At 31.9% G+C, this 57,671-nt stretch carries 50 protein-coding genes and 1 pseudogene (1 of these 51 running past the window's edge); 30 read left to right on the plus strand and 21 right to left on the minus strand.

Going from position 1 to position 57,671, the window contains the following annotated elements:
- Nucleotides 1-44: 44 nt before the first annotated feature.
- The 3 genes and pseudogenes from Q0409_RS09240 to Q0409_RS09250 form a co-directional block, all read left to right on the plus strand.
- Nucleotides 45-203 (plus strand): annotated as a pseudogene (locus Q0409_RS09240) (hypothetical protein); the annotation flags it as partial.
- 63 nt (nucleotides 204-266) lie between these two features.
- A complete protein-coding gene (locus Q0409_RS09245; protein ID WP_298537592.1) occupies nucleotides 267-1,400 on the plus strand; it encodes a nucleotidyltransferase family protein in 1,134 nt (377 codons plus the stop codon).
- 328 nt (nucleotides 1,401-1,728) lie between these two features.
- Nucleotides 1,729-2,463 (plus strand): peptidylprolyl isomerase, encoded by a 735-nt coding sequence (locus Q0409_RS09250; protein ID WP_298537396.1) that lies wholly within the window; start codon nucleotides 1,729-1,731, stop codon nucleotides 2,461-2,463.
- Between the two features lie 358 nt (nucleotides 2,464-2,821).
- On the opposite strand, the gene Q0409_RS09255 is transcribed toward Q0409_RS09250, so the two are convergent.
- The gene (locus Q0409_RS09255; protein ID WP_298537398.1) at nucleotides 2,822-4,012 is read right to left on the minus strand and encodes a B-box zinc finger protein; all 1,191 of its coding nucleotides are present in this window, start codon (nucleotides 4,010-4,012) and stop codon (nucleotides 2,822-2,824) included.
- A gap of 163 nt (nucleotides 4,013-4,175) precedes the next feature.
- Nucleotides 4,176-4,421: a KEOPS complex subunit Pcc1 gene (locus Q0409_RS09260; protein ID WP_298537401.1), complete on the minus strand. Its 246-nt coding sequence runs from the start codon at nucleotides 4,419-4,421 to the stop codon at nucleotides 4,176-4,178.
- 584 nt (nucleotides 4,422-5,005) lie between these two features.
- Between Q0409_RS09260 and rplJ the strand changes: the two genes are divergently transcribed.
- The 5 genes from rplJ to Q0409_RS09285 all read left to right on the plus strand — a co-directional run bounded on the left by rplJ (nucleotide 5,006) and on the right by Q0409_RS09285 (nucleotide 11,334).
- Nucleotides 5,006-5,488: a 50S ribosomal protein L16 gene (gene rplJ, locus Q0409_RS09265; RefSeq protein WP_298537404.1), complete on the plus strand. Its 483-nt coding sequence runs from the start codon at nucleotides 5,006-5,008 to the stop codon at nucleotides 5,486-5,488.
- A gap of 175 nt (nucleotides 5,489-5,663) precedes the next feature.
- Nucleotides 5,664-7,946, plus strand: coding sequence for a phosphoenolpyruvate synthase (gene ppsA, locus Q0409_RS09270; protein ID WP_298537406.1), 2,283 nt, complete (start codon nucleotides 5,664-5,666; stop codon nucleotides 7,944-7,946).
- 163 nt (nucleotides 7,947-8,109) lie between these two features.
- Nucleotides 8,110-9,276 carry a tyrosine decarboxylase MfnA gene (mfnA, locus tag Q0409_RS09275; protein WP_298537409.1) on the plus strand — a complete coding sequence of 389 codons (1,167 nt, stop codon included), beginning with the start codon at nucleotides 8,110-8,112 and terminating at the stop codon, nucleotides 9,274-9,276.
- A gap of 301 nt (nucleotides 9,277-9,577) precedes the next feature.
- A complete protein-coding gene (locus Q0409_RS09280) occupies nucleotides 9,578-10,078 on the plus strand; it encodes a fumarate hydratase C-terminal domain-containing protein (protein WP_298537412.1) in 501 nt (166 codons plus the stop codon).
- Between the two features lie 134 nt (nucleotides 10,079-10,212).
- On the plus strand, nucleotides 10,213-11,334 hold the full coding sequence (locus Q0409_RS09285; protein ID WP_298537415.1) for a DUF763 domain-containing protein: 1,122 nt from the start codon (nucleotides 10,213-10,215) through the stop codon (nucleotides 11,332-11,334).
- Between the two features lie 74 nt (nucleotides 11,335-11,408).
- Here the strand turns inward: Q0409_RS09285 and Q0409_RS09290 are convergent, their stop codons facing one another.
- The 3 genes from Q0409_RS09290 to Q0409_RS09300 form a co-directional block, all read right to left on the minus strand.
- Nucleotides 11,409-11,966: a tRNA (cytidine(56)-2'-O)-methyltransferase gene (locus Q0409_RS09290; RefSeq protein WP_292788791.1), complete on the minus strand. Its 558-nt coding sequence runs from the start codon at nucleotides 11,964-11,966 to the stop codon at nucleotides 11,409-11,411.
- A gap of 112 nt (nucleotides 11,967-12,078) precedes the next feature.
- Nucleotides 12,079-12,915, minus strand: coding sequence for an adenosylcobinamide-GDP ribazoletransferase (gene cobS, locus Q0409_RS09295; RefSeq protein ID WP_298537418.1), 837 nt, complete (start codon nucleotides 12,913-12,915; stop codon nucleotides 12,079-12,081).
- A gap of 79 nt (nucleotides 12,916-12,994) precedes the next feature.
- A complete protein-coding gene (locus Q0409_RS09300) occupies nucleotides 12,995-14,206 on the minus strand; it encodes a phosphatidylglycerophosphatase (RefSeq protein WP_298537421.1) in 1,212 nt (403 codons plus the stop codon).
- Nucleotides 14,207-14,497: 291 nt separating this feature from the next.
- Between Q0409_RS09300 and larC the strand changes: the two genes are divergently transcribed.
- Nucleotides 14,498-15,772, plus strand: coding sequence for a nickel pincer cofactor biosynthesis protein LarC (gene larC, locus Q0409_RS09305; protein ID WP_298537424.1), 1,275 nt, complete (start codon nucleotides 14,498-14,500; stop codon nucleotides 15,770-15,772).
- A gap of 65 nt (nucleotides 15,773-15,837) precedes the next feature.
- A complete protein-coding gene (locus Q0409_RS09310; protein ID WP_298537427.1) occupies nucleotides 15,838-16,446 on the plus strand; it encodes a hypothetical protein in 609 nt (202 codons plus the stop codon).
- Between the two features lie 272 nt (nucleotides 16,447-16,718).
- On the opposite strand, the gene oadA is transcribed toward Q0409_RS09310, so the two are convergent.
- Together oadA and Q0409_RS09320 are read right to left on the minus strand one after the other, a co-directional pair.
- Entirely contained in the window at nucleotides 16,719-18,449 is a 1,731-nt protein-coding gene (gene oadA, locus Q0409_RS09315; protein ID WP_298537430.1) for a sodium-extruding oxaloacetate decarboxylase subunit alpha, read from the minus strand.
- Nucleotides 18,450-18,777: 328 nt separating this feature from the next.
- Nucleotides 18,778-19,872, minus strand: a complete 1,095-nt coding sequence (locus tag Q0409_RS09320; RefSeq protein WP_292787353.1) for an inositol-3-phosphate synthase — start codon at nucleotides 19,870-19,872, stop codon at nucleotides 18,778-18,780.
- A 250-nt stretch (nucleotides 19,873-20,122) separates the two neighbouring features.
- Here Q0409_RS09320 and Q0409_RS09325 point away from each other — a divergent pair, with 250 nt between their 5' ends.
- The 6 genes from Q0409_RS09325 (at nucleotide 20,123) to Q0409_RS09350 (ending at nucleotide 28,218) form a co-directional block, all read left to right on the plus strand.
- A complete protein-coding gene (locus Q0409_RS09325) occupies nucleotides 20,123-21,496 on the plus strand; it encodes a glycosyltransferase (protein WP_298537433.1) in 1,374 nt (457 codons plus the stop codon).
- Between the two features lie 111 nt (nucleotides 21,497-21,607).
- Nucleotides 21,608-22,480, plus strand: coding sequence for a UbiA family prenyltransferase (locus tag Q0409_RS09330; protein WP_298537436.1), 873 nt, complete (start codon nucleotides 21,608-21,610; stop codon nucleotides 22,478-22,480).
- A 97-nt stretch (nucleotides 22,481-22,577) separates the two neighbouring features.
- Nucleotides 22,578-24,293 carry a glycosyltransferase family 39 protein gene (locus Q0409_RS09335; protein WP_298537439.1) on the plus strand — a complete coding sequence of 572 codons (1,716 nt, stop codon included), beginning with the start codon at nucleotides 22,578-22,580 and terminating at the stop codon, nucleotides 24,291-24,293.
- A 45-nt stretch (nucleotides 24,294-24,338) separates the two neighbouring features.
- Entirely contained in the window at nucleotides 24,339-25,553 is a 1,215-nt protein-coding gene (locus tag Q0409_RS09340; protein WP_298537442.1) for a glycosyltransferase, read from the plus strand.
- A gap of 191 nt (nucleotides 25,554-25,744) precedes the next feature.
- Nucleotides 25,745-27,616 (plus strand): hypothetical protein, encoded by a 1,872-nt coding sequence (locus tag Q0409_RS09345; RefSeq protein WP_298537444.1) that lies wholly within the window; start codon nucleotides 25,745-25,747, stop codon nucleotides 27,614-27,616.
- Nucleotides 27,617-27,711: 95 nt separating this feature from the next.
- A complete protein-coding gene (locus Q0409_RS09350) occupies nucleotides 27,712-28,218 on the plus strand; it encodes a DapH/DapD/GlmU-related protein (protein WP_298537447.1) in 507 nt (168 codons plus the stop codon).
- Between the two features lie 93 nt (nucleotides 28,219-28,311).
- On the opposite strand, the gene Q0409_RS09355 is transcribed toward Q0409_RS09350, so the two are convergent.
- Genes Q0409_RS09355 through pseG form a run of 4 tightly spaced genes read right to left on the minus strand, consistent with a single transcriptional unit; the run spans nucleotide 28,312 to nucleotide 34,131 of the window.
- Nucleotides 28,312-29,754 (minus strand): polysaccharide biosynthesis C-terminal domain-containing protein, encoded by a 1,443-nt coding sequence (locus Q0409_RS09355; protein ID WP_298537450.1) that lies wholly within the window; start codon nucleotides 29,752-29,754, stop codon nucleotides 28,312-28,314.
- On the minus strand, nucleotides 29,755-31,269 hold the full coding sequence (locus tag Q0409_RS09360; RefSeq protein ID WP_298537453.1) for a sialyltransferase: 1,515 nt from the start codon (nucleotides 31,267-31,269) through the stop codon (nucleotides 29,755-29,757).
- 39 nt (nucleotides 31,270-31,308) lie between these two features.
- Complete coding sequence (locus Q0409_RS09365) at nucleotides 31,309-32,379, minus strand: N-acetylneuraminate synthase family protein (RefSeq protein WP_298537456.1); 1,071 nt, start codon at nucleotides 32,377-32,379, stop codon at nucleotides 31,309-31,311.
- A 27-nt stretch (nucleotides 32,380-32,406) separates the two neighbouring features.
- On the minus strand, nucleotides 32,407-34,131 hold the full coding sequence (gene pseG / locus Q0409_RS09370; RefSeq protein ID WP_298537459.1) for a UDP-2,4-diacetamido-2,4,6-trideoxy-beta-L-altropyranose hydrolase: 1,725 nt from the start codon (nucleotides 34,129-34,131) through the stop codon (nucleotides 32,407-32,409).
- Between the two features lie 296 nt (nucleotides 34,132-34,427).
- Here pseG and hypD point away from each other — a divergent pair, with 296 nt between their 5' ends.
- The 3 genes from hypD (at nucleotide 34,428) to Q0409_RS09385 (ending at nucleotide 37,607) form a co-directional block, all read left to right on the plus strand.
- On the plus strand, nucleotides 34,428-35,471 hold the full coding sequence (gene hypD, locus Q0409_RS09375; protein WP_298537594.1) for a hydrogenase formation protein HypD: 1,044 nt from the start codon (nucleotides 34,428-34,430) through the stop codon (nucleotides 35,469-35,471).
- A 56-nt stretch (nucleotides 35,472-35,527) separates the two neighbouring features.
- Nucleotides 35,528-36,232, plus strand: coding sequence for a phosphoglycolate phosphatase (locus tag Q0409_RS09380; protein ID WP_298537462.1), 705 nt, complete (start codon nucleotides 35,528-35,530; stop codon nucleotides 36,230-36,232).
- A gap of 70 nt (nucleotides 36,233-36,302) precedes the next feature.
- Nucleotides 36,303-37,607, plus strand: coding sequence for a TldD/PmbA family protein (locus Q0409_RS09385; RefSeq protein ID WP_298537465.1), 1,305 nt, complete (start codon nucleotides 36,303-36,305; stop codon nucleotides 37,605-37,607).
- Between the two features lie 28 nt (nucleotides 37,608-37,635).
- Here Q0409_RS09385 and Q0409_RS09390 read toward each other — a convergent pair whose 3' ends face one another.
- From Q0409_RS09390 to glp, 3 genes are all read right to left on the minus strand, one after another.
- Entirely contained in the window at nucleotides 37,636-37,929 is a 294-nt protein-coding gene (locus Q0409_RS09390) for a hypothetical protein (RefSeq protein WP_298537468.1), read from the minus strand.
- A 56-nt stretch (nucleotides 37,930-37,985) separates the two neighbouring features.
- Nucleotides 37,986-38,456: a GyrI-like domain-containing protein gene (locus Q0409_RS09395; RefSeq protein ID WP_298537471.1), complete on the minus strand. Its 471-nt coding sequence runs from the start codon at nucleotides 38,454-38,456 to the stop codon at nucleotides 37,986-37,988.
- A 140-nt stretch (nucleotides 38,457-38,596) separates the two neighbouring features.
- Nucleotides 38,597-39,841 carry a gephyrin-like molybdotransferase Glp gene (glp, locus tag Q0409_RS09400; RefSeq protein ID WP_298537474.1) on the minus strand — a complete coding sequence of 415 codons (1,245 nt, stop codon included), beginning with the start codon at nucleotides 39,839-39,841 and terminating at the stop codon, nucleotides 38,597-38,599.
- 385 nt (nucleotides 39,842-40,226) lie between these two features.
- Here glp and eif1A point away from each other — a divergent pair, with 385 nt between their 5' ends.
- The 11 genes from eif1A (at nucleotide 40,227) to Q0409_RS09455 (ending at nucleotide 51,198) form a co-directional block, all read left to right on the plus strand.
- Nucleotides 40,227-40,532 (plus strand): translation initiation factor eIF-1A, encoded by a 306-nt coding sequence (eif1A, locus tag Q0409_RS09405; protein ID WP_292776837.1) that lies wholly within the window; start codon nucleotides 40,227-40,229, stop codon nucleotides 40,530-40,532.
- Between the two features lie 209 nt (nucleotides 40,533-40,741).
- Nucleotides 40,742-41,518 (plus strand): serine protein kinase RIO, encoded by a 777-nt coding sequence (locus Q0409_RS09410; RefSeq protein WP_298537597.1) that lies wholly within the window; start codon nucleotides 40,742-40,744, stop codon nucleotides 41,516-41,518.
- Between the two features lie 361 nt (nucleotides 41,519-41,879).
- Nucleotides 41,880-42,479 carry a KH domain-containing protein gene (locus Q0409_RS09415; protein WP_295605401.1) on the plus strand — a complete coding sequence of 200 codons (600 nt, stop codon included), beginning with the start codon at nucleotides 41,880-41,882 and terminating at the stop codon, nucleotides 42,477-42,479.
- A 737-nt stretch (nucleotides 42,480-43,216) separates the two neighbouring features.
- Nucleotides 43,217-44,995, plus strand: a complete 1,779-nt coding sequence (top6B, locus tag Q0409_RS09420; RefSeq protein WP_298537478.1) for a DNA topoisomerase VI subunit B — start codon at nucleotides 43,217-43,219, stop codon at nucleotides 44,993-44,995.
- Nucleotides 44,996-44,999: 4 nt separating this feature from the next.
- Nucleotides 45,000-46,100, plus strand: a complete 1,101-nt coding sequence (locus tag Q0409_RS09425) for a DNA topoisomerase IV subunit A (protein WP_292787303.1) — start codon at nucleotides 45,000-45,002, stop codon at nucleotides 46,098-46,100.
- A 173-nt stretch (nucleotides 46,101-46,273) separates the two neighbouring features.
- Nucleotides 46,274-46,546 carry a metal-sensing transcriptional repressor gene (locus Q0409_RS09430; RefSeq protein WP_298537481.1) on the plus strand — a complete coding sequence of 91 codons (273 nt, stop codon included), beginning with the start codon at nucleotides 46,274-46,276 and terminating at the stop codon, nucleotides 46,544-46,546.
- A 155-nt stretch (nucleotides 46,547-46,701) separates the two neighbouring features.
- Nucleotides 46,702-46,926 (plus strand): hypothetical protein, encoded by a 225-nt coding sequence (locus Q0409_RS09435; protein ID WP_298537483.1) that lies wholly within the window; start codon nucleotides 46,702-46,704, stop codon nucleotides 46,924-46,926.
- Nucleotides 46,927-47,185: 259 nt separating this feature from the next.
- On the plus strand, nucleotides 47,186-47,728 hold the full coding sequence (locus tag Q0409_RS09440; RefSeq protein ID WP_298537486.1) for a DUF2284 domain-containing protein: 543 nt from the start codon (nucleotides 47,186-47,188) through the stop codon (nucleotides 47,726-47,728).
- Nucleotides 47,729-47,889: 161 nt separating this feature from the next.
- A complete protein-coding gene (locus tag Q0409_RS09445; RefSeq protein ID WP_298537490.1) occupies nucleotides 47,890-48,906 on the plus strand; it encodes a phosphorylating glyceraldehyde-3-phosphate dehydrogenase in 1,017 nt (338 codons plus the stop codon).
- 173 nt (nucleotides 48,907-49,079) lie between these two features.
- A complete protein-coding gene (locus Q0409_RS09450; protein ID WP_298537493.1) occupies nucleotides 49,080-49,916 on the plus strand; it encodes a TIM barrel protein in 837 nt (278 codons plus the stop codon).
- Nucleotides 49,917-50,118: 202 nt separating this feature from the next.
- Nucleotides 50,119-51,198 carry an AAA family ATPase gene (locus Q0409_RS09455; protein WP_298537599.1) on the plus strand — a complete coding sequence of 360 codons (1,080 nt, stop codon included), beginning with the start codon at nucleotides 50,119-50,121 and terminating at the stop codon, nucleotides 51,196-51,198.
- Nucleotides 51,199-51,301: 103 nt separating this feature from the next.
- Here Q0409_RS09455 and hemA read toward each other — a convergent pair whose 3' ends face one another.
- The 7 genes from hemA to Q0409_RS09490 form a co-directional block, all read right to left on the minus strand.
- Nucleotides 51,302-52,510: a glutamyl-tRNA reductase gene (hemA, locus tag Q0409_RS09460; RefSeq protein ID WP_298537496.1), complete on the minus strand. Its 1,209-nt coding sequence runs from the start codon at nucleotides 52,508-52,510 to the stop codon at nucleotides 51,302-51,304.
- Nucleotides 52,511-52,546: 36 nt separating this feature from the next.
- Nucleotides 52,547-53,176 carry a bifunctional precorrin-2 dehydrogenase/sirohydrochlorin ferrochelatase gene (locus Q0409_RS09465; protein WP_298537499.1) on the minus strand — a complete coding sequence of 210 codons (630 nt, stop codon included), beginning with the start codon at nucleotides 53,174-53,176 and terminating at the stop codon, nucleotides 52,547-52,549.
- 63 nt (nucleotides 53,177-53,239) lie between these two features.
- Complete coding sequence (locus Q0409_RS09470) at nucleotides 53,240-53,722, minus strand: methanogenesis marker 9 domain-containing protein (RefSeq protein ID WP_298537502.1); 483 nt, start codon at nucleotides 53,720-53,722, stop codon at nucleotides 53,240-53,242.
- Nucleotides 53,723-54,003: 281 nt separating this feature from the next.
- Entirely contained in the window at nucleotides 54,004-55,614 is a 1,611-nt protein-coding gene (atwA, locus tag Q0409_RS09475) for a methyl coenzyme M reductase system, component A2 (RefSeq protein ID WP_298537505.1), read from the minus strand.
- Between the two features lie 187 nt (nucleotides 55,615-55,801).
- Nucleotides 55,802-56,437 carry a DUF134 domain-containing protein gene (locus Q0409_RS09480; protein ID WP_298537506.1) on the minus strand — a complete coding sequence of 212 codons (636 nt, stop codon included), beginning with the start codon at nucleotides 56,435-56,437 and terminating at the stop codon, nucleotides 55,802-55,804.
- 227 nt (nucleotides 56,438-56,664) lie between these two features.
- Complete coding sequence (locus tag Q0409_RS09485) at nucleotides 56,665-57,378, minus strand: MJ0144 family RNA dihydrouridine synthase-like protein (RefSeq protein ID WP_298537509.1); 714 nt, start codon at nucleotides 57,376-57,378, stop codon at nucleotides 56,665-56,667.
- Between the two features lie 190 nt (nucleotides 57,379-57,568).
- Nucleotides 57,569-57,671: the final stretch of a GTP cyclohydrolase III gene (locus Q0409_RS09490; protein WP_298537511.1), read on the minus strand. The gene runs 659 nt beyond the window's last position; 103 of the gene's 762 nt are visible here — the last part of the coding sequence; its start codon lies beyond the right edge, outside the window; the stop codon is at nucleotides 57,569-57,571.

Here is a 57,671-nt window from a genome sequence, read left to right on the forward strand (position 1 = left end):
AAATGAGTAAGTCTGCTCCAAAAGATGATAAAGGAACTATCTTTATGTTAGATGACATTGAAATAACTAGAAAAAAAATAATGTCTGCATGTACAGATAGCGAAGGTAAAGTTTATTATGATGAAGAAAATAAACCTGGAATATCAAATTTAATGTCTTTAATATGTGTAGTTAATAATATGACTATAGAAGAAGCAAATGAAAAATATAAAGATTATAATTATAAAGATTTTAAAATTGAAGTTGCTGACAGTGTTTGTAATTTTATAAAAGAGATTCAAGAGAATGATAGAAAAACATTCTTCAAGGATTTTGAAAATTCAAAAAAATATTCCCAATTAGATTCTGATGAGGAAACTTCAAATAAATCCTCTAATTCAAGACCACTAATTGCGGATTTCACTGAGTATTCTCCCCTTCACAATGGTCATTTTCACTGCATGAAAACTGCAAAGGAAAAAATTCCTGACGGATTGTTTGTAGCTGTCGTTCCAGGATTGTTTGAAAGAAGCGGTAGAGGATTGCCTTACATTTTACATAGAAGAACAAGGGCTGAAATAGCTATTGCTGTAGGTGCAGATATTGTTGTTGAAGGACCACCTATGGGAATTATGGGATCTGGCCAATACTCTTTATGTTTAACAAAAATGTTCCAGGCATTGAATACTGATTTTATACCTAGAGGCTACAGGCCTTTTGATGGTTATGAAAAGATATTGGAAAGAATTTCTTTAGGTCATGGTGTAGCTCCAAAACCTTATAGAATCGTTGATATGGATACAAAAGAAGTGGTCTATAATGGAAAGTTGGAAGAGGACAATTATGTTATAGTTTCATTTTCCAAATCATTGAAAAAGATAGGATTTGATTTTAAGGACAAATTCATTTTTGTTCCACGTATTGAAGGTGTAAGTGGAACCTTGATTCGTAAGGCTTGTTCAGAGAATAATTTAGACTCAGTCAAATCAATGTTGCCAAGTGAAACACTTAGGATTTTAGAAAGAGAAATCAATGAGGATAGGGCTCCATTGCATGATTTAAGAGTTGAAGAGTACATCATTGATTCTGCAAACAATTTACCTTATGATGATTTGATTAAATTAAATTTCTTCAATGAAAAGTTGGCTAATGAATTAGTTGATAGGCGTGAGGAAAAACCATTTGAATCAGTCTCTGAAATTGAAGATTCCATTTTCTATGGTTTCAGCAGCCATTTTAAAAATAGGGTTTTAAGCATTTTAGAGACAAGGATCAATGCAGATATGATTTCTGAATATATCAATAATTACCCTAGCACTGTACGTGTATTGAATTATAAAAATGAGGCAGTTTTAGAGGAATTTAAAGAAAAGGTATTTGAAAAAGGAAACAGGTTTGTAAAGAATATAGTCACTGATTAATACCTCTAATTTTTTAAATTTTTTCAATACTTTTTTCTAATTTTTTATCTATTTTTTTCACGACTATTTTTCTATTTTTTTATTAAATTAGTAAACATTATATAATATCACTTAATAAAAATATATAATGAATATTTGATTAATTAAAAAATTTATTTTAATTAGCTAGATATTTTATATTGATATTAAATTATTAAATTTACTATTCAATTTTATTATTAATTACATTTGACTATTTTGAACTTGAGTAAACTGTGAAAGTAAAGACATATTCTTAATATTTAAAAATGTAATTGTTTTCATAATAAAGATTATAGGAGAATTATTTATGGCAATTAAAGAAGGAGATTTTGTAAGATTAAATTTCACTGGAAAAATTAAAGAAACTGATGAAGTATTCGATACTACTTCCGAAGATATCGCAGAAGAAGCAGGTATATTAGTAGAAAATAAAGTTTACGGTCCAATTCCAATTATTGTTGGAGGAAATCATTTATTAAAAGCTATTGATGATGCTATTATTGGAACTGAAGCTGGAGAGGCTGTTCACGTATCTGTAACTCCTGAAAATGGTTTTGGTCAAAGAAACCCTAATTTCATTCAATTAATTCCAATGAAAGAATTCAAAAAACAAGGTATGACTCCTGTTAGAGGTATGAAAATTACTGCAGATGCGGGTACTGGTAAAATCATCTCTGTAAACGGTGGAAGAGTTAAAGTGGACTTCAACCATGAATTAGCTGGTAAAAACTTAGAATATGATGTTTCTGTAGTTGAAGTTATTGAAGATGATGAAGAAAAAATCAAAAGTATGATTGAGTTACACTACTCCTACCCTAACATGGACTTAGACAAAACCGAAATCAAAATCGATGGTGACAAAGTAAGTATCAAATTAGATGAAATCACCAGATTCGATCAAAAATCATACATGGATGTAACTTTTGCTAGATTCAGAATTTCCAAAGACATTTGGGACAATATGGATTACGAAAAAGTTGAATTCGTAGATGAATTCGAGAAAAAAGTAGAAGAACCTGCTGAAGAAGAAGCAGAAGAATAATTATTTTAATTATTTCTTTTTACTTTTCACTTTTTTTACTTTCTTTTTTTATTATTTTTTTCAATTTTTTATCAATTTTTAATTAATTTTCATAGCTTTTTTATCAATCTTATCTTTTTTTAATTTAGATCATTCACTTCTTATTATTTTTTAGCTTTTATAAAAATAGCATATTATTTTTCATTTTTAATAAAACTTTTAAAAAAAATAGTATTCAAAAACTTTATGTAAAAAATAAGTTTATTTTATTAGTTAAATAATAAAAATAATAAAAATAAGAAAAATAAGAAAAATTAATAAAGATAATAGAAGTGTTAAAAAAAGAAAGGATAGAGAAATAAATTCTCTATTAGTTTAATTAATTCAATACGTTAGTAATGAATTCTCCAGGATTTTGGATTAATCCACTAAGAGCTTCTATGAAACCAGCGTAATCTCCACTTAATCTGAATAAGTAAATTACATATAAGACAAGTAATATTATTAAAATGATTAAGATGATTGCAAGAAGTATCTCGGTGAATGAAAGCTTTTCGCTTTCTTCTTCTACAGGATATCTGTGCATCTCTTGGATATTTTCTAGTTCATCATAGTCATCATAATCGTATTTTGACTTTTTAGATCTTCTGAAGCGACCTCTTTTTTTGCTGTGCTGTTCTAGTTCGTAGTTTCTTTCAATTCTTCTTTTAAGCTCTTCGTAACTTTCAGCATCTCTTTGAGGAGCTCTTCTTCTGTTATGGGATGGAACTATAAAGTCTTCTTCGTATTCATCTCTAGGGTTAATGTAATATTCCCCATCATCTCTTGGATAATTTCTAGGTCTTTGTCTTCTAGGTGCTTCCTCATATGCTGCACGTTCTTTTTTAGCTTGTTTCTTCCTTCTCCTTTTTCCTTTAGGAGCTCTAGACCTAGGAGGTTCTTCAACAACCTCTTCAAGAAGTTCTGGAGGAACTACATCCTCTTCTTCATCATAATATAAATCTTCTAAATATCTTTCATATTTTGCTTCAAGTTCATTGCTTGGAGTTTCACTAGGAACTGGTTCATAATAGTAATCCTCATCTATATCCCCAGTATGGATAGGTTCAATAGGAGGTCTGGTTGGTTGAGGTTTTGCTTTAAGTTTTCTTTCCTGTTCTCTGTATTCTGGTACAGGTTCAGGAATAGGTTCAGGATTTTCGTAATAGCTGTCCTCATCTCCATCTTCTTCGTAAGTTTCAACATATGCAGTTTCATATTCATAATCAGTTTCAAAGTTTTCAGGAGCTTTGTCAACTGGTTTTGCAATTTCTTCTGCAACTTGACGTTCTTCTGCTTGAATTGGAGTAATTGGTTCAAATGCATCTGCAGGTTCTTCAACTACTTCTGCAGCTTTTGGAGAATCTGCTACAGCTTCCTCTTCTACCATAGTTTTTGCAATGATGTCATTTAAGCAATCTTTACAATAAATATTTCCACCAATTTCCACACTACACTCTGGACAAACTGCTTTTCCACAAAATGAACAATTTGCCACAGCCTCTCTATCTGGGTGATTATGACATTCCATATTAACACTTCATCTTTGTCCTTGTTTATTATATTATGAGAAAAAAAATGTAACTTATTGTTATATCAATATATTGTAATATATTTATGATTTTAATTATTATTAAATTTATCTTTTAATAGAAATTTTTTTAATTTTTGGATGAATTTTCATTTTGGCATTTTTATTTCAAAGTATCTTTTTGTTTTGTTTTTTTTATTATCTCTTCAGCCAATATTTCAGAAGATATAAGATCATCTGCTGTAGCTAAAAAACTGCCTAACTTATCACTTTCAATTTTAAAATTTATTGTATCTTTCTCCAAGACGCTTCGAACGAAACCTTCATTATCCACTTCAAGGGATTTATAGACAATTTCAGCATATTGGGGATCTTTATATTCCATTTTGATATTTGATTTTATGTTCATCCTTTTGCCCTATTAAATTTTTTAAGTAATTTTAAAAATGAATTTTAAAAATTGTAATTCAATTAATTATTTGTAATTTCAATTATAAATTTTTTAATCTATGATTTTCATTTTATAGTTTTTCATTTTATCTATTTTCATATTATATAAATCTTAAATTATATATAATATAGGGTAACATTTATTAATGTTTAAAAAAATATATAGTAATATTCTATCTAACTTTATAAATTAATAATATATAATATTCGTTTATTAAATCAAATTATTAATTTTCTCAATTTTATATGGCTAAGATAGGAAAGTATGATAATAAGAATATAATTATAGCTTATATTTTCTTAATATGGGATTATACTTTACAGAATAGCTATTATTTCTTTGTTCTGATAGAACAATCACATTTCGGCTTTTTAGTCGATAAAAATTTAAAGAATTTTTGTGTTATTTTAGATTAGAATTAAATAAAGCATTCAAAATGTGCAATCTTTAGAAATGGCTTTGTACAATAGCTTTGTACAATAGTTTTGTACAGTGGCTTTGCACACATAAATTCTTAATTATGATTATATGGAGGACTAGTAATGGTTCGTGCTTATTCAAGAAGAGAATATATTAGAAAAATACCAAACAACAGAATTGTTCAATATGATATGGGTAACTTATCAGAAGATTTCCCAGTAAGAGTATCCTTAGCAGTTAAAAAACCAGCTCAAATTAGACACAATGCTTTAGAAGCAGCTCGTATTGCTTCTAACAGATACATGCAAAGATCTGCTGGTAGATTAGGATACCACTTAAAATTAAGAGTATACCCTCACAACATCGTAAGAGAAAACCCTATGGCAACCGGAGCAGGTGCGGACAGGGTACAAAGCGGTATGAGAAATGCTTTCGGTAAAGCAATCAGTGTAGAAGCTTTAGTAAAAACCAATCAAAAGATCATGTCTATTGATGTAAACCCTAAAAACTTCCAAGACGCTAAAACCGCTTTAAAAAGAGCAGGTATGAAAATGCCTGTATCTTGCAGAATTGTTGTTGAAAAAGGTGCAGAATTAGTCAAATAAGTCTTGGCTTTTTTGATTAATCTCAAATTTTTCATTTTATTTTTAATTTTAATTTCATTCAAAATTAAACAATCTAAAAAATATTTATTTGGACTTTAATTTAATATCCAAAACGTCATTATCATTCAATTATTGAAAATTGATTAAGGACTATTGTTTAAAAAGGAGCAGAACAATGTACGTTAAAAAATTTGAAGATTTAAGTAAAGATGATTTAGGTATTGCTGGTGGTAAAGGTGCTAATTTAGGTGAATTAACCCAAGCAGGTATTCCAGTCCCTCCAGGATTTGTTGTAACCTCTAAAACTTATGATAAGTTTATGAGAGACACTGGAATTTTTAGCAAGGTTATGGATATTTTAGACCAAGTAGATATTAATAACACTAAAGAACTTCAAGAAGCTGCAGAAAAAATCAAAGCAATTATCATTGAAACTCCTATACCTGACGGAATTTCTACTTACATTACTGAAGCTTACAACCAATTATCCGAAAGAGTTGGAGAAGAAGATGGCGCTGATGTAGCTATTCGTTCTTCCGCAACTGCAGAAGACTTGCCTGAAGCTTCATTTGCAGGTCAACAAGACACTTTCTTGCACGTTCAAGGATTGGATAATGTTATTGAATATGTAAGAAAATGTTGGGCTTCCTTATTTGAAGCAAGAGCTATTTTCTACAGAGAAGAAAACAACTTCGAACACTCTCAAGTTTACATTGCAGTAGTTGTTCAACAAATGGTTGATTCCGATAAGGCAGGTGTAATGTTCACTGTAAACCCATCCACTGGTGAAAACATTGCTTTAATCGAAGGTTCTTGGGGACTTGGTGAATCTGTAGTTAGTGGATCTGTAACTCCTGATAACTACGCTGTAGATAAAGAAACTAATGAAGTATTAAACGTTACCATTAGTGACAAGAAAACTATGTTCACTAATGAAGAAGGCGGAACCTCCATTCAAGTTGACGTTCCTGAAGATTTAAGAAAAGAAAGAGTTTTATCTGATGAGGAATTATTAGAGCTTGTTGCAATGGCTAAAAGAGTAGAAGGTCATTACGGCAAACCTCAAGATACTGAATGGGCATTCCATGATGGAAACTTATTCTTATTACAATCCAGACCAATCACTACCTTAGGCGATTCTAAGAAAGAGGAAGCTGAAGAGGAAGAAGTGGATTTAGAAGTTTTAATCAGAGGTCTTGGTGCAAGTCCTGGTTTAGCATCAGGTACTGTTAAAGTCATTTTAAGTCTTGATGAACTTGATAAAGTTCAAGAAGGAGACGTAATGGTAACCACTATGACCACTCCTGATATGGTGCCAGCTATGAAAAGAGCTACCGGTATCGTAACTGATGAAGGTGGAGTAACCTGTCACGCAGCTATTATCTCAAGAGAATTAGGAATTCCTTGTGTAGTAGGTACTGGAGACGCAACAACTACCTTAAAAGAAAATGATGAAGTTACTGCTGACGGTAAAAAAGGTTTAGTATACAAAGGTATCATTAAAGGTGCTGAAAGTGAAGAAGCAAGTGCTGGTGCAATTCAAGTGTCTGCAACTCCTTTAATCACTGTAACTGAAGTTAAAGCTAATGTAAGTATGGCTGAAGCAGCTCCAAAAGCAGCAGCAACCGGTGCAGATGGTGTAGGTTTACTCAGAACTGAACACATGATGTTATCCACTGGTGTTCACCCAAGAAAATTCATCCTTGATGGTGAAGAAGACAAATTGGTTGATACAATTGCTGAAGGTGTTTTAAAAGTAGCAGATGAATTCTATCCAAAACCTGTATGGTACAGAACCCTTGATGCTCCTACCGATGAGTTCATTACCCTTGAAGGTGGGGAAAATGAACCTAGAGAACACAACCCAATGTTAGGTTGGAGAGGTATCAGAAGAGAATTGGATGAACCTGAAATCTTAAAAGCAGAATTCAAAGCAATTAAAAAGCTTCACGATAAAGGTTATACAAACATTGGAATCATGATCCCATTATCACAACATCCTTCCGAGCTTAGAAGAGCTAAGGAATTATGTAGAGAAGTAGGTATGGAACCTCAAGTGGATGTTGAATTTGGTATGATGGTTGAAATTCCTGCAGCAGCTATCTTGATTGACGAATACATTGCAGAAGGAATTGACTTTGTAAGTCTCGGTACCAATGACTTGACCCAATACACTCTTGCAGTAGACAGAAACAATGAGTTCGTTGCAAAACACTACAGAGAAGAACACCCTGCAGTAATGGCTTTAATTGAAAGAACCATTAAGCATTGTGCAGCAGCAGGTGTAACTTGCAGTATCTGTGGTCAAGCAGGTAGTGTACCTCATATTGTTGAAAAACTTGTTAAATTTGGAATTACCAGTGTATCTTCCAATACTGATGCAGTAGAGGAAGTAAGAAAGACTGTTGCAAGAGCTGAAAAGAAAATCATGCTTGATGCAGCAAGAAAACAATTATAATTCTGAATTTACTTTGATTTAAAAGTTTAATCTTTTAAATCTTTATTTTTTTATTTATTTTAAGAAGTTTAATTTATTTTTAATTTTTTTTATTTTCAAACATTATAGAAATATGATTTTATTTTTATCCATTTCATTTTATTTTTAAGTTCAGGTAATTTTTATGAATGAAAAACCAATATCTCATGATGAAATTTTCAATCAATTAGATGAATTTCAGGCAATGGATTGCAAATATTCTGATGGAAGAATTTTAGGTTCCATGTGTACAGAAGCGCACCCTATTGCAAAAGAAGCTTTTTTTAAATTCATTGATTCCAATTTAGGGGATCCTGGTCTATTCAAGGGAACCAAATTATTGGAAGATAAGGTTTTGAAGATGATTGGTTCCTTTTTATCTATTGAAGGCCCTGTTGGTCATATGGTAACTGGTGGTACTGAAGCTAATATCATGGCTATCAGAGCTGCAAGAAATCTTGCAAGAGATAATAAGGGAATTAAAAAAGGAGAGTTAATAGTTCCTAAATCCGCTCATTTTTCATTTAAGAAAGCGGCTGATATGCTTGATTTGAAATTGATTCGTGTAGACTTGGATGAGAATTACCGTATCGATCCTAAATGCGTTGATGATAACATCACTGAAAATACTGTAGCTATTGTTGGTATTGCAGGCACTACAGAGCTTGGAATGATTGACCCTATAGAAGATCTGTCCAAAATAGCTATTCAAAATGATATTCATCTACATGTAGATGCCGCATTCGGTGGTTTCTCAATTCCTTTCCTAAAAGCTAAAGGATATGATTTACCAAACTTTGACTTTTCAATTGAAGGTGTCAAATCCATTACCGTAGATCCGCATAAAATGGGGCTTTCACCAATTCCTTCTGGAGGAATTTTGTTCAGAGACCAATCCTATTTGGATGCAATGTCTGTAGATTCCCCATACTTGACAATCAAAAATCAGTCTACCATTGTAGGCACCCGTTTAGGAGCTTCTGCAGCTGCAACATATGCTGTAATGAGCTATTTGGGAAAAGAGGGTTATGCAAGCAATGCTATTGAAGCATTGGAAAAGACTCACTTTTTAGCAGAAAACCTTAAAAACTTAGGATATGAATTGGTTGTCGAGCCTAAATTGAATATTGTTGCTTTCAATCATCCATATTTAGAGACTTTTGAATTGGCTCAATTGCTTGAGGAAAGAAATTGGAAAATATCATGCTCTTCCTATCCTAAAGCCATTAGGGTTATCTTAATGAATCATATTAAAAAGGAACATTTGATTGAACTTTTAAATGATTTGGATGAGATCAACAAATCTCTTTAATTTTTTTACTTTTTTACTTATTTATTCTAATTTTTTAATTTTTTATCAGATTTATATGCTTTGATGTATATAATTAATATTTTTATATTATTTCATTTGATGTGATTTCATTATATTGAAGATATCTTAAATTATTTTGTATTTTTTTAACAGTACATATGATTTAATCGCTCATTATTTTAATTAAAACATATTAAATTTTTTAGCAGATTTTCACTTTTACACAATTACTATTTTACACACTTTGAAATAATTTTTTACATTGGAAAATTTTATAAATTTTAAAAAAATATCTAATTATATGAAAAAAATACAAACTCCAATCAGTGATGATGTTGTAAATGATTTGAAAGTCGGGGATAAGATATCATTATCTGGCTTAATGTATTGCGGTAGAGATGCAGTTTTACCAAAATTGGCCAAATCTATTGAAAACGATGATACAGACAAATATCCTTTTGACTTTAAGGGCATGGCTATTATGCATACTGCATTTAGCGTTGCAGGAGTTGCTCCAACTACAAGCAATAAAACTGAAATAGAATCATCAATTCCAACATTATCTAAAGCGGGGGTGAAGTTTCATATAGGAAAGGGGTCTTTATCTGATGAGACAAAGGAAAGCTTAAATAAGTATAATTCCGTTTTCATTGTCACTCCTCCAGTGGCTGCACTACTCACAAATAATGTCCTATCAAAGAAATGTGTGGCTTATGAAGAGGAAGGCATGGAAGCTTTCTTCGAATTGGAAGTTAAGGACATTCCAGGAATTGTGGCCATTGCACACGGTGAGTCTTTATAGTTTATTTTTTTTTTTAGACTGGATTAGATTTTTCATTTCCTATTTTTTATGCATATTATTTTTCAAATGCTCTTTTTAATTTTATATACTATTTTTTAGAAAATATTAATTATAACTTTTTTAGGGGTATTTTAATGCAAAGGAGGGGAACAACTAATCTGCCACTGCATGGAGGACATACGCCAAGATGGTTATTTGATAGAATGACTAAATTGTCTGGTGCAATCTCTGAAGTGGTAATCGAGGAATATGGAACTAATGAATTCTTAAACCGTATATCTGACCCTTATTGGTTCCAAGCATTCTCATGCGTCATAGGCTTTGATTGGCATTCCTCGGGAACAACTACAACCACACTTGGAGCATTGAAATCCTCAATTGATCCAGAAAAACATGGAATCTATATCTCTGGAGGCAAAGGAACCGCATCCCGAAAAACTCCACAAGGAATTGAAAGGGCAGGAGAAATATTCAATCTTAAAAGCTCAAATATTGAAGACATGATTCATTCAAGCAAATTATCCGCAAAGGTGGACAACTCATGCTTGCAGGATGGATATAATTTATATGTCCATAACTTCTTCATCACTGAAAAAGGGGATTGGGCAGTAGTGCAACAAGGAATGAACACTGCAACAAAATACGCAAGGCGTTATCATTGGATGGGTGAAAATGTTACAAGTTTTCTAGAGGATCCCCATAATGGAATATCCTGTGATAAAAAGGAAAATGAGGCATTGAACATGGCTTCAAAGGATAGTGTTGAAGCACAAAAAATCAGTGTTGATTTGATTAATGACAATCCTGATCACTTAAGGAGTTATTTCAAAAGAAAAGATTCCAATCAACTTCTTTTAACTGATTTTAGCATAGATGAGACAAATTCCCTTACTTTGCCTGAGCATCATCAAGTCTTGGATATGGATTTGTCTGATAAGGAATTTGAAGTTTTAAAGAATGCTTGGGAAATTCAGCCGGAAAAGTACGAGGACTTGATTTTGCTTCAGGGAATCGGTCCTAAAAAAATCAGGGCTCTTGCTTTAATCTCTGATTTGGTCTTTGGTGAGCCTGCAAGTTGGAAAGACCCTGTAAAATATTCTTTTAGTCATGGTGGAAAGGATGGTTTTCCTTATCCTGTTGATAGAGATGTTTATGATCATTCCATAGCCACTGTAAAGGATGCACTTCATCAGGCAAAATTAGATAAATATGATAAAATGAAAGCTTTAAAACGTTTGGATGATTTTATTTCTTAGGTGTTATGGTGAAAAGATAAATAAATTATTGTAAAATAATTTATTCTTCTTTTATGGTGAATGATTTTATTTTTTTATTCTTCTTTGTTGATTTTTCTATTTTCATCATGGATATTTACAGTTTTTCCATGAGCTGTTGGAATAACTTCAAATACAGGATTTTCAAATTCCAAATCAAATTCCTTTCCTTCCATCAAAAGATGTTGGAAAATTGCAAGTGCTGCAACTTCAGAATGAGGTTGTGTTGTTACGGAAACATTCCAATCAGCATTCTTATAGACTTTTGTAGGTACTTTTGCTCCACCAACGATGATTAGGATATCATCACCGGTTTCACGCACTTCATCTACAATTTCATGAGCTTGTGAACCATACATTGTCAAATGAACTATTTTTCCTCCATTTTCTCTCCAGTTCATTATAACTTCCATATATGAATTGTTATATTCGATTTCAAAGTCTCCTCCCCATCTGTCTGCAATATCTCTTACGCTTTTCATCATGCTGTGGTCTTCTTCTCCTGCCAACCAGACTTTACTTGCACCAAAAGCTCTTGCAGTTAAGCATACATGGGTTGTTATACGTGTGTCTCTTCCTATTCTGTGGTCTAATCTTAAAACGTTTATATTCATTGTTTCACTCTTTTACAATAAGATAATTTGATAATTTTAATTATTATTTTTTTTTAGTTTTTATTTTTTAATTATTTATAATTCTTAAGTTTTTTTTATTTAATTTAATATTTTAAATTAAAGAACTGAAATTCATTGAAATCAATATTAACATAGCGAGTAATGAGAAAAGTCTTCCTAATTCGTTAGAGGTTCCGAGAACATCCCCATTTGCAATTTTAAGATGTTTTTTAGCAAGTAATGCTGTCAATGCTCCGCCGAATGCTCCTCCAATAATACCTAAAAGTCCTATGTGGATTCCAGGACCTAAACTTAATGCTACAGCAATTATGAAGCAAATGATTAATCCAACAACATAATTTTTCAAGTTCATGTACTTGATGAAATATTTACCGATTCCTTCTTCAGATGCTTGAGAGCTTATGCAACAGGTTGTTAAGCCTATTTTTGCAGCAATTTCTGCTACAATAATCAATAAAAGTAAATTAAAGCTAACTGCATATGCATAATTGATTAAAGAGGTGAATGCAGCTATGGTAATTGTTCCTACAATAAATCCAGTAGCTATTCCTCCAACACCAGTCATAGGATCTTTCATAATGCTTAATTTTTTCTCTGGAGAGCCGTGGACCATCACTCCATCTCCAAAGTCCATAAGTCCATCGAAATGATTAAATCCATTTATCAATAATAAGAATCCATAGACTATTGCAGCAATCAAAAATGGGTCAAAATGGATGAATTTTGCTAATATGAATGCAATAATTGTGGCTAATAATCCTATAAGTCCATTAAGGACTGGCCAAAACCATGTTAACCTTGCCATTTCATCAATAGTTGTGTAAATGTTTAAAGGGAGTATTGTTGAAAAAGTCAATAATCCTCCAATGGAACGTAATGTTGAAGGGCTTTGCTTTTCAAAGTAGTCATCATTGTTTTCATCTTTCATATTTTCAAATCCACCAATTCTTTAATATCCATCAATTCCAATATGTCATTTTTTAATATCTGCCAATAATCGATAAAATTCATTCTCCGAGTATCTTTGTCATGCATCCTGCAATCAAGCCTGCAAATGCATTTGATAAAACCGGTCCTAAACCGTATAATATTCCTGGCTTTTCTTTTGAATATCTTCTGAAGTTCAGCAAAGCCTTAGTTCCAGCTATTTGATTTGCAATTGTTGCACCGATAAGTTCATCTGGATAGAAATGAACCAGTTTTTCATTTAAGTTTATTTCACGGACTCTTCCTTTTTGAAGGTCTTCCTCCAGTCTAATTGCTGCAATTAAGAGAGCGTTAATGTTTTTATCGCGAACTGATTTAAGCAATTGCTTCTCTAATTTTTCCTTCAATTCTTCAGTTTCTTCCATATTTTCTAGAAGGCTCATTCCAACTTCAATCATATCTCCGATTTGGATTCCTTTACTGACAAGATAATCAAGTATTCCGATGTTCAAATCAATCTTTTCCAATGCATCTTCACAACTAATTACAACTGCATCTTCAATTCTTTCTATGAATTCATCTAAATCGATATCATCATCCTCATATTCCATATTGGTTATGTCTAAACCGATTTCCATTATATAATCTTGATCTAAAGTCTCTTCTGGGAGATTGGATGCAATAACCAGGAAATCATTATTGTTTAGGATATGATTTATATGGGCTGGCAAGTGAAGTGATTCAAAGAATTTTGCTTTTTGCTTAGTTGCAACCTTATAAAGTTGGATGAGTAATTTAGGGCTGAATGCATGATTCAAAAGAATTATTTGTCCAAAATCAACTTTAGCATTATCAAATCCTTTCCAGCTATTGACAACTTTCAGTTCATTGTAAAAATCCTGAACTTCAAGGTCATTGGAAATTACAGTAATGACAGTTATATCCTCATAAGTGTTGCTAATGAAATCTATTTTATCAAAGCTTTGAGCGATATAACCTCCATCAATATCATTATTTTCCTTATATTCCTCAGTGATTTCCATTAACTCAACATCATTTAATGGCTCATCCTCATTTTCCCTATTGAAACTGATGTAATTGTCTGACAAGACCATAATGTTCTCTATAATGTCAATTCCATCACTTATTTCCAAATCACTGAATGTTAAAAAATAATCTGGATTGTTAATGTATAAAGCATCTTCGTTTTTAATCAATTCACCGTTCACTAGCTTGTTTTTGATGCTTTGGATTTTCTTATTTTTTGCATTGTTTTTACTTTTTTTAGACAATTAAATTCCTCTTTTCAATTGCTTTGAATCCTACCCTTTAATGATTTCTCTAATTTTGGAGTGATTATCATAATTTATTGTTTCGTATTATGAATATATTTTTATAACAAATATTATTTAATTGTAATTATATATATTATTTTAGAGAATTATTTAGAGAATATTTATACAATTATTTAGAAAATATTTATACAATTATTTAGAGAATATTTATACAATTATTTAGAGAATATTAAAACAATTATTCAGAGATTAATTTTGATTGTAATTTAAGCTTAAGGAAGTAATTTTATGGTTTATATTATTGACCCTCAGAATGCAGGAATATCTGGGAATATGATTATTGGAGCTCTTGTGGACTTGGGAGCTGATGGGGAAAAGGTTAAATGTCTTATGGAAGATGTGGCTGTTGACTTTGGTGAGGTTGAAGTATCATTAAATAAAGTAAATAAGTCCGGAATTGATGCTACATTTTGCAATGTAAAGACTATTGATGAGGATAATGAAAACAACCATCATGTTCATTTTCCAGATTTCATGGAAAAAATTGATCTATTGAAATATGCAGATATTGAAAATTTAACCGATGAAATGGTTGAAATGGCTAAAAAGGTATTTAAGAGAATAGCTATTTCAGAGTCAAGAGTTCATGGCAAAAGCCTTGAAGAAGTTCATTTCCATGAAGTAGGTGCTGCAGATGCTGTAGCAGATGTTTTAGGTTCAATTTGTGCTTACTTTGATTTAGGAATGGATAAGGATAAGGTGGTTGGTCTTCCTATTGCTGTTGGTGGTGGAGTGGTTGTAACTGCCCACGGAAGAATTCCTGTCCCTGCTCCTGCAAGCTTGGATATTCTTAAAGGATTAAATGAGGATTCCTTTAAAGATTTTTCAAAAGGAGAAACTAAATGCGTTGGCGGACCAGTCAATTCTGAACTTGCAACACCTACTGGATGTGCTTTGTACATGGAGTTCTGTGATGAATTTTTAGAATTTGCTCCTATGATGTCTCCTGAGGAGATTGCATACGGTTGCGGTTCAAAGGAATTCGATTTCCCTAATGTGTTAAGAGTCATCAAATCCAAGAATACAAATGGAAAGCATAAGGTTTCTGTAATTGAAACCAATATTGACCATATGTCTGGTGAGGAATTAGGTTTCTTGTTTGATTTGCTTTTGATTGAAGGAGCTAGAGATGTTTCAGTGGTGCCTATTACCATGAAGAAAAATAGGCCAGGTCATTTAATTAAAGTTATCTCAAAACCAGATTTAGTTGACCATTTAGTAAATATCCTCTTTAGGGAAACCGGCACTTTAGGTATTAGAGTCTCTGAAAACACTCATAGAGGAGTTGCTGAAAGGCAATTTGTTCCTTTGGATATTAATGTTGGCAATCATATTTATACAATCAACTTTAAGATAGGATTGATTGGAGATGAAATCATTTCTCATAGGCCTGAATATGAGGATTTACGCAGAATCTCTGTAGAGCAGGACATTCCTTTAATTGAAGTGAGAGATGTTGCAAACACTATGATTCGTGATTATTTGGAAAACAATAGGGAGTAAAAAGAAATTCTTAAATATGAATTGCAATAAGTATTATATGTGAAAATATTAAAAAATGTGAAAATATGAAAGTTCCAAGATTAAATTTAGCATTTTTATCAAGATTTTTTATCATATTGGCTCTTGTATTATTGATATATAATGAGTTTAAACTTCAATCCAGTTTAGTCGCATCCATTTCTTTAATATTTGCAGTCTTATCTGTTCTTTGCATGCTCATATTTGCCATTCGATTCAGACAAGGTAAATATAATCAAGGGTTTCAGATTGTAGTTGAAACAGATGTAGATAGGGCTTTGAAGGATGGTGTGATATCTGAGGAACAAGCGGAATCCATTCCAAGACGTGTTGTTCTCAATACTAAAGATCTTATATTAAATGTCATTTTTAATTTTGCAATTGCTAATCATTTTGATCTGATTCCTATTGACATTCTTAGGGAGATATTGCCTCATGTTCCACCTGCTCATTTAGAGCATTTGTATGAGGAGTCCCGTGAAATCAGTGATGATTTGAATGATTATTTCAGAGCACAGAAATTTGCAAACAAGGCAGATGTCATCACCAGATCAGATGAGATTAAGGAATACTTGGCTAAAACCTATCCTTGGATGGCTCCTGAAACTTTACAAAACACTTATGATTATTTCTTTTTAGGAATTGGAAATGGATAAATATTTTTATTCATTTTCTTTTTTTATCATTCCAATAATAGTTTCATATATTACGAATTAATTTAATCATTATTATCTTATTATTATCCTTAATTATCCTTAATTATCCTTATTATTATCAATATTTCAGATTCTTTGAAAATGAATTCTTAAAAATAGCTTTTTTTGTTTAATTTTAAATAAGGTGTAAAGAGATTAAATCTAATAAATATAATTCTAAAAATATTAGATTAATCTAAAAAAAAATAAAAAGATAATGGTAAAAAATACCATTATTCGTCTAAAGGTTTAATCAACATTAAGTTGTCACCTGCGTTTACAGTGTCACCTTCTTCTACGAAAATTTGTTCTACAATACCTTCCTCTTCAGCGTAGATATCGTTTTCCATTTTCATAGCTTCAAGAACTGCAACTACAGTACCTTTTTGGACTTTATCTCCAGTGTTTACTTTAATCTTAAGCACCATACCTTGCATGGATGCAGTTAATGCACCAGGAATAGGGCCTACATTTCCGCTGCCTCCTTGTTGACCGATTTGCATGTAACCGGTAGGCATGATTTTTACATCGAAGATATCTCCATCAACTTCTACAGAGTATTCAGTTGGAATAGCGCTAAGGTCATCATCACCGCTACCGCCAATGTGAACTTCTGGGAATGGTTCCTCTTCGAGGTCGCCTTTAAGGAATTGTTTAGCAACTGGAGGTAACATTGCGAGAGTAAGAACATCTTCCTCTTTCTTGATGATTCCTAACTCTTCACCTTCTTTTTTGAAGTTTTCGTATTCAGGTTCAATTAAATCTGCAGGTCTGCAGGTAATACGTTCCTCATCACCAATGATCTTTTGAGCAATCTCTTCATTGATTGGTGCTGGAGCACGTCCATAGAAACCTTTCATGTAATCTTTAACTTCGTTGGAAACGATTTTGTATCTTTCACCGTTTATAACGTTCATTACAGCTTGAATACCAACGATTTGGCTAGTTGGAGTTACGAGTGGAGGGTATCCCATATCCTTTCTCACACGAGGCATTTCTTCCAATACATCTTGGTATCTGTCTAATGCGTTTTGCTGTTTTAATTGTGAAATTAAGTTGGAAAGCATTCCACCAGGGATTTGGTACATCAATACGTCAGTGTCGATTCTTTCACTAATAGGATCGATGTATCCTTCGTATTTTTCTCTAAGGGTTTCGAAGTATTTTTTAATTTGGTTTAATGCTTTTAAATCAAGACCAGTGTCGAATTCAGTGCCTTGTAAGGATGCTACAATACTTTCTGTTGGAGGTTGGGAAGTACCCCAAGCGATTGGTGAAATAGCAGTGTCTAAAATGTCAACACCTGCTTGGCATGCAGCATAATAACTGATAGGAGTCATACCACTGGTACAATGTGAGTGTAAGTTAACTAATAAATCAGTTTCTTCTTTTAATCTTGTAACCAATTCAAATACAACAGACGGGGTGATTAAACCAGCCATATCCTTAATAGCTATTGAATCACATTCCAATGCTTCAAGTTCTTTTGCAAATTCCACGAATTTGTCGATAGTGTGAACTGGACTAATGGTGTAGCTGATAGTTCCTTGAACATGAGCACCTTGCTCTTTAGCTACTTTAATGGATTGTTGCATGTTCCTAATATCGTTCATTGCATCAAAGATTCTAAAGATGTCAATACCGTTTTCATAGGATTTTTCTACAAATTTAGTTACAATGTCATCAGCATAATGTTTGTATCCGAGTAAGTTTTGACCTCTAAGGAGCATTTGCAATGGAGTTTCAGTAAAGTTTTCCTTTAATATTCTTAATCTTTCCCAAGGGTCTTCGTTTAAAAATCTAATACAAGTATCAAAGGTAGCTCCACCCCATGCTTCTATAGCATGATATCCCACTTTATCCATTTCTTCAATAATAGGAACCATATCTCTTGTTCTCATTCTGGTTGCTAAAAGGGATTGGTGAGCATCTCTGAATGCGGTTTCGGTTATTTTCACTTTCATCTTTACACCTCACTAAAATTTTTAAATATCATGATAAATTTAATTCAAAATCATATTTCTGATTTTTAAATATAAATTTCTAATTTATTATTTCTAAATCACATACGATTATTTTACATTATATTATTATTTATTGTTATAACTACTAATAAAAGTTATCTATTTTTTGACTATATTTAAAAATAGTTTTAAAAATTTGTTGAAATAAGAAAAAGTCAAAGATAATTATGAAAAATTATTATTAAAACAGTATAAATTGTAAAAAATAGTTAAAAAGAAAATTGAAAAAATTAGAAAAATAAAAAAAGAAAAAGTTAAGAAATTAATCTTAACGTTCTATTTCTCCATTAATGAATGCTTCAACATTAGCTGCTGCTTCATCATCAGTGAATTGGATTGGAGGGTGTTTCATAACATAAGATGAAATTGAAGTTAATTGTCCACCAATTCCTCTTTCAAGTCCTAATTTACAGCAACGAATAGCGTCAATTACACATCCTGCAGAGTTAGGAGAATCTTCTACACTTAATCTGAGTTCTATGTCCATAGGAACGTCACCAAAGGTTTTACCTTCCATTCTTAAGAAACAGATCTTGTTGTCTTTTTGCCATGGTACGTAATCACTTGGACCAATGTGGATGTCATGAGGATCCATTCTTTCTGCAAGTACTGATTGAACAGCTTCAGTTTTAGATTCTTTTTTAGAGTCTAAACGTTTTCTGTTTAACATGTTCAAGAAGTCAGTGTTTCCACCAGTGTTGATTTGGTAAGTGTGAATTAATTTAACACCTCTTTCCTTAAACAAGTTACTTAAGGTTCTGTGGGTAATGGTTGCACCGATTTGTGCTTTAATGTCGTCACCAACAGCAGGGAGTCCTTTTTCTCTGAATTTTGCATCCCATTCTGGGTCACTTACAATAAATACTGGCATACAATTAATATAAGCAATTTCCGCATCCAATGCACATTGTGCATAGAATCTTGCAGCTTCTTCAGAACCCACTGGCAAATAACTGAGTAATATTTCTGCTCCGCTTTCTTTCAAGACTTCAACAACGTCTACTGGCTCTTCATCAGCTACTATGAATGTATAATCATCTTCGAATTCTGCCATATGTTCACTGACACCATCAAGAACAGGTCCCATTTGGACAACTACATCGCTTTTTGGTATTTCTGGTTGGAAGACTGTAGTACAGTTTGGTTTTGCAAAGATAGCTTCATCAACAGTTTTTCCAACTTTTCTTGCATCAATATCGAAAGCAGCGACTACTTCTATGTCAGTTGGATCCCATTCACCGATTTTCCAGTGCATAAGGCCGATTGCATCTTCAGGATTCTTATCTTTATAATAATAGATTCCTTGTATAAGGGAACTTGCACAGTTTCCTATTCCTACTACAGCTATTTTAATTTTGCTCATATTTTCACCAGTAATAAAATAATTATAATTTTTGATTTTTTCAATTTCTTTATTGATAATAAAGTATTTTTTGATTTTTTTTTAAAAATTTATATAAACATTATTGAATAAAAATAAATATAAATCATATTACTTTAATATATTAACATTTATTTATATAAATCTTTTCAAAAAATTGATGAATTTTCAAGAAATAATCCTTTATATTCTTAAATTTGATTTGGATTTAGATTTTTAATTCGGTGGTTAAATGAAAAAAGTGATTTTAATAGCATTTTATTTTAATCAGGTAAATGAAATTGCTTCAAAGCGTTTAAGGGCACTTGCAAAATATTTACCTCAATTTGGATGGGAACCGATAGTCATTGTTCCGGATTTAGGTTTCATTCCAAAGGAAAACGATGATTTGAATTGCAGAATCATTTACACTGAATATGAGGATATGTTTAGTCATTTTTCCAATAAATTTAAGAAATCTAACTCATCTGAGGCTGACGATTCTAAAGGTTCTAGAGATTCTAGAGATTCTAAAGATTCTAAAGATTCTATCGAATTTAATGATGAAAAGCTAAAGGATTCAACATCTTATTCTAATCCGATTGCTTCAAAAGCCATTTCAATTGCCGGTGAAGTCTTTGCATATCCTGATGGGATGAAATACTGGCATGAATCTGCATTTAAGGAAGCTTCTAAAATTATGGATGAGGAAGAAATTGATGCTATCATAAGCTCTTCCTGGCCTATAACCTGCCATACAATTGCAAAGGATTTAAAGGAACATCATGATATTCCTTGGATAGCCGACTTAAGGGACCTTTGGAATTTAAATCCATATGTTTCACACACTTTCATAAGAGATTATTTTGAAAAAAGATTAGAATTGAAGACATTTGAAAATGCAGACGCTTTAACTACCACTACTGATTTGGCTGCAGAAACATTGTCCACTTTACATCCAATGAGTAGGATAGTTCCAATTTTATCCGGTTATGATAAGGATGACTTCAAGTTTTTAGAGGAATTAGTTTCTAAAAATGACAATTTTTCCAATGATTTTTCAGAAAAATTGAAGTTCATTTATGCAGGATCCTTGTATGGTGGTAAGAGAGACCCAACTTATTTATTTGAAGCCATTCGCCAATTAGAGGATGAAGGCAAATTGGATTCATCTAAAATTTCAATAGAATTTTACGGCGACAGCACAGGTTTGGAAGAGATAGCTAGCCGTTATGGTCTTTTGGATATCGTTCATATTGGGGGAAAAATAGCTCATGAGGAAGTGTTGAAAAAGCAATTGAACAGTGATGTTCTCCTCCTGATATCTTGGGATAATGAAAAGGAAAAGATGTTTATCCCTGGAAAGATCTATGAATATTTTGCATTGAAGAAACCTGTTTTATCCATTGGATATAAAGAAGGTTCCCTAAAGGATTTAATTGAGGAAACTAAAGTTGGATATCATGTTTCAAGTTTAGAGTCAACTAAAGAAGCTTTATTGAACATTTATGATGAATTTGTTGAAAATGGAACTGTTGAATTAAGTTCCGATATAAATATTGAAGATTATTCAATGGAAAATATGGCTAAAAAATTCGCTGACTTATTGAATGAATTAGAAAATTAACAATTTCAAAAAGATTAATGATTTAATAATATTAACAATTATATTTAAAAAAATAAAGATTTATACTTATAAAATTATAAATTTATTTAGAAGATAAATTGAGGAAGTAAAATGAATGCTTATTTAGAAATAATCCGTCCAGGAAATGCAGTTATGGCAGCTATTGCTGTAATATTGATGATGTTTGTTGGTCATTATTACGAATTGCCTATAATCATCTGTGCACTGATTGTTTTCGTATGTACCGGTGCAGGAAATACCATCAATGATGTTTTTGATGTGAAGATAGATGAAATCAACAAGCCTAATCGGCCTATTCCATCAGGAAGAATCAGTCTTGAAAATGCAAGAAATTATGCTTATGTTCTCTTTGGAATAGGTATCGCTTTAAGCCTTGTAGACAGTTATTTGGTAAATTCAATTTGGCCTTCTGTAATTGTCATTCCTGCTGCAGTCATAATGTATCTTTATGCAAGAAACTTAAAGGCAATGCCACTCATTGGAAATCTTACTGTAGCTACTTTAACAGGGTTCTGTTTTGTAATAGCTGGTGTTGTCATAGCATGCGCTACAAGCTCATTAAAGATTTTATTCATCTCAATTTATTTAGGATTATTTGCAATGTTCATGACATTGGCACGTGAAATAGTGAAGGATATGGAAGATATTGAAGGGGACAAACAGGAAGGGGCAAGAACTTTCCCTATTCTTTATGGAAAGAAGATACCTTCAATAATTTCAATAATCTTGATTGTAGTTACAACTTTAATGTGCCCTATTCTTTACATTTTCAAAATCTTTAATCTTGGATATATGGTGATAATGATCGTGCCTATAATCATCTTCTTGTATAGCGCTTATAGCTTAAAGTTGAATCCTCCTGAAGAGACATGTGCTAAGGTTTCTAAAAATCTAAAAATAGCTATGCTAATCAGTTTTGTAGCATTTGTAGTGGGATCCTTTAATGTTTTTAGCTTTTTATAGCTTTTAAGTATTATGTTAAGTTTAATCTATTTATTTTTGAATTATTGTTGAATTTGGTTGTTAAAATTTAAATGGAATTATTGGGATTGGTGAAATTATGCTGTTTAAAAGTATTTCAGACGATTTGAATATCTCTAGGAATGATTTTTTCCATTTATTCATTTTAACAGTCTTTAGCATTCTAATCACTTATACCCTCATAAATTTCAATCAGGTTTTAGGAATTTACTGTTCTGATGTTTTCATTTATTTATCAAATTCCCTTGTTTTTGCAGGTTATGACTCAAGTGTCATATATCTGTACTTGTCTCCAGTTATTTGCATTTTAACAGCTATTTTATTCAAATTAGGCGTTTTATCTGAAATATCTCTTTATATTGTAACTGGAATCTTTTGCATATTTGCAAACATAGGAATTTATGTGCTTTTAAAGAATAAGTTCAGTTCATTAGTAAGCCTTTGCGGAGCATTTCTTTTCGGAAGCTTTTCCCTTTCATTGCTTTGGTGGGCAAATGGAACATTGGATGTGCCTGCAGTAGCTTTATCAATTTGGACAATTATTTTCACTATTCTTGCTGTTGATAAGGATTCAAAATATTATATGATAGCTATTCCGTTATTTGTTTTAGCTGTTTTCACACGTTACACTGCATTATTCTTGCTCCCTTTGATATTGTTGCATTATCTTTCCAAGCATGATTTTTTCACAAATCTGGATTTATTGATTGTGAATAGGCAAGAATTTTCTAAAAAACTCAAATCCTACATAAAGAGCGAGGAATTTAGGAAAATCTTAAAATCATGTGCAATAGCTTTTGTTTTAGTTGTGCTCTTTTCAGCTACAATTTTAGCATATGGATCTAGTTTGTCATTCTTAACACAAAGCTCAACATTTGCATCAGGATCTAAAGGGGAAGTGATTGACAATGCATATACAACAGACACATTATTTTATCTTCATGATTTTCCGAATTTCCTATACTCAGATTATGTGAATTTTGATAATGTAATTCCAGTATTGAACGGTTCAAATCCAATGTCACTTTTCTTGATCGGACTATTTGCAATTGGAATTTTGCTATTTGTCTATAAATTGATTAATGTCCAGAAAAAAGAGCTGTCTAAGCACAGGCATCTTGTAGGAATCTTATTTGTTGCGCTCTTAGCCATTTCAATTCTATGCTTTAAGATTAATTCAATCATCACAATTAGCATCATATTAATTGATTTGGTAATTCTGTTTTCATTTTTCAGGAAAATTGGAATTGATAGAGAGATATATTCGACAGATATTCTCATGTTGGCATGGTTTTTGGTTTACTTCATCTTCTTCACATTCTTGAATATTAAGGTGAACAGATACATAATAACCGTTTTTCCAGCTTTCATTTATTTTGTGATTTATGCTTTAAATGAAATTTTGGATTTGTCTAAGAAGTTTAAGTTCTTTGAGTTTAAAAAACAAAATCTTTTAAACATTATTCCAATAATCCTGATTATATTTTGCATATTCTCTGCATTCGCATTCACATCTACAGTTCATTATAATGAGGATTTCAATAAGAATAAGGTAATTGCAGATTATTTAACTGAATATGACTCTGATTATATGTCAAAGGATGTTGCCGTATTCCATCAAAGGTCTTACAATTGGTTCCTAAAGATGTATACAATCCCAATAACAGATGATCAATTGGATTATTTAGAGTCAAGCAATATCACTTATTACATATCTGATGATAATTTCAATTTATCAAATTACACTATGATTTATCAAAAAGAAGGTTTATATTTATACGAGAGGATTAATTAAAATATATTTTGATTTTTAATCATAAATTTTAAGTTGGTGAATTTTATGAAAATTTTACATGTTGCACATTTCTTTTATCCTTGCTTGTCTGCAGGAGGGGTGGTTAATGCAAGCTATCAAATCGCATCCAATCAAAGCAAGGATAATGATGTAAAGGTCATCAGTTCAGATTCATGTAAAGAAAGATTAAAATTCCCAAATGGTCGTTATGATGTTGATGTGAATGGAATAAAAGTTGATTATTTCAGAAACCTCTCTAATGGATTTAAGCTTAAAACCATGTTAGACACTCCATTGGCAGCGCCATTTAAGATTAGAAAAGACATTAAAGACTACGATATTGTGCATATTCATGAGCATAGGCAAACTTTAGCCATTCTTGCAAGCTATTTTGCAAGGAAAAACAATATTCCATACATTGTACAGGCTCATGGATCTGTTCTCCCTTTCTTCCAAAAGGAAGGGCTAAAGAATATTTTTGACAAAGTATTTGGATTTAAGATACTTCATAATGCATCATGTGTATTTGCACTTACTGAAGTGGAAAAGGAACAGTATTTGAAAATGGGTATTGATGAGGATAAAATAGAAATTGTTCCTCTTGGAATCAATTTGGAAGAGTATGAAGATCTTCCATCTTTTGGCAGATTCCGCTCTAAATTCAATATTGGTGAAAGTGATAAGCTAATTCTTTTTGTAGGTAGAATTCATGAAATTAAAGGGCTTGACCTATTGATTGATGCATTTAATGATTTGATTAATCAAAATAGTAAAGAGAATATTTTAGAAGATAATAGTCTAGAAGATAATAACTATAACATTAAATTGGCTATTGTAGGTCCTGATGACGGTTATTTGACTGAACTGGAAAATAAGATTAAGGAATACTCTCTTGAAGAAAATGTCATAATCACTGGCCCGTTATACAATGATGAAAAGCAGGAAGCTTTAGTGGATTGTGACTTATTTGTCATGCCTTCCAAATATGAATCATTCACCACAAGCGGTCTTGAGGCAATGGCATGTTCAAAGCCATTGGTACTGACTAAAAACAACCATATTCATGATTGGGTAGATGGAAACGTAGGTCTTGCTTGTGAAGACAATAAGGACTCCTTACGAGAATCAATTGAGAAAATCCTATTCGATGAAGAACTATCCCTAATTTTTGCTGAAAACGGCAGAAAGCTCATCAAGGAAAAATACAAGTGGGACATAATCAATAATCAAATTTTAGAAATTTACAACAAAATTCTCTAATTTTTTTCAATTTTATTTCAATTTTTTTATTTTAAATTAAATAAATACATAATGTTTAAATCTAATAAATTATATATAATATATTAATATAGATTTATTAGAGTGATTTATGAATTTTTTCTAATTTTAATCACTTTTTAGATTATATTTTGATAAAATTTTTATCATTAATCAAATTGAGTAGGGATAAGATGAAAGTGGTAGTTTGTCAGAACTGTGGTGAAAAATATCAGCTTGATGATGAAGATGATATTAACGCATTTGAATGTTCTGTTTGTTCTGGAAATCTGGAGGAATTAGATAGTCTCTCAAGTGATGAAGAGAAAGTTTCCTCCGCTTATGATTCGCAGAATTCTTCTGATTTAGTACTTGTTTATTGTACAAATTGCGGATTAAAATATCAATTGACTGAAAATGACAATATCAATGAATTTGAATGCAATAGTTGTGGAGGATCATTAGATTACGTTTCCAATATGGTCTCTGCATCAACCGAAACCACTGACTCAACTAATTTTACACAAAACCCACTCACAGAAACCCCGCTCGCTGATGATGAAATCGATGAGATTATTCCTATTCATATGGAAGCTAATTTTGTAGATGATTCTGTCTATTCTGGTTCTGATGTTGATGAGATTATTCCTATTCATGCAGAGTTAAATGCTCAAAATGAGGGATACAGTGATGAAGACTATTATTATGAAACTGAAGAGATATTGCCTGATACATTAGAATCCTATGAAGAGGAAGAAATGGTTTCCTATGGTTCTATTTATGACTCCACCCTTGGGGATGTTGATGAGATTATTCCTATTCATGCAGAAAGAAGGCATATGGAAACTTCAAGAGACATAGCTTCTGGATTTGCTTATAGAGATGAGTATGAAGAAGAGCTTGAAAGTGAAGAAACCAGACTTGTTGAAGTCACTGATATTCCGGAAGATGAAATGCCTGAATCCCCTGTGTCTTTAGCTAGACAGGAATTGTCTGAAGAGGATCAAAAGCTATTTGCAAGAGTTCAAAATGAAATGGTCTTTGACAGTCCTGAAGAGTATGAAGCATTCAAGCTTGCCCGTTATAAGTATTACACTGCACTTTCTGATATTCTTAAGGATGAATATATCAGAAGTATGGATAAGGAATTCTATAAGGGAAGTTCTGTAAAACGCTTAATCAAAAAAGGTGAAGAAAGCGTTAAGCGTGGAAACATAACTGCAAGCCAAGAGGATGCATTAGTCACTCCAGAAACTGTTGAGTTAATGAAAGCTCAAAATAGGGCTTATGAACCTAAGAAAACTAACGCTGATTTATATATGCTAATCGGAGCATTCATTTTAGTTGTTTCAGCTGCATATTATTACTTCATTAGCCAAATATGGTATGTATTGATTGCTATTGCCATAGGCGTTCTTATTCTCAGTTATGGTATTTATAAGAGATACGCTTTCAATAGTTACATAGCTCGTGGAAGAATCATTCGTGAAAGATTGCTTGCACTTCCAAATGATTTCTATGTATTCTATGCTGTTCAACCTCCACAATCAAAAGACATCATTAACCATGTGGTTGTTGGTCCCACTGGCGTATATACTATCTTATCCAAAAGATATGACTCTAAAGACTATAAGAATAAGGTCAAATCTGACAATGAAACCGATGCTATGGTAAATGATTCCGCTTCTATCCAAAATTACATGGACAAGAAGAACACTTTAGAGCTTCAAACTGATTACAAGGATAATCAAACCAGATTTGAATTTGGAAATGAAGAGATTCATTTTGTAAACAATAGTCAAATCAAACGCAAGGCTTTAGAGTTAAATGAAGATTTAGCTATTTTCTTGGATAATAAAGGATTTAGCGGAATTTACATTGAACCTTTAATAGGTTTTGTTAATGATGACTTAGCTATTTTAAATGTAATCCTTACCAATGAAGATTTGTTTATAGATGAATTGTTCAATAGAATGATTCGCGGTCAAAAAAGAATTGATGAGTTAACCGTTGCTAAAATAGCAAGATTATTATCCTATTATTCTGCAGATTGTTCTGTAGTATAATTCTTTAATTTTTACTCTTTTTTATTTTTTTCAATTTTATTTTTTTAAAATTTCAAAATTTATTTTGTTTCTATAGACTCAAGCTGTGATGAAAAATGATTTCTAAAGTTTTTAATGTTTTTAAGGCAATTAAAAGGAAATATTACACCTTTAGAGTAAAAAGGGTATCAGCATCATGTGGAAATGATTTAACTGTTAATGCCTATTCCTATATCACTCCTAAAACAAGTCTTGGAAACAATGTGAATTTCAATGGCATGAAGATTCAAGGAACAGCCAATGTAATCATTGGTGATAATTTTCACAGTGGCATAGAATGCATGGTCATTACAGATAGCCACAATTACGAGGGCGAGGCTATTCCTTATGATGAAACTGTCATTTCTAAGGATGTTGTCATTGAGGATAATGTATGGTTAGGAAATCGTGTAATTGTTCTTCCTGGTGTAACAATTGGTGAAGGTGCCATCATTCAAGCAGGAAGCGTTGTAGTTAATGATATTCCTAAATATGCTATTGCGGGTGGTCATCCTGCAAAAGTCTTTTCTTCAAGGGATAAAGATCATTATGAAATGTTAAAAAAAGAAGGAAAGTTTCATTAAATCATCTTATTTTTCAATGTGCATTTTCACATATTCACAACAACTATTTTTCACAAAAAAATTTCATTCATTTTAATTAATTTTAGCTTCAATTTAATGAAGCAAATCTTTAAAGATACCAATTTCTTTCATTGTCACTGCCTTTAAAATAAAGATGATTGCAAAGTATATGATTACGCCGGCGACAATGGATATCAAGACATTAATAATTCCAATTGGATGCATCATATAAACTGCAATTCCCATAATTGCCGCTGCAATGACTATTTTTAAAAGCTCTTTTATGTTGAATGGCAGTCTCATGGTTTTCTTGCTTGCAATAGCTGTAACTGCAAATGCCAATATGTAGCAGATAAGTGTTGCAATAGCTGCTCCTAAGATGTTTAGGTAAGGAACAAGCAATAAGTTCAAGACTATATTTGAAATAGCCACAACAATCCATAACTTTCCAAGGATCATGGTATTCTTTTCCAATATTAGAATGTTATTTGTAATTCCATACATTCCCATGAATATTGCTCCAAGACAAACGAAAGGAGTTACCATATAACCTCCAAGTGCAATTTCAGGAGTTGTGATTATATAAAGCAAGGGTTTTGAAAGAACACTCATTCCAACTGCTGCGGGAATGGTCAAGAGGAGATAGTATTTCATTGAATAGCTTAGATACTTGTCCACTTCAGCTATGTCTCCCTTTTCATAGTGTTCAGGCAATACTGCGGGAAGGAGAACTGCAAATGGAGAGAGGAACATCAATAGTATGCTTCCCAATGCATATCCAGGTGAGTAGCATCCAACTGCTACTGATCCGATAAGGATTCCGATGACATACTTGTCACTTGAATCGACAACCCAACTGGACACATTGCTTGGAATGGTTGGAAGTGCAAAAGCAAGCTGTTCCTTTAGGTTAGACCATTTTCCAATTCCTATTCCAAGATACTTTACAATTAGAAATGCCATCATGATGAACACTGCAACATAACCTGTCAAAAGACCAAGCACCACAGTTTCAATATTGTATCCTGCATAAGTGAGGTAAATGCTTACAAAGACCCCAATATAACTTTGAAGAACAAGGAATAATGAGTATCTTTTCATTTGCTGGAAAGTTCTAAAGAAGCTTATTAGCATAAGGTTCATGCATGCGAAGAATGAGATTGCAGTAGTTATGTACAACACTTGCATGCTTCCATTGAATAATGCATTGGCAATTGCATTTCCAAAGATTAGGAACAATGAACATATTATCAATGTTGATATGAATGTTAAGCTAATCATTGGATAGAATGAATCCTTGATTGTTTCCTTATCCTTTTCAGCAGACAGGAACCTTACCATTGTGTATGGAAGACCAAGATTTGCAATGTTCGGAACAAGTGCGATTGTAGTGTTTACCTGTGCCCACATACCGTATTCTGCGGTTGTGAATGACTTTGTAATGATTGGAATAAAGATTAGGCTACTGAGAGAGATTAGGATGTTTGTGAGTCCCACCAAACCTATTCTTTGTATAAATCGCACATATTCGCTCATTTAATCACTTAAAATCTTTTTAAAAATAGTTTCATCAAAGTTCTTGAAGAAATAATCCTTATCATATTCTTGAATTGATATGTTTTCATTGTTTATGTAATTAATTAGTTCTTCACTGCTATTAACCTTTTTTACAATATCCCTATCGATTAGGTCATCTAAATATTCCACTCCTGGAACATCAATTATGAAAGTTTTGCAATTGAATGCAAGCCCTTCATAGATTGCAGTTGAAAAGGCGCCTATTTGGTAGTGACTTTTTGCAAAGAGTTCGTATAATGGAGGTTCGCTTTTATCGATTACAGTAAAGTAATTGAATTCGTTAACTGCTTTTGTTAGATAATTGTAATTTTCCTTCCAAGTTCCATATTCTCCAGGATGTAATTTGTAAATAAATTTGAAATTTTGAGAATCATTGTTTTCATTAATGCTTAAAGCTGTTTCATATGCTAATTCAGATAAGTATTTTCCAATGACTCCTTGTGAAATAAATAATATTTGCTTATCCTCGGTTTTTTGATTATTTTCCTCTTCAGAATTTTTATCTTCAGCTATTTCCATATATGTTTTTGAGTTTTCCTCAAAGTATGGGAATCCCATTGAAATGATGTTTTCACTATCTATAGGGAATGGACAAGCATTTTTCCAATAGTCTCCAAAACTTAGTATCTTATCTGGGAAGTATTCAATCTCCTTGATTTCACCATTGAATTTCCTTGTATTTTCAGGATAGCTGTATCCTAAATGGTATGGGCTGATGGTTCCATGCTGCAATTCGATTATTTCTATGTTCATTTTTTTACAAGCTGCAACAAGTGCCTTATTCTCATAAGCCACTACAAGAAATACGACTTTCGGATTTTTCCTTTGAAGAAGTTCAATATACTTTTTATAGTCATATTGGAAATTTAGGATATGATCTTCCATGATTCTAAATAAGTCAATTTCAATTTTAAAAGCGGTTTCAATCTCTTCTTTTACAGTATTGATTAATTGCTTTTCATCTTCTGTAAAAGGCAATTTGCCCCTATTTCTTGTTTTATGAATAAATGAACCTAAAAGGATTCTGTCGTTGAATTTGACATTATTTTCCTTAATATTGCTTTTGTTTCTAAAATGTTGATTTAAATAAGGGGATTCGATGGTTTCAAAGCTTTTCCCATATTGATTAAGAGTGTCTTTTAAAAAATAGCTATAGATATCTTGGTATTCATCTTCAAATATGACTTTTCTTGGATGGTCGAATATCAGAACCTCCACATTTTCCTTTCCGCTTAAAGGGTTTGATAAAATGCTGTTTTTGAGAAAAGGTAAGAATGAGTTTATCTTATCGAATAAGGAAAGACTTGACTGTTGGGCAGATTCAAAAACATTTGTCTTTCTTGTTATTTCATAATATAAATACATTCTAATCAATTGCCAAGGGTAGCAATCTTGAATCTCCTTATGATTCAATTCATATTTCTCTTCAAGATTCCAAATCTTTTGACAAATTTCTTTCACTGTAAAAGTCATATTTTTTCCTTTTAAGTTTTATTTTCATGAAATAATTATCTATTCTAAATATTCATATTTAATCAATTCATCTTCAGCAATGTCAATTTTTGCCTTTTTGCCGATGACATTTTCTATTTCACTTGGTGAAATGCCTGTTCCAGGCCTTTTGTATGTGAGCATATCCTCTGAAATTACAGTTCCCTCTTTAATTTCCTCTTTTGTAATTATGGAACGTCTTGCCTGTTTTCTTGATTCGCTTTCACAAGGGAGAGGAACCTTATCATATTGTCCATTGATTGTTTTGATAAGCTCTATGTTCTTATTGAATTTTCTAATGTCCTCTGGGTCCATTCCATGATAGTGGTCATTTCCCTGCAAGGTTTTATCCAATGTATAATGCTTTTCAAGGATTGTTGCTCCGTAAAGATAAGCTGTTGTTAAAATAAGCATATTTTCATCAGGCTTTGTATGATCAGAGTAACCGATTTCATAGTTAGGGTACAAATCCTTAAGGTTTTTAATCATAAGTAAGTTTGCATCGCTGTTGTGTGTGGGATATGAAAGGACACAATGCATAATTCCTATTCCTGCTTCCCCTTTTGTGTATTTTTCATTTGCTTTTTCAATTGTGTCTATTGCCAATTTAATCTCATCAAGATTGGAAGCTCCAGTTGAAATGATTATGTCTTTTCCCTTCTCAGCTATTTTTCTAATGAAAGGAATGTTTGTAAGGTCTGATGAGGATATCTTATAGACATCCATGAATTCATCCAAGTAATCAATTGAATCAAAGTCAAAAGGTGTTGATAAAAACATTATTCCAATCTCATTGCAGTAATCAGCTATTTCTCTGTATTCCTCTTCTCCAAATGAATCGAATTTCTTAAACAATTCGTATTGTGAAGTTGTAGGCTCTTCATTTGTATCCCAATATGCCGGGGAGTTCTTGGAAGCTATTGTATTCGCTTTATATGATTGGAATTTAACTGCATTGCAACCTGCATCCTTTGCTTCTTTCACCATTAGTTTAGCTGCATCCATATTGCTTATATTTTCCTTTTTTGCAATATCATAGTAATTTACACCAATTTCAGCTATTAAAAATGGCTTTTCATTAAATATGCTCATATTTTCACCTTATCTTATTATTTTCATCTATTCCATTTTCATTTCTTCTTTCCATTCTTTGTATGATTGCTTGATTAGTCTTTTAATGTTGTCAAATCCATGCTTTAAGTCTACTTCACTCATTCTCTTGTTCATTTCTTGTCTTAATTGGAAGTCTTCAATTGTATTTTCAAATGTTTCCTTTATTTCCTCTTTAGATACTTCACTGCCTAAACCTAAATTAATGAATCCATGTTCAACATTACCAAAGATATGGGTCAATTCCCTTTCATTTTGGCAAAGGCAAATGCAAGGAACGCCAAGTGAAGCTATTTCATACATTGTTCTTCCTGCTGAAGTGAATATCAAGTCAGCATCGTGCATGTGTTCACTCATGTTTTTTACGTTTTCATAGATTTCGATTCTTTCATTATCCTTGTATTTTTCTTGGATTTCCTTCTTGTTTCCATAACCAAGTCCTAAGATAATCTCAATCTTGTTTTTGTAATCGCTTTCCAAGATTGCTTCAAGAACCTTTTCAGTTAGGTTATTAGGATCTGTTCCTCCAAATGTGAGAAGAACCTTATTGACTTCTTCTTTGATTTCCTTAAATGATTGATAATAAAACTCATCTTTGAGTATGTAATACTTATGTCCGGAGTAAAGGTTTTTAAGAGGGATCTTATGCTCATACAATGCATCAAAGACCATATGTGCATATTTCACTCCGCCACCGACATCTTCAAAATTAACTATGAAGAATCCTTTGTCCCTAAGGGATTTTGTATATTTTGAGTTTGTATTGAGGATGTCATTGATTACAATATCCGGATCATATTCAACTATCTTTTGGATTAATTCCTCTTTTGCTTCATCGTCAGCTTCTTTTCCTTTGCCTTTATTGCTGTTGTGAGTTATGTAAGGATAGTTGTTATTGTTGACAATTTCAATTCCTAAAGGCTGTGCCTCATCAAGCAAGAACACAACTTCATGATTTACTAATTTGGAAGCTATTGACAAAGCTCTGTAAATATGTCCAGTTCCTATTTCATGGGAAGCATCAGCTTTAATCAATATTCTCTTTTTCTTTAGGATTCTTTCAGCTACCCACCAGTCTTCGTAATTGTCAATGTCAATGCTTTCTTGCTTTGAGATTTCAATTAGCCCAATATTATCTCCAAGACGGCTATTTTCAGTTACAAATTCTCTTTTAGTTGCAAATATGCTTCCAGTTTCTTTAAATGCTTTTGGTAGGTATTGCCTATTCACTCTTTCCTTGTATAATGGGAAATACCTCTTGTTTTTTTCATCGTATCCCCAACTCAAGTGCCTGTCATCAACAACACTGATAATTGTATCATAGAACTCGTTGTCTTCATTTGGATTTAATAATGTTTCAATAGCTAAATCTAAGGTTTTTGTTTTAAGAAGTGGGGAAGTAGGTTGCACTGTTATTACAACATCATATTTTTCGTTTTCTTTTTTCTCTTTTTGAATTGTAGCATCATGGATTACAGGGTCAAGCGGAATTGAGTCTTCTGCAAGTTTTCCATCTCTTTTAACTGTTTCAGCACCAAATTTATCTGCAATGAACTTTATTTCATTGTCATCGGTTGTTACAATAATGTCATCAACATACTTTGATGCCTTTCCCATTTCTATTGTATGTGCTATAAGAGGTTTTCCTCCAAGCAATCTTATGTTTTTTCGTGGAATGCCTTTGGAACCCCCTCTAGCAGGAATCACAACTAAAATCTTATTATTCTTATACATTTTAAAACCTTTAGCTATTGGATTTTTAATCCATTATTTTCATTTATTATTTCAATTATTATTTTGAAAATTTAAAAATTTCTTTTTAATTTTGTTTGAATTTTAAAAAATATTATTAATTAAGACAAACTAATAATAGTATATTATTAATTAATATTAAATTTTATTAATTATAAATAACTCATATAAACAATTTATACAAACAAATTTAAATATTAAAATTAAACAGATTCCAAAACAAAAATTAGAATTAATCTGATAATTTATTTAAAGAATAAGGTGTAATAATGGCTAGTATGAAAGAGATGGCTGATACTTTAATTAAAAGAATAAATGATTTAGCTACTCCTGTTAAAATTATGCATGTTTGTGGTTCCCATGAACATACCATTATGGAACACGGTATTAGATCTTTGCTTCCTCCTGAAGTGGAGATTGTTGCAGGACCAGGATGTCCTGTATGTGTTGTTCCTTCAAGAGAAATTGATGAATGTTTACAATTGATAGAAAAAGGGGTTACTGTAACCACTTTTGGTGACATGTTGAGAGTGCCAGGTTCCAATGGTTCCCTTGCTGAGGCAAAAGCGGAAGGTGCTGATGTCAGGGTTGTTTACGGTATTCCAAATGCTGTGGAAATTGCAGAAAAAGTAGACAATGATGTTGTATTTATGTCTGCAGGTTTCGAAACAACTGCTCCTGCAACTGCAGCAGAATTATTGAAAAAACCTCCTGAAAACTTTTCTATCGTTTCATGTCATAGATTGATTCCACCAGCTATTGACTTCTTGATCAATTCCGGTGAAACCAATTTAAACGCTTTAATCGAACCTGGACACGTATGTACAATTTTAGGAACTGAACCATTTGAAAAGTTCTCAACTGAATATGGCATTCCTCAAGCGGTGGCAGGTTTCAATCCATTAGATATCTTAATGTCTGTTTACATGATCTTAAGACAAATTGACAATGGAACTCCAAGAATCGACAATGAATATAAACGTGCTGTAAGAACTGAAGGAAATGTCATCGGAAAAGAAATGATGGATGAGGTTTTCCATGTGGAAAGCAGAGAATGGAGAGGTTTTCCAAAAATTCCTAACTCAGTCTTGGAAGTTAATGATGAATTTGCTGAATGGGATGCAAGAAAGAAATATGACATTGAAGTGAAAGATGTTACTGAAGCTCCTAAAGGATGTATTTGCGGACCTATCTTAAGAGGTATGGCAAAGCCAACTGACTGTAAATTGTTTAGAAAGGCATGTAATCCAATGCACCCAATCGGTGCATGTATGGTAAGTAAGGAAGGAACCTGTAACATTGCTCACAGATATAGCAGATAATATTAAACAATTTATTTATAGTTCTTTATACAATCACTTTTTAAGGGTTTGAAAACATGGTAAAAATAGAAGCGATAGCTGTAGATGTTGATGGAACAATTACAGATGGAAGAAGAAGAGTTTGTCATAGTGCATTGGATGCTCTTCGTAAGGCTGAAGATGCAGGAATTCCAGTAATAATTGCTACTGGAAACATTTCACACTTTGCCTATGCAGTGGCTACACTTGTTGGAACCACTGGAGGATTGGTTTGTGAAAATGGTGGAGTAATATATCAAGATGGATATAACGACAATAGGGTAATTGTTTTAGGAGACATTTCCAAAGCTCAAAAGGCTTATGATTTTTTACTTGAAAAGTTTGGTGATGATATTCCATTTAAGATTGTAGAGGATTCCGATGCAAGAGTATCTGAAATCTGTTTCTATAAGAATATGGATTCAGAGCCACTTAAAGAGCTACTCCAAGACTTTGATGTGATAGTTTATGATAGTGGTTTTGCACTTCACTTGACAGATCCTAAAGTTAATAAGGGTACTGGACTTGCTGAATTGGCTAATCTTTTAGGTTATAATATTGAAAATATGATGTGCATTGGAGATAGTGAAAATGACATTGACTTTTTACATGCTGCAGGATTTAAGGTTGCAGTGGCTAATGCATGTGATGAGCTAAAGGAGATAGCTGATTACGTTTGTGAGAATAAGTATGGTGATGGAGTGGCAGAAGCTATTGATAAATTTGTTTTTAACGAGAAATAATTAAAATTAGGTTAAATTTCTAATTTATTTAAATTTTTATTTTAATTTATATCATTTATTGTGTGATAATATGTTATATGAATTGGCTGAAGAGGCAAAAAGGGAAATTTCAAAGTATTCAGACAATTATGAAATCTATTTGGAAAATACTGAATTGCTTCAATTGGATTCCCAAAAGACTGATTTGAATTTTGCAAAAGAGGAAATTAGTTTAGGCATCGGTATAAGAGTTATTAAAGACGGTTCTGTAGGTTTTGCTTTCACATCAGATATGGGTGAAATTGCAAAGACTTGCGAAAATGCTTATTTGAACTCTAAACTTAATTCAAAGGATGAAAACTTCTCTTTTGCTCAAGTGGAAAAATTGCCTAAAATCAATGGTACTTTTGATAAGAAGTTCCAGGAAATTGATTTGGATGAACTTACAAGTTCCCTCAAGTCTGTTTTAAACTGCATTGAAGATAATGGCTGTCAAACCACTTCAGGTGGATTTTCAGCAGCAGAAGGTGAAGTCTTGATTGTAAATTCCAATGGTGTTGAAGCTTATGACAAATCCACTGGATTTGCATTAGGCGTTTCTATAAATGCTATTAAAGATGGTGATTTAGCAACTGCTTATGACTCTGTTTCATCATGTCTTTATGATTTGGATGGAATCAAATTAGCTGAAGACTTATGCGATTTGGCAAAGTCCTCATTAGATGGGGAACATATTGAAACTTCAGATAAGGATGTCATATTGGATTATCATGCAGTAACTGGCCTTCTATCTACATTCATGAGTGGTTTCAGTGCAGATAATGTTCAAAGGGGAAGGTCAAGACTTGCTGGTAAGATCGGTGAGAAAATAGTGACTGAAGGCCTTTCAATTTATGATGACGGCACTGTTGATGGCGGTTTAAACTCTGGAGTAAGTGATGATGAAGGAACTGCTTCAAGAAGAACTGCTTTAGTTGAGGAAGGTGTCCTTAAAGGATATTTATATGATATTTATACTGCTAATAAGGATGGAGTTAAAAGTACTTCCAATGGATTTAGAGGTTCATATACTGGAACTCCTTCTGTAAGCGGTTCAAATATTATTTTTGACTTTAAAGATCATGTAATGGAAGATGAAATAAATGATGCTTTCTTGGTCACAGATGTTTTAGGTGCACATACTGCAAATCCTATCACTGGTGACTTTTCAGTGGAAGCAAGCAATTCATTTTTAATCGATAAAGGTGTCAAAAAACCTATTAAAAAAGCTATGATTTCAGGTAATATCTATGATTTATTAGGTGATGCGGTAGCTGTAGGTGAAGAGACAAAGCAAAGAGGATCTTTCATTATTCCTAAATTGCTTTTACATGATGTAAGAGTGGTGGGTAACTAATCCCACCTAAAACTAGTTTTTAATTTTTTTATAAATGTTTAAATCTTTCATTGATTTTCTTATCCAATTCTTTCATTTTTCTATCAATTCTTTTTGTATCAGTTTTATATGCTTTTGACACTTTTTTATTAATTTCCTTTTCCTTTTGTTTTAGGTTTTTATTGAATTTAGATGTTTTGGTGTCAAATGCATCTTGGAGGAAATTTTCAAGTTCATCTTGAGATGAGAAGTCTGCAAAGTTTTTTTCTATTATTTTATCTACTTTTTCATTAAGTTTTTCCTCTTCCTTTTTAGTCATTTTTTTACTCTTCTCTTTAGCCATTTTATCATTTCCTTCTGTAGATTTAATAGAATTTGAGATTTAATGGATGGGATGATTTATCCCATTTTGATAACTGGCAATTGAATTTCAGTTACCAAGTCATCTTCATTATCCACTTCATACTTGCTTTTTATGTAAATTTCTTTTGGAGATCCGATAATGTCGTATTTGTTTTCAATGGAGTACTCTGCCATAATGTTATAGCTTTCTTGAATATTATCTAAGCTTCCATTGTGGATTCCAGACAATACCTTGTGTTCGATAAGTGTTACGATTCTTATTTCTTCGGTTTCATCAGGGTCTAATTCTGGATTGATTGGGATTCCTACATCGTATACAACTTCATTTTCCTTAGCGGTTCTTGGGTTATTGTAGAATATTGCAAATAAGTCTCCAGCAGTTTCTATTTCTTCGATTTCAACCCAACCGGTTAATTTAGAAACCAAAACATCCATATCTTTTAGAGCTCCCTTATAATTCATAATAGCTACTTTTTGATCTTCCATAGTTTTTTCTTTAATTTCCATGTTTACACCTGATAATTGTAATGATATGTCTTTTTTATAATTTATAATTTTTAATTTATAATTTTTAAATTTATAATTTTTATTTTTAATTTTTAAATTTATAATTTCTGAATTTAATTTTTTTAAATTTAAATTTTAATTTAATTAAAGAGGATTACTTCAACTTCCTCTCCTTCTTCAAGCAATTCGGTCTGTTTAGATACTTTTGTATATCCTGCTGCACTTGCGAGTGAGAAAATAGCTCCAGAGTCTTTGAATATTGGAATTACATCATTTCCTTCCACGCTGACCAATTGATATTGCATCCTACCAATTGGTGAATGGATTCTTCTTTTCAAAGTTCCTTCAATTGTTCTTTGCTCTTCCTCATCTTTGTAACCAGCTAATTTCTTAATTGCTGGTGCAACAAATACATTGAAGATTACAATTGCAGAAACAGGATTTCCAGGAAGTCCAATGACTATCTTTCCATCTACCACTCCAAGAATGGTTGGCTTTCCAGGTTGTACAGTAATTCCATGAATATGGACTTCTCCAAGTTCATCAAGAATATGTCTGATATTGTCTCCAACTCCTGCAGAGGTTCCACCAGAGCATAGCAAGATGTCACATTCTTTCAATGAGTCTTGAATTTTAGCCTTTAAATCATCATAAACGTCTTTAACGATGCCTAAGCATTCTCCTTCCCCACCACAGTTGTCTACACCTGCCTTAATCATTTCGCTATTCACATCATAGATCTTTCCAGGTTTCAATTCTTCCTGATTGGTCAATAATTCATTTCCTGTAGAGATAATTCCAACTTTAGGTTTCTTATACACTTCAACAGTATCTATTCCTTGAGCGGCTATCACTCCTATTTTTGGAGGATTGAGCAAAATGTTTTCTTCAAGAATAGTCTGTCCTTCTTTAACATCAGAACCTTTTTGTCCTATGTCTTGGGAAGGGGTAACGCTTGTTAATATTTCAATCTCGTCTTCTTCTAGCTCATCATTGTCTTCTGGCCTATTGGAGAATTCCACCATAACAACTGCATCTGCACCCTCTGGAATTGGTGCGCCTGTACTTATCTCTACACATTTTCCAAGTTCCACAGTTTTATCAGTGAAAGATCCTGCCTCTAAAAAGTCAATGACTTTAAGTTTTTTAGGATTTTCTTCATTTACACCAAAACTGTCTTCGGCTTTTATGGCAAAACCGTCCTTTAATGACCTGTTAAATGGTGGAAAATCGATTTTACTTTCGATTTTGCTGAATGTAATTCTATTATTGCTTTCTGCTATGTCAATGATTTCAGATTGGGGAGTATAGTATTCATTAAACTTTTCATTAATGATTTCTTTTGCTTCATCTACTTCCTTTATCTTTAAAAATTCTACACCCATTGTATTACCTTTTAAATTTTGAAAATTTATTATAAATAATATTTTTTAATAATATTTTTAATAATATTTTTTTTAATAATATGTTATATTTAATAATATATTAATTGATATATTTTATATTATGTGTTTTTGTTTAAATTTATAAAATTTTCACTAAAAAAATCAAAACCTTTATAAATTATCTTGTTAGTATTTATATTAAGAAATATATAATATATAATAATAAATTATTAGCGGTATTTCTTAAACAATAATTTAACGAAATTTTCAATTTATTTAGAAAATTGTTTAATCGAATATTAATTTATTTTTAAATCTTTTATTTAACTGATTTATTAAAATGATGTGTTATTAAAATTTTGGAGAATGAGCAGGAGGAGAATTTTTGAGTAAACCACAAAATAACGATCAACAAGAATATAGAAGAGTACGTACTCCTAGAAAAGGAGAAATTCCAGGAGTCGTAGAACAGATTATGGGTCATGGAAAAATTAAAGTAAGATGTGCTGATGGTAATATCAGAATGACACGTATTCCAGGTAAAATGAAAAAGAGAATTTGGATACGTGAAGGTGATGTAGTTCTTGTAAAGCCATGGGATTTCCAATCAGACCAAAAAGCTGATGTAATCTGGAGATACACTAGAACAGAATCCAATTGGCTTGAAAGAAAAGGCTATTTGACTATGTAAATCAAGTAAATCAATTTGATTTACTTTTTTAATTTTCTTTTTTTACCCAAATTTTACTTTATTTTTTTAAATATTCTAATTTAACTACTTCTAAATTTTTATCTAATTTTAAAAATGGTGTTTTTATGGAAGATGAACCAAGAATGGCTATTGCTGATGCAGAACTTATGGAAGATGATTCAATGGAAATTGAATCAGGTGAAGAGGTCATGGATGAAAATCCAAGAGTGGCTAAAGCTGATGCAGAAGTTCAAAAATTGATTTCACAAAAAAGAATTAAGGATTCCGATGATAGGAAGGTGTCCAGTGAAATCTTTGACAAGGCAACATTGCAAGTGCTTTATAAATTAGCTAATCAAGGTTATTTGGATGTTTTAAACGGTGCTATAAGCACTGGAAAGGAAGCTAATGTATTAAAGGGAATCAAGGATGATGGTTCCATTGTTGCTGTTAAGATCTATAGGATAGCCACTTCCGATTTTAAGAAAATGCAATATTACATTGCAGGAGACCCTCGTTTCAATGTCCGTTCAAGCAATAAAAGGCAACTCATAAACAATTGGGTAAATAAGGAATATAGGAATTTGACAAGGCTTAAGGATGCAGGAGTGAATGTTCCAGAAGCTATTACAAGCTTGAACAATGTTTTAATCATTGAGTTCATTGGCGATGAGGATGGAAATCCTGCACCAACCGTGAAAAACTTGCCTCCACAGGATCCAAATGACTTTTATGAAAAATTAGTGGATCAAATGGATAAGTTCATAAACAAGGCCAATTTGATTCATGGAGACTTATCAAGTTATAATATTCTGAATTATGATGAAGAGCCAGTGATTATAGATGTTTCCCAATCTGTAGTAAAAGACCATATTATTGCTGGAGAATTGCTTGAAAGAGATATAAAAAACATTAGTTTTGAATTTAAAAAGATGGGTGTAGACACTTCCATTGAAGATTTGACTAATCGCTTGATTAAGGATTAGTTCTTATAATCTTTCTTGAAGAGAAATTTTGAAAAAAAGTCTTATTTAGGGATATTATTTAAAAATATTACTTTTCAAATGCTCTTAGGAAACCTATTTTATATTAATATTAAATAAATATTTTTAAGTTCCAATTAGGTTTCCATTTGGGTATTTATTAATTTTAAATATTTTTTTATATTATTAAATACATTTTAAATACATTTTAAATAAATTTTAAATACATTTTAAATACATTTTAAATTAATTTAAATTAATTTTATTAAAAGAATAATTTATCAAAATATTTATTAAATTTAATTGAAATATTTAATATATAATTGCAGATGAATTTATATAAAAAATCAAAGAGGTGAATAAATTGCCGGAAACCGATTATCTTAGAGTTCCTGCAGATAGAGTAGGTGCTTTAATTGGAACAAAAGGAGAAACCAAACAATTAATTGAAAATGCAACCAATACTCATTTGGATATTGATAGTGAGGAATGCACCGTAGCTATTTATCCTAATGAAAATATGGAAGATCCTCTTGGTGTATGGAAAGCAAATCATATTGTAAAAGCTATTGCTCGTGGATTCAATCCTCGTGTAGCATTAAAATTAAATAAAGATGATACTTATTTGGAAATAATCAAATTGCCTTTGTATGTTGGGAAATCCAAAAAGGCTATGGCAAGATACAAAGGTAGAATAATTGGAAAAGATGGAAAAACCAGAGAAATAATCGTTGATATGGCTGAAGTTGACATGGCTATTTATGGAAAGACTGTTTCATTGATTGGTGAACTTCAAAATGTTATGGTTGCTAAGGAAGCAGTTGAAATGATTCTTAATGGATCAAGACATAAGTCTGTCTATGCATTTTTAGAGAATAAGAAGAATGAACGTAAAATGAAAGAATTCAAAGAAGTTGTTGGAATCGAAAGAGATGAAATTCAATTCCGTGATGACTTAGATTAATAACCTTAGACTAGAAATTTTTTCTTTTACTTTTATTATTTTTTATTATTTTTTTATGCATTCAATCATATCTTGATTTTTTATTTTTTTATTTTTTTCTTTCTACTATTTTTCTATTTTTTCTTTTTTTGATTTATTAAGTTTAAATCAATTTTATTTCTAAAGTTATTTCTGATATCTGTTTTTATTAATTTTATTTTTACAAAATCGATATTGTTTTTATTTGTCCGAATCAATTTTCTTAATTAATTGTTATTTTTCATTAAAGATATATGTATGGTTTAATATTTTTTAACAATATTTTTTGATGTGATGTAATTTAATTATATTTAGCTTAAATTTTTATGCTATGTGAAGATTTTTTTATTAAAATTTTGATAGTAATTAAAAACTTTTATATACTTTCAACAACATATGTATATATAGTGATATATTTACTATAGTTTTGACATATTTTTATAATATTCTGATTATGATATTGTCTAAAATTTTAGTAATTTTTTCATTTTTGTATAAAAATTTTCCATAAAAATAATGTTTGTATATTTTTAATAAAATATTTATTAAATATATGCTATTTTATGATTACATTACCATATAAAAAAATCATCATATGTTTTTTAAGGGAAATTTTTATGAAAATTTCAGTACTTTAAATAATTAAGTTTCATTGATTATTTAATGATTAGTTTAATTAATTCATATGTTAATTAAAAACTATGTAAAGGAGGTTTAATTTGTCTCAACAAGCGCAAGAACTCTTTGAGAATTTTGACCAATTGACTCCATCAGAGTTCTTTAGAAAAAATAAACAGATGTTAGGATTTTCTGGTAAAATCAGATCTTTAACTATTGTTTTCCACGAATTGATCACAAACAGTTTTGACGCTGCTGAGGAAGCAGGAATTTTGCCGGAAATTAGAATTGATTTAAAGCAACTCGGAAAAGAGCATTATCTTTTAAGACATTCAGATAATGGTCCAGGTATCCCTGAGGAATTTGTAACTCAAGTATACTGTCAGATGTTTGCAGGTTCCAAATTTAGAAACATCCAATCAAGAGGGCAACAAGGTTTAGGTTGTAGTGGTTGTGTACTTTTATCCCAGATGACCACTGGTGAGTCCACCCATGTAATTTCCGGATGGAAAGAGGATGGTGAGCTCAAAGGGGTTAAAATGGAATTTAAGATGGATGTAAAAAACAACGTTGGAGATATCATTAAAACTGAACATTTCACTCCAGAAAGCACTGGTGTTTGTATCCAACTCCATTTCAAAGAAGTGTCCTATTCATTAGCTGAACAAGGTGCATTTGAGTACATTCGTAGAACCATGATTGCTAACCCTCATGCAAAAATTACCTTTAGAGATCCTAAAGGACACAAATACATCTTTAAAAGAGCTGCAGAAATTGTTCCAGTCTTACCTAAAGAAGTATTGCCTCACCCTAAAGGTGTTACTGCTGATGATATTACTCACATTGCAAAAACCACTGATAAGAGAAACTTCAAAAGCATGTTAACTACCAACTTGTCAAGAATGTCCTCCAAGAAGATCAAAGAGCTTCAGGAACTCACTGGTATTGACATGAAAAAACGTCCAAAAAACATGACTTGGGCTGAAGCGGAAGCTATTGTAGAAGCATTTGGAAAAATGAAATTCATGGCTCCTCCTACTTCTGGTCTTATTCCTATTGGTGAAGAGCAAATTGAAAAAGGTATGAAATTAATATTGAAACCTGAATTCATCACTACAATTACAAGAGCTCCTGTTACCTATAAAGGTGGTGTGGCATTCATTGTGGAAGCAGGTATTGCTTATGGTGGAGATGCTGGTAGAATTGTAAATGAACAAAGGAAATCTGAAATCTTAAGATTTGCAAACAGAGTTCCATTGACTTTCGATGCAGGAAGCTGTGCTATTACAGAAGCATTGAAATCTATTGATTGGAGAAGATACGGTCTTAGAGATTTGGATAACACTCCACTTACCTTGTTTGTTAACATTATTTCCACTCAAGTTCCTTACTTATCCACTGGTAAGCAAAGTATTGCACCAGAACCTGAGATTGTTCATGAAATCAGGCAAGCTACCATGAAAATAGCAAGAAAACTTCAAAGACATATCAGATCCAAAAAAGCTGAAAAGGAAAAAGCAATGAGATCTAAAATATTTGAAGACTATGTTCCTGTTATCATTGAAGAGGCAGCATCACTTGCTGAAACTGGTGTTCCAGATTATAAACCTGTTCTTGCTAAAGTTACAAGAAGAGCATTAGCTGAATTGATGGGTGAAAAGGTTGAAGAAGAGATAGAAGAGGAAGACTATGTAGATTCCTTACTTGAAGAGCTTGACGAATTTGGTCATGTTGTAGACAAGGAACATTCAAGTCGTAAGGACAGAGTTCAAGAATCCGATTTGGATGAAGCATTCTTAGACGATGAAAAACCTAAAAAGAAAAAATCTAAGAAAACTGGACAGTCTACATTGTTTGACTCAGAAGACCAGGAGGAATGATTAGATGGCTGAAGAAACTACTACTCATAAACATACTCACAAAGAGCAAAGGAGACAATACACTTTCAATAAACTCAAGGCATTTGGTCAAGAGATTATAGAGGATGTTGAAAAAGAGAAAGTACCTACATTAAGAATTCCTTCTAGAGGTACTGGAAACATTGTTTATGACCCAGATAAACGTTATTATATCCTCGGAGACAGATTTGGTAAAAGGTCTCTTGGAAATGTAAAGCAAATCAGAAAGTTAGGGCAAATGGTTTATGTTGCTAATTTCTGTAAGGATTTGGTATTGAGAGACAAGACTGCAACTATCAGGGAAATGTATTATATCTCTGAAGGTTGGGGTATTGAATTCAATAACCAACAGGAATCCAACATTGTAGGTGAGGATTTAGAAGTTGCATTAGGTGCTACCCGTGAAGATTTAGGATTAATGCCTGAGGAAGACGGTGCATCAGTTTATGGTGACATCACCTTGCTTGATGGTGAATTTGAAATCAATGCTGCAAGAGCAGGTAAATCAGGTTATACCATTTCACCAACCATTGACCAAGTTGAATTGTTGGATTGCGGTGCTGACTTTGTGCTTGCAGTGGAAACCATGGGGATGTTCCACAGGTTAGTTCAAGAGGATGCTCATAACAGATTCAACTGTTTGATTGTAGGGCTTAAAGGACAAGCAGCTCGTGCTACAAGAAGATTTATCAAAAGGGTTAATGAAGAATTAGGCCTTCCTGTATATATCTGTAACGACGGAGACCCTTGGGGATTCCACATCGGACAGGTAATCATATCTGGAAGTGCAAAATTAGCTCACGTTAATCATGATTTAGCTACTCCTGACGCTAAGTTCTTAGGAGTAACTGCAACTGATATCATTGAATATGATCTTCCAACAGATCCATTGAAAGATATCGATGTATTGAGATTGAAAGAGCTTTCAAAAGACCCAAGGTATCAAACTGAGTTCTGGCAAACCGAGATTAAGAAAATGCTTAAGATTGGTAAAAAAGCAGAACAGCAATCTTTCTCCAAATATGGTCTTGAATATGTAGTAGACACATATTTCCCAGAGAAATTAAGACAATTTGGACAATTATAATAAATTAATCTTTTAATTAATTTATTTTCCTTTTTTTATTTTTTTATCTTTTTAAATTTTTACTATTTTTACTATTTTTCCAAAACCTTTATATACTAGAAAGTTCAACATTAGTATAGGTATACCCCAATAGGTATATCAATATATTTCAAAAAAATTATTAAGGTGTTACAATGAAACAATGTATGGATTTAGACAATCTTCACAGAAGAATTAATAAAATTATTGGGCAGTTAAACGCTATTGATCGTATGATTGAGGAAGATATTCCTTGTGAAAACATTTTAATGCAAGTAAATGCTACTAAATCTGCTATGCACAAAGTAGGTCACATTATAGTGGAAGGTCACCTCGAAAATTGTATTAGAAATGCAATTGAAGCAGGAGAAAGTGATGAAGCTATTAATGATGTTTCTACTATCTTAGAATATTATTCCAGATTATAATTGTGATTATATTTGGGAATTATATTTTTTTCAATTAGGTATATACCCATAAGGGTATACCTATATGTTAGTTCAAGTTTATGTTTTTGGTTAAATCAGAGAAATTTCTTAAAAAAGCTTCATGATTTATTATTTAAAAGTTCGGAGGGATATAAATGGATATGTTTAAAGGTTTACAATGGATTGTATTAATTTTTGTCTTTTATTTCTTTATCTTTTACCAATTAGTTAGAATAATATATCGAAAGTTTAAGGAATCAGATTTAGGATCAAAAATTACAATTCAAAAATTAGATGAAAAAATTATCAAATCAAGAGAAAAAATTCAAAAATCAAATCAAAAAATCTTCAGATCAAAAAATATGATTTTAATCAAATAAGAAGGGAGTTTATTTCATTTTTTTCTTATTTTATTTTATTTTTTATTTTTTATTTTTTTATTTTATCGCTCTTATTTCTTCGTTATCATTTTCTTTTTTTCTTTTTTTAATTTTTTACTTATTTTCATATTCTTTAAACTTATTTAATTTTGCTTTTTCTTTTTTAATTTATAAATTTAAAAAATTTTATTAATGATACAATTCAAAATTTATTTAAATAAGCTCAATTATGAAAATGTTTATAATCTGGAGTGATTTTATGATTGGTTTAGATGAGTTAAAGTTAGAAATTGAAGATTTAACAAAAGATTATAAAGGTTTTAAATTTGATTATATCGACACAAGCACTATTGTAGTTGAGCCATGGACAAGATTGAAATGTCAATATGGATGCCCTAATTATGGTAAAACATTAGTATGCCCTCCTTATACTCCAAAGGCAGAAGAATTTTCAGGGATGGTAAATTCATATAAAACTGCCATTTTATTTGAAATCAGTTTGGCTTCAATTGAAGATGATATCGGAGGAATCTCTAAGATAGCATTAGATATAGAGAATTGCTGTGCTCATTTTGGTTATTATAAGGCATTTGGCATGGGAGGAGGTCCTTGTATGGTTTGCAAATCCAAAGGGGAAGAATGTGATTTAGACCAATGTAGGTATCCTACTGAAGCCCGTCCTTCTGGTGAAGCTTGTGGTGTAGATATTCATAAAACTATTGAAAACAATGGTTATGATATTTTAGGAATTGATGAGGAGAATAATAGCTATTTCTGTTATGGTATAGTTTTATTGGAATAAAACAAATAGATATCACTTTATTTCTTGTTTTAAGCCATATTTTTTAGATTAAATATCAAATTATATATAGATTGAATTATAAATCTTTAATTATATATTTATTGGATTTATAGAATTTAATGAGTTTATATAAATTTAATATTCATAAAGGAAGTTTAAAAATGAAATCTGTAGCTATTAATGGATTTGGAACTATAGGTAAAAGAGTGGCTGATGCTGTAGCTGCTCAAGATGATATGAAAGTCATTGGTGTAAGTAAGACCAGACCAAACTTTGAAGCAAAAACTGCTGTAGAAGAAAAGGGATATCCTTTATACATTGGAATTCCTGAAAGGGAAGGTCTCTTTAAAGAAGCAGGAATTGAAATTGCAGGTACTGTTGAAGATATGGTTCAAGAAGCAGATATCGTAGTTGACTGTACTCCTGGAAACATCGGACCTCAAAACCTTGAAATGTATAAAAAAGCAGGTGTAAAAGCTATTTACCAAGGTGGAGAAGACCATGAATTAACTGGATTGTCCTTTAACTCATTTTCTAACTATGATGATTCATACGGTGCAGATTATGCAAGAGTAGTATCCTGTAACACTACCGGTTTAACCCGTACCTTACACACTCTTAATCCATTAGTTGACATTAAAAAAGTTCGTGCTGTAATGGTTAGAAGAGGATCTGACCCTTCTGAAATCAAAAAAGGTCCTATTAACGCTATTGTTCCTAACCCTCCAAAAGTACCTTCTCACCACGGTCCTGATGTGCAGACTGTAATGAAAGGCATCGATGTTACTACAATGGCTTTACTTGTACCTACCACTTTAATGCACCAACACAACCTAATGGTTGAAATTGGCAATGAAGTAACTAATGATGAAGTAATCGATGTACTTGAAAAACGTTCCAGAGTTATGGTTGTTGAAGCTGCTGCTGGCCTTGACTCAACTGCAGCACTTATGGAATATGCTAAAGATTTAGGAAGAAGCAGAAACGATTTATATGAGATTCCAGTATGGAAAGAATCAATTAACGTTGTAGGCAATGAATTGTTCTACATGCAAGCAGTACACCAAGAATCTGATGTAGTGCCTGAAAACGTTGATGCTATCCGTGCAATGTTGGAAATGGAATCTGACAATGAAAAATCCATTGCTAAAACCAACAAAGCTATGGGAATTTTATAAATCAACATAATTTCAGATATAATTAATTAAATAGAGTTATTCTATTTAATTTTCTTACTTTTTTTCTAAATCATAAAATTTTTAATTTCTATTTAATTGTTTAATTTCTATTTAATTGGTTTAATTTCATTTTTTTATATTTTATCATTTTTTTAATTATTTGTGGTGTTTTTATGAAAGATAAGGTTATTTTTGGTCCAGCTGGAAAACCAATAGAATTCAATGGAAAAGCACATGAGTCTCCAGAATTTTTAGGGCCGTTAGGATTATATGCATTTGAATACCAGTCCACTTATGGTGTTAGAATTGGGGAATCCTCTGCACTTAAACTTAGGGAATCTGCTGAAGAAAATGGGGTTTTAATGTCTATGCATTGTCCTTATTATGTGAATGTCTGTTCTAAAGAGGAAGAAAAAATTGAAAGTACAATAAACAGATTGGTTCAATCTGCAAAAGTTGGAGAATTCATGGGGGCATATAGGCTTGTGTTCCACCCGGGATTTTATTCTGGTAGAAAGCCTGAAACATGTATGGATTTAGCTAAAGAAACTTACACAAGACTTCTTGAAAGATGTGAAGAGGAAGGAATAGAAAACTTTACTTTTGCACCCGAAACTACTGGAAAGCGTTCTCAATTGGGAAATATTGATGAAATCATTGAAATGTGTGCCAGTTTTGACCATTTTGAGCCTACAATTGACTTTGCTCATGTTCATGCAAGAGGAAGAGGAATCCTAAATAAGAAGGAAGACTACAATTGCATATTTTCAAAGCTTGAAGATAATTTGGACATTGATAGATTGCATTGTCATTTCACTACAATTGAGTATACTGATAAGGGTGAAAAGAAGCATCACACATTAGCTGAAGCTGATGAGTATGGTCCACACATCAAGGATTTGCTTTTGAATCTGATTGAAAACGATTGGAAAGCTACCATTATTTGCGAAACTCCTTTAATTGACCAAGATGCCTTAAGAATGAAACAGCTTTATGACAGTCTAATTTAGGTAATTTTTTTTAAAATTTTACTAAATTTTTTCTCAAATTTCAAACTTAATTCTTTTATGAAAATATTTAAATAATGTTAAAAATATATTAAGTAATCTAAACATTCATAAAAAAATTTTAATTATTTTAAACATTTGATTTGATGTGATAAATGTGAAATCTGAAAACAAAAGTTCAAGCAAAAAGAAATCAGAGGTTTCCATTAAGAATAGGGCTAGTTTCAGTGAGATTGAAACTAAGGTTCTCGTATTGGAAACTGCAGGTTATCCTTTCAATTTTGGATTATTGGAAGGCCCTAATCTAGAGATATCTGATAAAGTTCTTTTTGAACAGTATGCTATAGACCAATGGAGTGGCACATCAGTTAGAACTGGTTCCTATCTTTTTGACCAAAAGATCATTCCAGATTTTGCATTTAAAATCATAACTGCATATCCTGAAGACTCTGTTATTGGAGAAAACACTTCAATTGAAATAGTCATTCCAGATGTGGAGAAGCATGATTCCATTAAAAGAGTGAAATCCAATGTTTTCTTTGATGATGTAGTAGGTCAAGAGAATGCTAAAAAGAAATCAAAACTCATCTACAAGTATCTCCAAGACCCTGAGAAGTTTGGCAATTGGGCTCCTAAGAATGTTCTATTCTATGGTCTTCCGGGAACCGGTAAAACCATGCTTGCAAAGGCATTGTCAAATGAATTGAACATCAACTTATTCTTGGTCAAGGCAACCTCATTAATCGGGGACCATGTTGGAGATGCAGCAAATAAGATTCATGATTTATATGAAACTGCATTGAAATCTGCCCCATCATTGATTTTCATTGATGAAATCGATGCGATTGCATTGCATAGGTCATTCCAATCATTGAGAGGGGATGTTTCTGAAATTGTAAATTCCCTTTTAACTGAAATGGATGGAATAAATCCAAATGATGGTGTTGTAACAATTGCAGCAACCAATAACCCGTCTTCAATCGACTTTGCAATCAGAAGTCGTTTTGAAGAGGAAATCGAATTCAAGCTTCCAAATGATGATGAAAGAAGAGAAATTTTTGAGCTAAACCTTAATACATTCCCAATGGATTATGAGTTGGATATTGAAAAATTAGTCAAGCTTTCCAAAAGAATGTCTGGTAGGGACATTAAGGAAAAGATATTGAAAACTGCTCTTCACAATGCAATTATAAATGATAAGGAAAAAGTAACAATGGATGATGTTTACTTTGCATTGGAGCTTAATAAATATAAAAAAGAAGAAGTAAAAGGAATGTTTGAATAATCAAAATCCTTTCATTATTTAATTTTCTAATTTTATCAACTATTTTTTTTATTTTGATCTATTTTTTCTGCTATTTTTTATTTTAATCTATTTCTTTAGACCTTTAGTCTTGTTCTCTTTTTAAAATCATTTCACAAATTTTTACGAAATCTTCTTCGTTGTTTTTTGCTGTTTGTCTAATGTTTTCAGAAATGTCATAAAATATTTTATTGACTATGGACTGAGTCATCTTATCTATGACTTTTATATCCTTTGCATCTACACTATTTAGTTTAACTATGCCTTTTTGACTCTCACGTTGTCTTATCTCTTCCATAGACTCTCTTAAACTACCGAGCATTGAATTTATTTCAATTAAATTGAAGGATTCTTTAAGTAAATCAAACTCACTTTCGATTATCTTTTCCGCTTCTATGACTTCCCTTTCACGAAGCTTTTTATTTTTTTCTGCAATTCCTCTTAAGTCATCGATGTTAAACAGGTCAATGCCTATTTCCTTCACATCATCTTCGATGTCTCTTGGGTTTGCAATGTCAATAAAAATCATCTTATCAGGTATTTCTTCATCAAATACTCTTAATAACCTTTCTTTATTGATAATTGGGTGTGGTGCACCAGTGGAACTGATTACAAGGTCTGCATTAAGCAGTTTTTCTTCCAGATTATCAAAGAGAATTGCTTCTCCATCAAGTTCCTCTGCAAGTTTAATTGCTTTATAATAAGTTCTGTTTGCAACAAAAATAGCTTTCAAGTTCTTTTCAGCCAATGCCTTTGCAACGAGAGTTCCCATCTTTCCTGCACCAATTACAAGAACATGTTTGTCTTGCAAGTCTCCAAGATGCTCTTCTGCAAGGTCAACTGCTGCAGAACCAATGGAAATTGATCCTTGATTGATTTTTGTCTTGTTTCTTACGACTTGGCCAACATGGATCGCCTTTGTAAAGACGGCATCCAATTTCTTTCCGCAATGTCCTTCCCTTTCACTTTTTCTTTTTGCGTCCTTTACTTGGCCTAAGATTTGGTCCTCACCGATAATCATGGATTCAAGACCAGAAGTCATTCTGAATAAATGCAATACTGCTTCATCACTATATTGTATTATGACATACTCATTTTCACAGTCTAAGTCAAGTTCATTGTAATCGTCAGTGTAAAGGAAATACTCATATCTATTGCATGTATTGATTTCAATATATTCTTTAACATCAATCTGTTCTTTTAAAGTAGAAAATAATTCCTTCAAATCTTTTGATACCTTTTCCATAGTTTCTATGTCTGCAAGTGTATGGTCTACACGTATATTGATAATCAATTTTGAGTCTCCTTTATTTTATTGGGTAAATAATTTCTATTCTTTTGATAAGTTAGAGTTAATGAGATTTTCTACAAGTCCTTTGGCTTCATCTAATTTATTTTCCTTTAGGGATTGCTTTATTTCTTCATCTTTTAGAATATTCTCAAGATATTCCCTTCTTAATCTTTGACTGTCTGTTTTTTCTTTTAGTATTTTTCTAGCATGATCTTGAATCTTTATTTCGAGAATATCCTCTTCTGTAATGATTGATTGTATTTTCTTTCTAAGTTCTCTTGCCATTAAAGGACTTTGCCCATTTGTGTAAATGGATATCTCTATATCGTCTATCAAGAAACTTGTAGGTGCTATTATATTCCCTTCTTCAGGTTTGTCTGCCCTGTTGATTAATTTTCCTTGGCTGATGGATGCGATGTATTCGCATAGCTTTTCATCACCGCTTGCGGTAATCACTATGTCGCTCCATTTAACCATTTCATCAAGGTCTTTTAAAGGTGTTAAAATAGCTCCTTTTCTAGTCAATTCCTCATCAATTGAATTTCCTGCCAATATTACATTAGCTCCTTTATCTAAAAAGCGATGTGCTCTTCTTGTAGCTACCTCTCCTGTGCCTAAAATAAAGACATTCTTCTTTTCAACTTCAAAGAAAAGAGAAGTTTTTCCCATAATATCACATCATTTATTTTTAATTCAATTGATTTAAAGATTGGATAAGTTTAGATGAAATGTTTATTTCTCTTCCAATTGTTTAAGTTTTAATAATTTTACAGCCATTCTTAAGTCATTGTTACAGTCTGCAAGCACTTTTTCAGCTTCTGCTTCACTTATGTCAAAGGTTTGTGAAAGTGCAAATACCGCTTCATTTGATGTAGGTGGTGTTCCTGCTGCTAAAATCACTTCAGACAATTCCTTTTTGAGATTCATATATTCATCTTCGCTCATGCCTATTTGGTTTAAGGTCATGTCTCTCAAAGGACAAGGTTTTGAAGTTTTACAACACCATACGAGTGATCCAAAACAGGTTGCAGGACCTTCGCCTAATCTAGTTTCTCTTGCAAATTTTTGCTTAATGTCTAAGAATTCTTGAGGAGTCAATCCAACTTCTTTTAAAGCACCCATAATAGGGCAAGGTTTTACAGGAGGACAACAGAATGCGAGTCCTCTTACATCTCCTCCTCTACAAATATGTGACGGTGAATTTTCCCATGCCATAATTTTTCCTCTACTTGTAAATAATAAATATAAAATAATTTTAATTTTTTAATAAATGAATTTTTGATTTATGAAATCACATTATAATTAATTAAATTAATAATTAATATAACATTATTAAATTTGTTTGTTTATATTAATATAAGTTTTTAATTATAGTTGAAAATCTTTAAAAATAGTTGTAAAATTCATGTTAGCAAATTTTTAATTGTAATCTACAAAAAATAGTTAATTTATAAAAAAAGTAAGTTAATAAAAAAATAAAAAAGAAAAGAAAAAGATTAGTGATCTTTAATCATATCCGCTTTTTCTTCACCAGTTAATTCTGCAACGATTTCTTCTGGAGTTCCGGTACTGAGGAGTTTTCCTCCTCTCATTAAGCTTGCCTTATCACATACATCCAATACGAAATCCATATCGTGGGAAATGATTACAAAGGTTTGGTCCAATTCATCTCTTGCCTTTAAGATGGAATTGGTTACAATGATTCTTGTAACTGGGTCCATTGTACCTGTTGGTTCATCCAATACAACAATGTTAGGTTCCTTGATTAACACTTGTGCAAGAGCGACTCTGTGTCTTTCCCCTCCACTTAATTCATCTTGCCATTTGGATAAGATGCTCATGGATTTTTCCTTTTCAAATCCTACAGTTTCAAGAATATGTGCTGCCTTGATTTTTGCAAATTCTGCAGGCAAGTTCAAACTGATCGCATCAGTTAAGTTTCCTAAAATGTCTCTGTGAGGATATAATGAGTATTCTTGGTGTAATAAACCTAAGTATGGAGTTACACGTCCTCTGTTTAATGGGCCTGGTTTTTTCATGTCAATCCAGTCATCACCTAACTTGATTTCAAGTTCTCCAGAACTTGGTTCAGTCAAACCAATCATCATTCTGGTTAAGGTGGTTTTTCCAGATCCACTAAGTCCAACAATACCGTATATTTCTCCTTGGTTAATTGTTAAGCTTACGCCGTCTACAGCTTTAACCACTCCTCTTTCAATTGAATAGTAATGCTTTTTAATGTCTTTCACTCTAATTATCTCTTCGGTGTGCTCAACTTTTTCAACTTGTTCAGCTTGAGGAACGGTTTCAAGGAATTTTGGAACTATGACATCTGGGTGGCCATGTTCGATAATTTCCCCTTTGTCTAACCATATTGCATCGTCAGCTAATTGATTCATAACTTCTGGCCAGTGGGAAGTGATTACCATACTGATTCCTTCATCTTTTACCCCCTCAATCAAGGTTTGGTGAAGTTTTTCAGCAGTTTGTGGGTCTAAGGTACCTGTTGGTTCGTCAGCTAAAAGCAACATTGGGTTTTTAGCCAATTGTCTTGCAAGTACTACTCTTTGTTTTTCTCCTCCACTTAAGTCACGAGCAATGTGAGTAACCCTGTGACTCATTTGTACCATTTCCAATAAGTCAATAGCATTGTAGATATTCTCTTCTTCGTATCTGCCTTCGTCACCCATTGCATTCAATACGTTTTCAATTACGCTTTGTTCATCGTACAATGCAAAGTTTCTTTGAAGCATAATGGAAATTCTTCTTCTGATTGCTGCCTTTTCCAATCTGTCAGCATTCCAAAAGTCAATTTCTTTTGCTTTCAATTCAGCTCCACATTCCGGACATTTTTCGCCAGCTTTTGAAGCAGGTTCAACATGCAAGCATTTTTTATTTTCACAAATTGCTAAGTCAAAGAGTACTTGCCCACTGTCTGGAGCATATTCTTTAGTACCTCTTAACATGTTGATTAAAACAGATTTTCCACTACCACTTCTACCGAGAATACCTAATGTAGAACCTTCTTCTATTGTTAAGTTAATATCTTTGAGAACTGGTTCCCCATTAAATGACTTATTAATATTTTTTAAAGTTATGAAAGACATAAGCCCACCTTGATAATTAGTTGTAATTATGATTTATTTTTTTTAATTTATCATATTTTATTTATTAAAATATATTGATTTTATCAAATATTAATTTATTAAATTATATGTATATTATTTTTAAACGATATTATTAATATAAATTTTGATATTTTTACAATTTTTTCAATTTTTCATTAGTCTTCAATTAGTTTTCCTTATGATTCGAACCGCATAATGGTGTTCCGCATTCAGGACATTTTATGTTTCTGCATGGGAATCCCCTAATCTTAGGTGCTATGTAACCACAGTTCGGACATTCGCATGCTTTTGATGGTCCTCTTCCACTTCCTGAACCTCCAAAAGAACGTCTCTCATTCAAAGGATATTTTGAAGCTTCGGGTACATTGAAGATTTGCGGAGCAGATGATTTGCTTTCCAAATCATTTTTAATTATTTCAATGTTTTGAGACTTGCAGTCAGGACAGTTTGTGTATTCCTTTTTGGGATTATTCCATTGAAATCCACAATCCTTGCAGATATATACCTTTTCTTCTGCTTGAAAGTTTTCATTGTTTATTTCAATCTTCTTACCTTCAATTAAAGACATTGCTGTCTTTTTTCTTGCAGAGTTAATGATTCTATGGAATGTTGGCTGTGATATTCCCATTAATTCTGCTGCCTCTTTTTGCTTTATATTGTGATAATCTCCCAATCGGATTGCTTCAAATTCATCAAGATTCATTTTAATAGCATCTTGATCATTTTCCAACACATCTCCATGCTTTAGGCAAGAGTAATCAGGTTTTTTCACAATTCTCCTTTCTATCTTTGGCCTAACCATTTATTCTCTCCTTAAATATTTTACTATTGGATCTATATTTTAATGAACCCTAAAACAAATTCATTATGAATATATATTTATTATGAATATATATTCATAACATTTAATATATAGTTTGTCTTTTGGAATATGGGAAATGATTAAAAATAGGTGAAATAAAAAGTAGATTATGATTTAAAATAGATTAAGAAATAGATTAAGAAATAGATTTAAAAAAGTAACACTAATTAAATTTCAATTTCATTCAAATCAAAATTTAATTTTCCGCTAATCGCGGCCCTAGCTATTGAAATTCCATTTGCCCCTGCATCTAACATTTTTTCTGCCTGTGCAATGGAATTGATTGAGTTGTTTCCAATAATGAAAATATTGGTGTGGGTTGCTATTTGTTTTATTAAATCAAAATCAGCATCTCTAACTCCTTTTTTCATAGCATCAATATGCAAATAGTCCACTCCACATTCTTCAGCTAATTTTGCTATTTCAAGGTTGTCAACACCTTCGACATTTGCTCTCATTTTCATTGAAACTTTTGATTTAGATTTTTTGACAACTTCTTTTACGTAATCTTCCAAGTCTGGTCGAAGTAGCATACTTTGCCCACAGCCAACTGCAACAAGCTCTTCCTGTCTGCAATGACAGTTGATTTCAATGATGTCCAAGTTCTTTATTTTGCTGATTTCAATCAGTGAATCTGGAGTGGTTCCTCTCAAGTTTGCACTGACTGTTACATCAAAACTATCTTTAATTGTGTTTACTTCATTTTCAATTACTTCATAAATTTCTTCTTTAGGGTAATTGAACTCTTTCCTGCCTCTGGCTATGATTTTCTCACAAGCGTCTATTGACTCGTTATCTGTATTGTATCCTCCAATAGTGACTGTGTCAAATCCATAAGGTATAAGTTTCATTGCAAATTCTGCATTTGTTATTCCTGCCATTGGTGCAAGTACTTTAATGTTAACACTTCCTTAAGTTTTGATAATTTTAATTATTCTAATTATTCTAATTATCTAATTATTTTAATATTCTAATAATTGTAATCATCTATAAAAATAGTTTAAAAAAGTATAATAAAAATAAAAAAATGGAAATAAAAAGAAAAGTTAATTAAGTGAAAATAAGATTTATTTAAAGTTCTTCTATTACATGAATCCAATCTTTATTATTTCCTGCACGAATTATTTCAAGTCCGATGTCAGCCATATATGCTGCATCTTCCATATTGTCTGCT

The organism is uncultured Methanobrevibacter sp., from assembly GCF_937898925.1.
Taxonomy (GTDB): domain Archaea; phylum Methanobacteriota; class Methanobacteria; order Methanobacteriales; family Methanobacteriaceae; genus Methanobrevibacter.

Coding starts and splice junctions, on each gene's coding strand:
- Q0409_RS09250 (WP_298537396.1), top strand. CDS start 1,729: ATGGCAATTAAAGAAGGAGATTTTGTAAGATTAAATTTCACTGGAAAA.
- Q0409_RS09255 (WP_298537398.1), bottom strand. CDS start 4,012: ATGGAATGTCATAATCACCCAGATAGAGAGGCTGTGGCAAATTGTTCA.
- Q0409_RS09260 (WP_298537401.1), bottom strand. CDS start 4,421: ATGAACATAAAATCAAATATCAAAATGGAATATAAAGATCCCCAATAT.
- rplJ (WP_298537404.1), top strand. CDS start 5,006: ATGGTTCGTGCTTATTCAAGAAGAGAATATATTAGAAAAATACCAAAC.
- ppsA (WP_298537406.1), top strand. CDS start 5,664: ATGTACGTTAAAAAATTTGAAGATTTAAGTAAAGATGATTTAGGTATT.
- mfnA (WP_298537409.1), top strand. CDS start 8,110: ATGAATGAAAAACCAATATCTCATGATGAAATTTTCAATCAATTAGAT.
- Q0409_RS09280 (WP_298537412.1), top strand. CDS start 9,578: ATGAAAAAAATACAAACTCCAATCAGTGATGATGTTGTAAATGATTTG.
- Q0409_RS09285 (WP_298537415.1), top strand. CDS start 10,213: ATGCAAAGGAGGGGAACAACTAATCTGCCACTGCATGGAGGACATACG.
- Q0409_RS09290 (WP_292788791.1), bottom strand. CDS start 11,966: ATGAATATAAACGTTTTAAGATTAGACCACAGAATAGGAAGAGACACA.
- cobS (WP_298537418.1), bottom strand. CDS start 12,915: ATGAAAGATGAAAACAATGATGACTACTTTGAAAAGCAAAGCCCTTCA.
- larC (WP_298537424.1), top strand. CDS start 14,498: ATGGTTTATATTATTGACCCTCAGAATGCAGGAATATCTGGGAATATG.
- Q0409_RS09310 (WP_298537427.1), top strand. CDS start 15,838: ATGAAAGTTCCAAGATTAAATTTAGCATTTTTATCAAGATTTTTTATC.
- oadA (WP_298537430.1), bottom strand. CDS start 18,449: ATGAAAGTGAAAATAACCGAAACCGCATTCAGAGATGCTCACCAATCC.
- Q0409_RS09320 (WP_292787353.1), bottom strand. CDS start 19,872: ATGAGCAAAATTAAAATAGCTGTAGTAGGAATAGGAAACTGTGCAAGT.
- Q0409_RS09325 (WP_298537433.1), top strand. CDS start 20,123: ATGAAAAAAGTGATTTTAATAGCATTTTATTTTAATCAGGTAAATGAA.
- Q0409_RS09330 (WP_298537436.1), top strand. CDS start 21,608: ATGAATGCTTATTTAGAAATAATCCGTCCAGGAAATGCAGTTATGGCA.
- Q0409_RS09335 (WP_298537439.1), top strand. CDS start 22,578: ATGCTGTTTAAAAGTATTTCAGACGATTTGAATATCTCTAGGAATGAT.
- Q0409_RS09340 (WP_298537442.1), top strand. CDS start 24,339: ATGAAAATTTTACATGTTGCACATTTCTTTTATCCTTGCTTGTCTGCA.
- Q0409_RS09345 (WP_298537444.1), top strand. CDS start 25,745: ATGAAAGTGGTAGTTTGTCAGAACTGTGGTGAAAAATATCAGCTTGAT.
- Q0409_RS09350 (WP_298537447.1), top strand. CDS start 27,712: ATGATTTCTAAAGTTTTTAATGTTTTTAAGGCAATTAAAAGGAAATAT.
- Q0409_RS09355 (WP_298537450.1), bottom strand. CDS start 29,754: ATGAGCGAATATGTGCGATTTATACAAAGAATAGGTTTGGTGGGACTC.
- Q0409_RS09360 (WP_298537453.1), bottom strand. CDS start 31,269: ATGACTTTTACAGTGAAAGAAATTTGTCAAAAGATTTGGAATCTTGAA.
- Q0409_RS09365 (WP_298537456.1), bottom strand. CDS start 32,379: ATGAGCATATTTAATGAAAAGCCATTTTTAATAGCTGAAATTGGTGTA.
- pseG (WP_298537459.1), bottom strand. CDS start 34,131: ATGTATAAGAATAATAAGATTTTAGTTGTGATTCCTGCTAGAGGGGGT.
- hypD (WP_298537594.1), top strand. CDS start 34,428: ATGAAAGAGATGGCTGATACTTTAATTAAAAGAATAAATGATTTAGCT.
- Q0409_RS09380 (WP_298537462.1), top strand. CDS start 35,528: ATGGTAAAAATAGAAGCGATAGCTGTAGATGTTGATGGAACAATTACA.
- Q0409_RS09385 (WP_298537465.1), top strand. CDS start 36,303: ATGTTATATGAATTGGCTGAAGAGGCAAAAAGGGAAATTTCAAAGTAT.
- Q0409_RS09390 (WP_298537468.1), bottom strand. CDS start 37,929: ATGGCTAAAGAGAAGAGTAAAAAAATGACTAAAAAGGAAGAGGAAAAA.
- Q0409_RS09395 (WP_298537471.1), bottom strand. CDS start 38,456: ATGGAAATTAAAGAAAAAACTATGGAAGATCAAAAAGTAGCTATTATG.
- glp (WP_298537474.1), bottom strand. CDS start 39,841: ATGGGTGTAGAATTTTTAAAGATAAAGGAAGTAGATGAAGCAAAAGAA.
- Q0409_RS09410 (WP_298537597.1), top strand. CDS start 40,742: ATGGATGAAAATCCAAGAGTGGCTAAAGCTGATGCAGAAGTTCAAAAA.
- Q0409_RS09425 (WP_292787303.1), top strand. CDS start 45,000: ATGGCTGAAGAAACTACTACTCATAAACATACTCACAAAGAGCAAAGG.
- Q0409_RS09430 (WP_298537481.1), top strand. CDS start 46,274: ATGAAACAATGTATGGATTTAGACAATCTTCACAGAAGAATTAATAAA.
- Q0409_RS09435 (WP_298537483.1), top strand. CDS start 46,702: ATGGATATGTTTAAAGGTTTACAATGGATTGTATTAATTTTTGTCTTT.
- Q0409_RS09440 (WP_298537486.1), top strand. CDS start 47,186: ATGATTGGTTTAGATGAGTTAAAGTTAGAAATTGAAGATTTAACAAAA.
- Q0409_RS09445 (WP_298537490.1), top strand. CDS start 47,890: ATGAAATCTGTAGCTATTAATGGATTTGGAACTATAGGTAAAAGAGTG.
- Q0409_RS09450 (WP_298537493.1), top strand. CDS start 49,080: ATGAAAGATAAGGTTATTTTTGGTCCAGCTGGAAAACCAATAGAATTC.
- Q0409_RS09465 (WP_298537499.1), bottom strand. CDS start 53,176: ATGGGAAAAACTTCTCTTTTCTTTGAAGTTGAAAAGAAGAATGTCTTT.
- Q0409_RS09470 (WP_298537502.1), bottom strand. CDS start 53,722: ATGGCATGGGAAAATTCACCGTCACATATTTGTAGAGGAGGAGATGTA.
- atwA (WP_298537505.1), bottom strand. CDS start 55,614: ATGTCTTTCATAACTTTAAAAAATATTAATAAGTCATTTAATGGGGAA.
- Q0409_RS09480 (WP_298537506.1), bottom strand. CDS start 56,437: ATGGTTAGGCCAAAGATAGAAAGGAGAATTGTGAAAAAACCTGATTAC.
- Q0409_RS09485 (WP_298537509.1), bottom strand. CDS start 57,378: ATGGCAGGAATAACAAATGCAGAATTTGCAATGAAACTTATACCTTAT.